Annotated in this window: 55 protein-coding genes and 3 pseudogenes (2 of these 58 cut by a window edge); 27 read left to right on the forward strand and 31 right to left on the reverse strand. The window is 61.7% G+C overall.

The features are described from left to right. The 3 genes from C4N04_RS18050 to C4N04_RS18060 form a co-directional block, all read right to left on the reverse strand. On the reverse strand, nt 1-264 hold the 5' portion of the coding sequence (locus C4N04_RS18050; protein WP_106796664.1) for a nodulation protein. The gene continues 18 nt to the left of window position 1, outside the view; only the first 264 of its 282 coding nucleotides appear in the window; it begins with the start codon at nt 262-264; the stop codon falls past the left edge of the window. A 215-nt stretch (nt 265-479) separates the two neighbouring features. Further along, on the reverse strand, nt 480-1256 hold the full coding sequence (locus C4N04_RS18055; protein WP_039620553.1) for a protocatechuate 3,4-dioxygenase: 777 nt from the start codon (nt 1254-1256) through the stop codon (nt 480-482). Between the two features lie 99 nt (nt 1257-1355). Further along, on the reverse strand, nt 1356-3257 hold the full coding sequence (locus C4N04_RS18060; protein WP_106796665.1) for a potassium transporter Kup: 1902 nt from the start codon (nt 3255-3257) through the stop codon (nt 1356-1358). Nucleotides 3258-3913: 656 nt separating this feature from the next. On the opposite strand from C4N04_RS18060, the gene C4N04_RS18065 reads away from it, so the two are divergent. Further along, complete coding sequence (locus C4N04_RS18065; RefSeq protein WP_009990113.1) at nt 3914-4336, forward strand: TIGR02594 family protein; 423 nt, start codon at nt 3914-3916, stop codon at nt 4334-4336. 72 nt (nt 4337-4408) lie between these two features. Here the strand turns inward: C4N04_RS18065 and C4N04_RS18070 are convergent, their stop codons facing one another. From C4N04_RS18070 to C4N04_RS18080, 3 genes are all read right to left on the reverse strand, one after another. Continuing rightward, a complete protein-coding gene (locus C4N04_RS18070) occupies nt 4409-5194 on the reverse strand; it encodes a class I SAM-dependent methyltransferase (RefSeq protein WP_096761943.1) in 786 nt (261 codons plus the stop codon). A gap of 101 nt (nt 5195-5295) precedes the next feature. Beyond that, nucleotides 5296-6699 carry a pyridoxal-dependent decarboxylase gene (locus tag C4N04_RS18075; RefSeq protein WP_077989392.1) on the reverse strand — a complete coding sequence of 468 codons (1404 nt, stop codon included), beginning with the start codon at nt 6697-6699 and terminating at the stop codon, nt 5296-5298. Between the two features lie 232 nt (nt 6700-6931). After that, nucleotides 6932-7852 (reverse strand): phytanoyl-CoA dioxygenase family protein, encoded by a 921-nt coding sequence (locus C4N04_RS18080; RefSeq protein WP_106796666.1) that lies wholly within the window; start codon nt 7850-7852, stop codon nt 6932-6934. Nucleotides 7853-7949: 97 nt separating this feature from the next. On the opposite strand from C4N04_RS18080, the gene C4N04_RS18085 reads away from it, so the two are divergent. From C4N04_RS18085 to C4N04_RS18100, 3 genes are all read left to right on the forward strand, one after another. Continuing rightward, nucleotides 7950-8768 carry an AraC family transcriptional regulator gene (locus tag C4N04_RS18085; RefSeq protein ID WP_077989390.1) on the forward strand — a complete coding sequence of 273 codons (819 nt, stop codon included), beginning with the start codon at nt 7950-7952 and terminating at the stop codon, nt 8766-8768. An 800-nt stretch (nt 8769-9568) separates the two neighbouring features. Beyond that, the gene (locus C4N04_RS18095; RefSeq protein ID WP_106796668.1) at nt 9569-10075 is read left to right on the forward strand and encodes a GNAT family N-acetyltransferase; all 507 of its coding nucleotides are present in this window, start codon (nt 9569-9571) and stop codon (nt 10073-10075) included. Nucleotides 10076-10171: 96 nt separating this feature from the next. Continuing rightward, entirely contained in the window at nt 10172-11119 is a 948-nt protein-coding gene (locus C4N04_RS18100) for an ornithine cyclodeaminase family protein (RefSeq protein WP_077989388.1), read from the forward strand. Between the two features lie 35 nt (nt 11120-11154). Here the strand turns inward: C4N04_RS18100 and C4N04_RS18105 are convergent. Next, a pseudogene (locus tag C4N04_RS18105) lies at nt 11155-11683 on the reverse strand (dihydrodipicolinate reductase C-terminal domain-containing protein). A gap of 215 nt (nt 11684-11898) precedes the next feature. Continuing rightward, complete coding sequence (locus tag C4N04_RS18110) at nt 11899-12114, reverse strand: hypothetical protein (RefSeq protein ID WP_106796669.1); 216 nt, start codon at nt 12112-12114, stop codon at nt 11899-11901. Nucleotides 12115-12411: 297 nt separating this feature from the next. Here C4N04_RS18110 and C4N04_RS18115 point away from each other — a divergent pair, with 297 nt between their 5' ends. Then, a complete protein-coding gene (locus tag C4N04_RS18115; protein WP_009995621.1) occupies nt 12412-12885 on the forward strand; it encodes a VOC family protein in 474 nt (157 codons plus the stop codon). Between the two features lie 57 nt (nt 12886-12942). On the opposite strand, the gene C4N04_RS18120 is transcribed toward C4N04_RS18115, so the two are convergent. Continuing rightward, a complete protein-coding gene (locus C4N04_RS18120; protein WP_009995622.1) occupies nt 12943-13344 on the reverse strand; it encodes a GFA family protein in 402 nt (133 codons plus the stop codon). A 223-nt stretch (nt 13345-13567) separates the two neighbouring features. Here C4N04_RS18120 and C4N04_RS18125 point away from each other — a divergent pair, with 223 nt between their 5' ends. After that, nucleotides 13568-15448 (forward strand): ABC transporter ATP-binding protein, encoded by a 1881-nt coding sequence (locus C4N04_RS18125; RefSeq protein WP_077989386.1) that lies wholly within the window; start codon nt 13568-13570, stop codon nt 15446-15448. A 131-nt stretch (nt 15449-15579) separates the two neighbouring features. On the opposite strand, the gene C4N04_RS18130 is transcribed toward C4N04_RS18125, so the two are convergent. The 3 genes from C4N04_RS18130 to C4N04_RS18135 form a co-directional block, all read right to left on the reverse strand. Beyond that, nucleotides 15580-16353, reverse strand: a complete 774-nt coding sequence (locus C4N04_RS18130; protein ID WP_009993519.1) for a phosphodiester glycosidase family protein — start codon at nt 16351-16353, stop codon at nt 15580-15582. Between the two features lie 310 nt (nt 16354-16663). Further along, complete coding sequence (locus C4N04_RS31870) at nt 16664-16840, reverse strand: hypothetical protein (protein ID WP_009993521.1); 177 nt, start codon at nt 16838-16840, stop codon at nt 16664-16666. A gap of 205 nt (nt 16841-17045) precedes the next feature. Further along, nucleotides 17046-18269 (reverse strand): argininosuccinate synthase, encoded by a 1224-nt coding sequence (locus C4N04_RS18135; RefSeq protein ID WP_106796670.1) that lies wholly within the window; start codon nt 18267-18269, stop codon nt 17046-17048. A 125-nt stretch (nt 18270-18394) separates the two neighbouring features. Here C4N04_RS18135 and C4N04_RS18140 point away from each other — a divergent pair, with 125 nt between their 5' ends. Beyond that, complete coding sequence (locus C4N04_RS18140; RefSeq protein WP_009994690.1) at nt 18395-18862, forward strand: Lrp/AsnC family transcriptional regulator; 468 nt, start codon at nt 18395-18397, stop codon at nt 18860-18862. Nucleotides 18863-19106: 244 nt separating this feature from the next. Here C4N04_RS18140 and C4N04_RS18145 read toward each other — a convergent pair whose 3' ends face one another. Then, entirely contained in the window at nt 19107-19946 is an 840-nt protein-coding gene (locus C4N04_RS18145) for an SDR family oxidoreductase (RefSeq protein ID WP_038689644.1), read from the reverse strand. A 132-nt stretch (nt 19947-20078) separates the two neighbouring features. Between C4N04_RS18145 and C4N04_RS18150 the strand changes: the two genes are divergently transcribed. Then, the gene (locus C4N04_RS18150; RefSeq protein ID WP_038689642.1) at nt 20079-20456 is read left to right on the forward strand and encodes a helix-turn-helix domain-containing protein; all 378 of its coding nucleotides are present in this window, start codon (nt 20079-20081) and stop codon (nt 20454-20456) included. 183 nt (nt 20457-20639) lie between these two features. On the opposite strand, the gene C4N04_RS18155 is transcribed toward C4N04_RS18150, so the two are convergent. The 3 genes from C4N04_RS18155 to C4N04_RS18165 all read right to left on the reverse strand — a co-directional run bounded on the left by C4N04_RS18155 (nt 20640) and on the right by C4N04_RS18165 (nt 23200). Continuing rightward, the gene (locus tag C4N04_RS18155; protein ID WP_106796671.1) at nt 20640-21638 is read right to left on the reverse strand and encodes a DUF808 domain-containing protein; all 999 of its coding nucleotides are present in this window, start codon (nt 21636-21638) and stop codon (nt 20640-20642) included. 372 nt (nt 21639-22010) lie between these two features. Then, on the reverse strand, nt 22011-22823 hold the full coding sequence (locus tag C4N04_RS18160) for a hypothetical protein (protein WP_106796672.1): 813 nt from the start codon (nt 22821-22823) through the stop codon (nt 22011-22013). 176 nt (nt 22824-22999) lie between these two features. Continuing rightward, nucleotides 23000-23200, reverse strand: coding sequence for a hypothetical protein (locus C4N04_RS18165; protein WP_039623333.1), 201 nt, complete (start codon nt 23198-23200; stop codon nt 23000-23002). A 261-nt stretch (nt 23201-23461) separates the two neighbouring features. Here C4N04_RS18165 and C4N04_RS18170 point away from each other — a divergent pair, with 261 nt between their 5' ends. Beyond that, on the forward strand, nt 23462-24907 hold the full coding sequence (locus C4N04_RS18170; protein ID WP_106796673.1) for an adenylate/guanylate cyclase domain-containing protein: 1446 nt from the start codon (nt 23462-23464) through the stop codon (nt 24905-24907). Between the two features lie 58 nt (nt 24908-24965). Here the strand turns inward: C4N04_RS18170 and C4N04_RS18175 are convergent, their stop codons facing one another. Continuing rightward, the gene (locus tag C4N04_RS18175; RefSeq protein WP_106796674.1) at nt 24966-25607 is read right to left on the reverse strand and encodes a dihydrofolate reductase family protein; all 642 of its coding nucleotides are present in this window, start codon (nt 25605-25607) and stop codon (nt 24966-24968) included. An 89-nt stretch (nt 25608-25696) separates the two neighbouring features. On the opposite strand from C4N04_RS18175, the gene C4N04_RS18180 reads away from it, so the two are divergent. The 4 genes from C4N04_RS18180 to C4N04_RS18200 all read left to right on the forward strand — a co-directional run bounded on the left by C4N04_RS18180 (nt 25697) and on the right by C4N04_RS18200 (nt 29566). Beyond that, nucleotides 25697-26218 carry a helix-turn-helix domain-containing protein gene (locus C4N04_RS18180; protein WP_096761935.1) on the forward strand — a complete coding sequence of 174 codons (522 nt, stop codon included), beginning with the start codon at nt 25697-25699 and terminating at the stop codon, nt 26216-26218. A 359-nt stretch (nt 26219-26577) separates the two neighbouring features. Beyond that, nucleotides 26578-27249 carry a response regulator transcription factor gene (locus C4N04_RS18190; protein ID WP_077989381.1) on the forward strand — a complete coding sequence of 224 codons (672 nt, stop codon included), beginning with the start codon at nt 26578-26580 and terminating at the stop codon, nt 27247-27249. After that, nucleotides 27249-28592: an ATP-binding protein gene (locus tag C4N04_RS18195; RefSeq protein WP_096761932.1), complete on the forward strand. Its 1344-nt coding sequence runs from the start codon at nt 27249-27251 to the stop codon at nt 28590-28592. Before C4N04_RS18190 ends, C4N04_RS18195 begins: the two co-directional genes overlap by 1 nt. A gap of 152 nt (nt 28593-28744) precedes the next feature. Continuing rightward, the gene (locus C4N04_RS18200; protein ID WP_077989433.1) at nt 28745-29566 is read left to right on the forward strand and encodes a DUF3313 domain-containing protein; all 822 of its coding nucleotides are present in this window, start codon (nt 28745-28747) and stop codon (nt 29564-29566) included. Nucleotides 29567-29729: 163 nt separating this feature from the next. Here the strand turns inward: C4N04_RS18200 and C4N04_RS18205 are convergent, their stop codons facing one another. Further along, nucleotides 29730-30239 carry a BA14K family protein gene (locus C4N04_RS18205; RefSeq protein WP_106796675.1) on the reverse strand — a complete coding sequence of 170 codons (510 nt, stop codon included), beginning with the start codon at nt 30237-30239 and terminating at the stop codon, nt 29730-29732. A gap of 197 nt (nt 30240-30436) precedes the next feature. Between C4N04_RS18205 and C4N04_RS18210 the strand changes: the two genes are divergently transcribed. After that, nucleotides 30437-31387 (forward strand): hypothetical protein, encoded by a 951-nt coding sequence (locus C4N04_RS18210; protein ID WP_106796676.1) that lies wholly within the window; start codon nt 30437-30439, stop codon nt 31385-31387. Between the two features lie 107 nt (nt 31388-31494). Here the strand turns inward: C4N04_RS18210 and C4N04_RS18215 are convergent, their stop codons facing one another. From C4N04_RS18215 to C4N04_RS18225, 3 genes are all read right to left on the reverse strand, one after another. Further along, the gene (locus C4N04_RS18215) at nt 31495-31710 is read right to left on the reverse strand and encodes a hypothetical protein (protein WP_038689620.1); all 216 of its coding nucleotides are present in this window, start codon (nt 31708-31710) and stop codon (nt 31495-31497) included. Between the two features lie 228 nt (nt 31711-31938). Next, nucleotides 31939-32178: a hypothetical protein gene (locus C4N04_RS18220; RefSeq protein WP_009996943.1), complete on the reverse strand. Its 240-nt coding sequence runs from the start codon at nt 32176-32178 to the stop codon at nt 31939-31941. Nucleotides 32179-32214: 36 nt separating this feature from the next. Next, the gene (locus C4N04_RS18225; protein WP_106796677.1) at nt 32215-33051 is read right to left on the reverse strand and encodes an alpha/beta hydrolase; all 837 of its coding nucleotides are present in this window, start codon (nt 33049-33051) and stop codon (nt 32215-32217) included. Between the two features lie 561 nt (nt 33052-33612). On the opposite strand from C4N04_RS18225, the gene C4N04_RS18230 reads away from it, so the two are divergent. After that, nucleotides 33613-34569 (forward strand): trypsin-like peptidase domain-containing protein, encoded by a 957-nt coding sequence (locus C4N04_RS18230; protein ID WP_106796737.1) that lies wholly within the window; start codon nt 33613-33615, stop codon nt 34567-34569. Between the two features lie 65 nt (nt 34570-34634). Here the strand turns inward: C4N04_RS18230 and dusA are convergent, their stop codons facing one another. The 4 genes and pseudogenes from dusA to C4N04_RS32600 all read right to left on the reverse strand — a co-directional run bounded on the left by dusA (nt 34635) and on the right by C4N04_RS32600 (nt 39964). Continuing rightward, nucleotides 34635-35636, reverse strand: a complete 1002-nt coding sequence (dusA, locus tag C4N04_RS18235) for a tRNA dihydrouridine(20/20a) synthase DusA (protein ID WP_096761930.1) — start codon at nt 35634-35636, stop codon at nt 34635-34637. 176 nt (nt 35637-35812) lie between these two features. Then, entirely contained in the window at nt 35813-36025 is a 213-nt protein-coding gene (locus C4N04_RS18240) for a cold-shock protein (RefSeq protein ID WP_003540801.1), read from the reverse strand. A 500-nt stretch (nt 36026-36525) separates the two neighbouring features. Beyond that, on the reverse strand, nt 36526-36993 hold the full coding sequence (locus C4N04_RS18245; protein WP_106796678.1) for a DUF3828 domain-containing protein: 468 nt from the start codon (nt 36991-36993) through the stop codon (nt 36526-36528). 191 nt (nt 36994-37184) lie between these two features. Further along, nucleotides 37185-39964: pseudogene (locus tag C4N04_RS32600) on the reverse strand (metal-binding protein). A 445-nt stretch (nt 39965-40409) separates the two neighbouring features. Here C4N04_RS32600 and C4N04_RS18255 point away from each other — a divergent pair. Both C4N04_RS18255 and C4N04_RS18260 read left to right on the forward strand, forming a co-directional pair. Beyond that, nucleotides 40410-41132, forward strand: a complete 723-nt coding sequence (locus C4N04_RS18255) for an SOS response-associated peptidase (protein WP_096761927.1) — start codon at nt 40410-40412, stop codon at nt 41130-41132. A gap of 120 nt (nt 41133-41252) precedes the next feature. After that, nucleotides 41253-41945, forward strand: coding sequence for a hypothetical protein (locus C4N04_RS18260; RefSeq protein ID WP_106796679.1), 693 nt, complete (start codon nt 41253-41255; stop codon nt 41943-41945). A gap of 9 nt (nt 41946-41954) precedes the next feature. Here C4N04_RS18260 and C4N04_RS18265 read toward each other — a convergent pair whose 3' ends face one another. Together C4N04_RS18265 and uvrB are read right to left on the reverse strand one after the other, a co-directional pair. Then, nucleotides 41955-42341: a GNAT family N-acetyltransferase gene (locus C4N04_RS18265; protein ID WP_096761925.1), complete on the reverse strand. Its 387-nt coding sequence runs from the start codon at nt 42339-42341 to the stop codon at nt 41955-41957. 325 nt (nt 42342-42666) lie between these two features. Then, nucleotides 42667-45693, reverse strand: coding sequence for an excinuclease ABC subunit UvrB (gene uvrB, locus C4N04_RS18270; protein ID WP_077989374.1), 3027 nt, complete (start codon nt 45691-45693; stop codon nt 42667-42669). Nucleotides 45694-45917: 224 nt separating this feature from the next. Here uvrB and C4N04_RS18275 point away from each other — a divergent pair, with 224 nt between their 5' ends. The 3 genes from C4N04_RS18275 to C4N04_RS18285 all read left to right on the forward strand — a co-directional run bounded on the left by C4N04_RS18275 (nt 45918) and on the right by C4N04_RS18285 (nt 47300). Next, entirely contained in the window at nt 45918-46259 is a 342-nt protein-coding gene (locus C4N04_RS18275; RefSeq protein ID WP_077989373.1) for a lipoprotein, read from the forward strand. Nucleotides 46260-46535: 276 nt separating this feature from the next. Beyond that, a complete protein-coding gene (locus C4N04_RS18280; protein ID WP_225880845.1) occupies nt 46536-46766 on the forward strand; it encodes a DUF982 domain-containing protein in 231 nt (76 codons plus the stop codon). Nucleotides 46767-46910: 144 nt separating this feature from the next. After that, on the forward strand, nt 46911-47300 hold the full coding sequence (locus C4N04_RS18285) for a hypothetical protein (RefSeq protein WP_096761923.1): 390 nt from the start codon (nt 46911-46913) through the stop codon (nt 47298-47300). A gap of 60 nt (nt 47301-47360) precedes the next feature. Here the strand turns inward: C4N04_RS18285 and C4N04_RS18290 are convergent, their stop codons facing one another. The 3 genes from C4N04_RS18290 to C4N04_RS18300 all read right to left on the reverse strand — a co-directional run bounded on the left by C4N04_RS18290 (nt 47361) and on the right by C4N04_RS18300 (nt 48932). Continuing rightward, the gene (locus C4N04_RS18290) at nt 47361-47543 is read right to left on the reverse strand and encodes a hypothetical protein (protein WP_096761922.1); all 183 of its coding nucleotides are present in this window, start codon (nt 47541-47543) and stop codon (nt 47361-47363) included. Nucleotides 47544-47550: 7 nt separating this feature from the next. Then, on the reverse strand, nt 47551-48003 hold the full coding sequence (locus tag C4N04_RS18295) for a DUF805 domain-containing protein (protein WP_039620480.1): 453 nt from the start codon (nt 48001-48003) through the stop codon (nt 47551-47553). A 161-nt stretch (nt 48004-48164) separates the two neighbouring features. Beyond that, a complete protein-coding gene (locus C4N04_RS18300; protein ID WP_106796738.1) occupies nt 48165-48932 on the reverse strand; it encodes an adenylate/guanylate cyclase domain-containing protein in 768 nt (255 codons plus the stop codon). 278 nt (nt 48933-49210) lie between these two features. Between C4N04_RS18300 and C4N04_RS18305 the strand changes: the two genes are divergently transcribed. From C4N04_RS18305 to C4N04_RS18320, 4 genes and pseudogenes are all read left to right on the forward strand, one after another. Further along, entirely contained in the window at nt 49211-49999 is a 789-nt protein-coding gene (locus C4N04_RS18305; RefSeq protein WP_106796680.1) for a thioredoxin family protein, read from the forward strand. A gap of 106 nt (nt 50000-50105) precedes the next feature. Continuing rightward, nucleotides 50106-50469, forward strand: a pseudogene (locus C4N04_RS18310) (DUF4087 domain-containing protein). A 116-nt stretch (nt 50470-50585) separates the two neighbouring features. Further along, nucleotides 50586-51146, forward strand: coding sequence for an NADH-quinone oxidoreductase subunit B (locus C4N04_RS18315; protein WP_009996731.1), 561 nt, complete (start codon nt 50586-50588; stop codon nt 51144-51146). A gap of 138 nt (nt 51147-51284) precedes the next feature. Continuing rightward, nucleotides 51285-51662 (forward strand): response regulator, encoded by a 378-nt coding sequence (locus C4N04_RS18320; RefSeq protein ID WP_009996734.1) that lies wholly within the window; start codon nt 51285-51287, stop codon nt 51660-51662. Nucleotides 51663-51828: 166 nt separating this feature from the next. Here C4N04_RS18320 and C4N04_RS18325 read toward each other — a convergent pair whose 3' ends face one another. Further along, entirely contained in the window at nt 51829-52743 is a 915-nt protein-coding gene (locus C4N04_RS18325; RefSeq protein ID WP_038689600.1) for a LysR family transcriptional regulator, read from the reverse strand. Nucleotides 52744-52843: 100 nt separating this feature from the next. Between C4N04_RS18325 and C4N04_RS18330 the strand changes: the two genes are divergently transcribed. From C4N04_RS18330 to C4N04_RS18340, 3 genes are all read left to right on the forward strand, one after another. Next, nucleotides 52844-53725 carry an NmrA/HSCARG family protein gene (locus tag C4N04_RS18330; protein ID WP_009996739.1) on the forward strand — a complete coding sequence of 294 codons (882 nt, stop codon included), beginning with the start codon at nt 52844-52846 and terminating at the stop codon, nt 53723-53725. A gap of 122 nt (nt 53726-53847) precedes the next feature. Next, a complete protein-coding gene (locus C4N04_RS18335) occupies nt 53848-54657 on the forward strand; it encodes a class I SAM-dependent methyltransferase (protein ID WP_106796681.1) in 810 nt (269 codons plus the stop codon). A 475-nt stretch (nt 54658-55132) separates the two neighbouring features. After that, nucleotides 55133-55380, forward strand: the 5' end (the start) of a protein-coding gene (locus C4N04_RS18340) for an MFS transporter (protein WP_077989367.1). It continues 1003 nt past the right edge of the window; 248 of the gene's 1251 nt are visible here — the first part of the coding sequence; its start codon is at nt 55133-55135; its stop codon lies off the right edge, out of view.

A 55380-nucleotide genomic window follows, 5' to 3' on the forward strand; every position in this document is an offset into this window, starting at 1 on the left:
GCTCCGCAAGACGTCGGCTTCGATTTCCGCACAAATGATCTCATATTCAGCGATGATGGCAGGATCGGCCGATCTATCCTTGCGCATGCGGTCGAGGACGGAGCAGGCTTCGCCATAGGCGCCGCACAATTCGTAGAGATGGGGCCGGCTCGCTGCGGCGGCTCTGATCGTCGCCCGCGTGGCGGGCAATCTCATCATCAGCCTGGCCAGCCCCTGTTCGGCGGCATGCCTGGCAATGGGAGCGATGCCTTCTTTTCTGATCATGCGTCATCCCTCGCTGCCTCAATCTAAAGCGTGTCGCGATCTTTCAGATTCGCTTGGCACGCTTCAGGTCTTGTTTTCACGCATGTCTTTATCGCAAAACCGTTGCACACTTTTACGAGACATGCCTGGTGAGGTGCTGCTGTCGAGAGGTAGTACGCAGAAATGCTGCTTCTGGTTTCATCGCTGATGCAGGAAAGTTTCTCGCTCCTGTCAGCTCAGGCGGAAAGGCCGATGGTAATCGTGGCGGAAAGCACGCCGCCATCGAGCTTTTCAAAATCGAATATGTAATCGACAGCGTCCCGCGGAATGAGGCCGTCCTCATCGTTGCGGGTATCGCGGGGAGGGCGTTGGCGATAGTCGGGATGCCCGCCATAGACGATGTCGCTCAGCGCATCGTCGAAATAGATCTGGCTGACGAGAAGTTCCCTGCCTTCGACAAGGATGCGGCAGTGGACATGCGGCGTGCGGCCCTTGTACCACCCGGGATAGACGGTCAAAAAGCTTGCCTGCCCGGCCGCGTCCGTCAGCTGGCGGCCGCGGAAGGCAAGCCCGCTTATCGCCTCGGCATCGTCGAGCGTACACATGTCAGCCGCTTCCCGGCCGGAATAGATGCCGCGGTGATCGGTATGCCAGATGTCGATATCGGCGTTTTCGACCGGTCGGCAATCGGCTGCATGGACAATGCGGACGGCCAGCCGCAAGGGCAGCCCGGCCTTTCCTTCGGTGACGTCCTGACGCTCCGGGATGTCGTTGACATGGCAGGGGCCAAGGGTCTGGGCGACGGTCGCGACGCAATTCGGGCGCGTCCGGAAGAGCGGCGCGGGCAGCTTTTCCAATGCGACGGACCGTGTGCCGCCGCTGAGGAAATCAGTGCCCTTCCAGTCGAATGTCCTGGCGGCCACGGCGATATGTCGCCGCGGCCAGAATGCGGCCGCAGCGACGGATGATGCGACAATGGTCGCACCGCCAAGCATAAGGGTCCGCCTCTTCATCTGTCCTCCCTTGCCGCAGAAGAGCGTGTAAAGCGAATGGACCGGGATTTCGAGTTAAATCCCGGCAATGATCGACGGCAGCGAGACGATCCTCGCACCTCAGATGGCGACCTGTTCGCCGAGCTCGACGACGCGATTTGACGGCAGGTTGAAATAATCGGACGGGTCGATCGCAAAGCCTTCCAACGCCATGAAGATCCGTTCCTGCCAGCCGGGCAGTCCGGTGTTCGGCGTTCTGACGAGGTTGCGGCGACCGAGATAGAAGGAGGTCTTCATGATCTCGAACTTGAAACCCGCCTCCCGGCAGAGAGCCAAGGCCCTGGTGACATCCGGATCGTCCATGAAGCCGAAGGTGATGTCCAGGCGGACAAATCGCGGCGAAAGCTGGCTGATCTTGATGCGTCTGCTGTCGGGGACATAAGGCTCGTCCTCGGTCCAGACGGTCAGGATGACGTTCTGTTCGTGGAGCACATGATTGTGCTTGAGGTTGTGGAGCAGAACACTCGGCGTCCGGTCGGGGACACTGGTCAGAAAGACCGCCGTTCCCGAAACGGTGACCGGCGCATGGTCAGACTTCCGCTCGATCGATTTGATGAAGGAATCGAGGGGGATCTCATTGTTGGCCCGCAGTCTCTTCAGGTAGGCCTGCCCACGGGTCCATGTCCACATCAAAATCATGATCGCCAGCGCCAGGGCGACCGGAACCCAACCGCCGTCGTGGATCTTCATCAGGTTGGCCGCCAGGAACATGACTTCGATGGCGAAGAGCGGCAGCAGAAGGGCGGTGGCGAGCATGAGGGAGTAGCCCCACACGGCCCGCAGGAACTGGAAGGCCAGCATCGTCGAGATGACCATGGTACCGGTAACCGAGATGCCGTAGGCGGTCGCCAGTGACTCCGAATCGCCGAAAGAAAAGATCAGCATCAACACGCCGACCAGCAGCAGCAGATTGACGCTCGGCACATAGATCTGGCCGGTGTTGGTCTCCGAGGTGAATTTGATGCGCAGTCTCGGCAGGAAGCCGAGATGGACCGCCGAACGGGCGAGCGAAAACGCGCCTGTTATGACGGCCTGGCTGGCGATAATCGTTGCCATCGTCGCCAAGATAACCACCGGCAGCAAGACCCAATCGGGATACATCAGAAAGAACGGGTTTGTCGCCGTTTCGGGATGGGCGAGAACCAGAGCGCCTTGACCGAGATAGTTCAGGAGCAATGCCGGAAAGACGAGCACGAACCATGCCGTCTGGATCGGGCGGCGCCCGAAATGCCCGAGATCGGCATAGAGTGCTTCGGCGCCCGTCACCGTCAGAAAGACGGCGCCGAGCACGATCAGGCCGACGGTTCCGGCATGGGCGAGGAACGAGAGCGCGTTGAGCGGATTGAGCGCGGCCAAAATTCTCCAGTCGTCGCCGATATGGATCACACCGCCGACCGCCATCGCCAGAAACCACAAGACCGTTATCGGCCCGAAAAACATCGAGACGGCGGCCGTTCCTCTCGACTGGACGGCAAAGAGAACGATCATGATCGCAGCCGACGCGAGCGGGACGTAGTCAGCGAAGGCCGGGGTGACCAATTTCAGGCCTTCCAGCGCCGACATCACCGAGAGGGCAGGCGTGATCATCGCATCGCCGATGAAGAGGGCGGCGCCGATCAGCCCGGCGAAGAACAGCACCGGCACGTTTCGCCCCATTTTCTTCATCAGGAGGGCGAGAAGCGAGAGGGTTCCGCCTTCGCCGTCGTTGTCGGCCCTGAGAAGAAACAGAACATATTTGAAGGTCACGATGATGGTGAGCGTCCAGACCATCAGCGAAATCAGGCCGATCACCTCCGGCTCGTGGATGCCATCGGCGGCAAAGGGCCTCAGCGCCTCGCGAAAGGCATAGAGCGGGCTGGTGCCGATATCGCCGTAAACGACGCCGATTGCGCCGACGACCAACCCGACAAAGCCGCTCCGGCTGCCGGCGTCACCGGTCTTGTCTGCATGTGTTGAAGTCATGGTTCCCCGCTCATCCGCTTGCTTACAAGCAGAAACATATGCCGCATTGGAGAACGGCAAGTAAATTCGCGCCGATGCAAACTTTTCTTGACGGCTAGCCGCCAAATGCGGGCTGGTATGATGGCCCGGAACCGGCCGGGATGAATCGATTTTCGATCCACAGGCTCGGACTGCCGCCCTCCGTCGCGCTGCTGGCATGACGCAGACGGCAAGAGATCGGACGATGAGACATTGCACGAGCTGGTGCGGGATCTCGATCTTGAGGAGCTGAGTGCGATCTCCGCCACGGCCTGATCCGGTGAGTCTCAAAATCGACGACGTATTACCGTCTGCGCCGAAAGTATTATGTTTATCGGTGGAACTATAAGCCGTGCGGGTGGTGACGGCGCTATGCGACGTCATCCAATGTCGTTTGACGTCAATGGCCCATTCTGCGGCAGAATTCAGGTTTTAGCTGCGATAGGCAGAACTTTCCGAAATGACCTTTTAGAGACAGTATTGCTCTGGAATGCTGCGAGATTATCTGCGCAATTTCGAAAAATTCGCGGAAAGATTGTTTCTGATTACTGCCATTATTCGAATATACGTTCCCGACCGCGATTTTTTCTTCGCCACATTTCGAATATTCCAGATTGTCCAAACAATGGTGAGAAACAATGAAAATTATTCTCGTCATGGCCCTCACGCTTTTCGCCATCCCCTGTAAGGCCGATATGTTGCGTACGGCTTCCAGATACGACCGCATGCACGAACGCTCGATCTCTTTCCTCGACATCAATCCCCGCAGAACGTCGTGGTGCGGCGCCTTCCTCGCCTTCATCGCCAAACGATCCTCGCGGCAGCCGCCGGCAAATCCAAATATGGCGGTCTCCTGGAAAAACTTCGGCAAGCCCGTTTTCGCCCGCTCGGCCAGGCGTGGCGACGTGGTGGTGATCCGAAGCGGCAGGCGTTTCCACGTCAGCCTGTTCGACCATTTCGACCAGCGGCGTCAATACGTCTATCTGTTCGGCGGCAATCAATCCAACCGGGTACAGCTGTCGCGTTACCGCGCGAGCTCCGTCATCGCCGTTCGACGATGACAGTGGGCCGCCAGTCACGAAGCGCAATTCTGAGTTCCTTGACGTTCGATCCCAACCTCGACAGCGGCGGGCTCATGGCTTGCGCGCTCTGACATGAAGGAAGATCGGCGCAATGCGTGTGTCGGCAACGACGGGTTCGGCCAGCGCCACTTCAGCTGAAGCCATGGGTTCGCCGAAGGCTTCTATGACAAGCCCGGCTTCGACGATCATCGACACCCAAGTCGTAAGCGTGCGGTGAAAGCGCGGTATGGAGAATGGTGTCAGCGCCGCCCGTTCGGCTTGAGGTATGGATGAAAAGATCCAGCGCTCGATCCGGCCGTCGCTCTCGTCGAAATACTCGGCGATTTCGACTGCGATCGGCTCGCCTGCCTCGTTGCGGACATTGCGGCGCTTGGGCGGCACGAAACATGGATGCAAAATAGAAAACTGCAGAAAGCCGCTGGATTTGAGGATACGGTGCACGCCCTTCAGCACGCCACGCTGGTCGGCCATGTCCATCATCGACATGAAGGCGGTAACGAAGTCGAAACTCGCCTCTGGAAAGTCGATGCTCTGGCCGTCGCCGAGCACGTAGTCTATGCCCAGCGGCGCCTGGGTCTCGCTCTCGCGGGCATAGCGAATGAAGGTTGGGGCAATATCGAGGCCCGTCATGCGGGCGCCGAGACGAGCGACGGCGCGGGTATTGGAACCTTCGCCGCAGCCGAGATCGAGTCCTGCCAGGCCCGCGACAGGCGGCAGCATGTTCAGAAAAGCCGGTGTGTTCAGCGCGTCGCGATATTTGTCGTAACCTGCCCTGGAATAGATCGTCCAGGTCTCGGCATTGCTCTCCCAATGGGCGGCAACGTCATTGGCGTTCATGGCTCTCTCCTTGCCCGGTTCGAACGGGCGGCAAGCTATAGTTGCAGTCTATGGCAATGGGAAGGCGAACGGAACAGGATAGCGGCTACGCCGCCGTGGCATCACCCTCGGCTGACGCTCCTGAACGCAGCGATGATGCTCTCCGCCGCCAGTTCGGCCTGATCCGATGTCGTCTGGAAGTTGGTGACGGAGAGGCGCAGGACGTCGCGGCCGCGCCATTTGGCGCCACCGGCGAAGAGCATCCCGTCCGCCTGGATCTTTTCGATCGTCTTTCGCGTCAGCGCGTTGCTTTCGTCGTCCGGGCGATCGGCTCCGAAACGGATGACGAGCTGATTCAGCGCCACCTCGTTCAGAATGGCGATGCCGGGTTCGCGCGCGAGCCGGTCGGCCATCAGACGGGCCGAGGCGCAGCATTGGTCGACGAGGGCCTCGATGCCGTTGCGGCCGAAATGTTTCAGCATCGCCCAGGTGGCAAAACCGCGGGCGCGCCGCGAAAGCTCCGGCACGTAATGGGAGGGATCACGCTCGCCTTCGCCGGCGAGCGGCAGATAGCTTGCGGCGATCGTCATGGCGCGGCGATGGGCGAGTTCGTCGCGCACGATCGCATAACCGCAATCATAAGGCGTCTGCAGCCATTTGTGGCCGTCGGTCGCCCAGCTGTCGGCCGCTTGGATGCCGCGGCTGAGATGGCTCACCTTCGCCGATGCCTGCGCCCACAATCCGAAGGCGCCGTCGACATGCACCCAGGCGCCTTTCGCCTTCAGAGGCGGAATGAGCCTGACAAAATCGTCGAAAGCGCCGGTATTGATCTGACCGGCCTGAAGAACGGCGATCAAGGGGCCGTCGACCGCCTCGAGTGCGCCGGGAAGTGCCGCCGGGTCGATCCGGCCCATCGTGTCGGTGGGCAGGCGCAGTACACGGTCATGTCCGAGACCGAGGAACTGAAGCGCGGAGAAGACGGTTGTGTGAGCGTCGTCGCCGATCAGCACGGTGATCTCAGGTGCGCCGAACAGGCCGTCGGCATCCGCATCCCAGCCGACTTTTCGCAACACCTCGCCGCGGGCGGCGGCAAGGCAGGTGAAATTTGCCACCGTGGCGCCGGTCACGAAGCCGACCGAGCTTTCAGCCGGCAGTTTCAGGAGGTCGAGAAGCCACCGCGCCGCTATGGTTTCAACGGCTGCCGCAGCCGGAGCGGCGAAATGGTTTCCGGCATTCTGGCCCCAGGCGCTGGTGAGGAAATCGGCTGCGACACCGACCGGATGGGAGCCGCCGATGACCCAGCCGAAAAAGCGTGGACCGGTGGTTGCATGCAGTCCGGGTTCGGCGCCGTCGGAGAGCTGCCGGATGACATCGAGCATATCGGCGCCCGTCGCCGAAAGCGGCTCGTCGAAGACGGCAAGACAGGCGGCGTAATCGCTGCTTGGCACATGGCGGGCAAAGGCTTTTTCCCGAAACCCGGCCGCAAGCCGGGCGGCCTCCTGAAACAGAGTTGCGATTGCCGACATCGGATCCCCCGCGCCAACGGCTGCCGGCCCCTGTCAGAACCTCCTCAAAGCAAGCTGTTGACGCAGGCAGTCTAGCCGATCTTGCCGACGCTGTCTTGCCGCTCCTCTGAACAGGCGGGCACCACGACCTATTCGCGAGGCATTCGGTCGGCAATCAGGAAATGGGCAGCGCCGAGATCCTGAGGGCGATCGGATGGGTGCAGGTCCGTTCGTTCCTGCGCGGCCGTCGTCGCTACAGCATATCCCCGAGGCTCCAGTGATTGCTCCAGCGGGCGTCGATTTCGTCATCGACGTTCTGGAAGCGGATGTCAGTGGAGAGGCGCAGGCGTCCGGCGGGATCCTGGTTGGTGGTGGCGGCGTGGATCATGTAGGGCGAATGCAGGACCACGTCACCGGCTTCGTAATCGGCGGCCAGCCAGCGGGTGTCGAAGCGTTCGGCCATGTCGGGCAGATCCTTCGAGACCCAGCCGCCTTCGGCCATATGGCTGTTATAGGCGCTGATCCGCTCCTCCGGCGAGAGATCGCCGCTGCGGCGTCGGAATTCGGCCTCCGTGCCCCGCCCGATGGCGTGCGAGCCTTCGAGATAGACGAGGCCACCCATTTCGACCGGGATGTCGCCGATCGGAATCCAGGCAGTCACCAGCCGGTTGGTGCCGCCGCGGAGGTAGACGAGATCGTAATGGGCCGGAGTGGCCGTCGCCGTGCCCGGCTTGGTATAGCGCATCAGCTTGCGCTTATGGAGGTAGGAAATGCCTTGGAGAAAGGCGTCCATGAAGCGCACGAGCGGCGGCTGGGCGCAGAAACCTTCATAGGCGGCCGAGCGGACGATCGACATCAGCCGCCGGTCGGCCAGGCTCCAGTCGACGCCTTCGGCGGCGGCGATGCCGAGAGCAAGATCATGGCCTGGTGCCAGCAGCCCGGTTTCGGCAAGGCGGGAGAAGACCCAGCGGCGAAAATTGATCACTTCGGGGCGCGGCAGAAGGCCCTTCAGCCAGACGTAGCCGTCCTCCTCATAGCGGCGGCGGATGGCCTCGATACCGACAGCCGGGTCGGTCGGCTGAAGCGGGCCAAGCCTTTCCGCCGGGATCGTCCGGCCATGGGCGGCAAGGGAAAGATCGGTTTTTCGCGCCTCGGCATTTGCAGAAATTGACATTTCGCCCACCCATCGCTTGGATTATTGTGTCTCCAAATAGGCGATGAAAAGGACCTGAGGACATGGAGGAAAGTCATAGCTGGACTTTTCGCTCAATATGAGAGCGGCTGAGGCGATTTATCGGTCGCCGCTGGACGCGGCGGGCGGGCTTGCCGTCACCGGGAGCGGCAGACAGCATGCACGCCATGCCGTAATGAGGAGGAAGCTGCCGAGTTTTGCAGTGGTGCTGGTGGAGCGCGGGCAGGGTTTTCTGGAAACCGCCGCTGGCGGGCGCCGGCATATCGGGGCACCGGCGCTCTTCTGGCTCTTTCCCAATCGCCTCCATTCCTATGGGCCGGATGAGGCCGGCTGGGATGAGCGATGGGCGCTGTTCGACGGCTCGTTCACGCGTGATTTCGTGCGCCTGCACCTGATCGCCGAGCGGCAGCCCGTGGTGGCGCTGCGCCATGTCGAGGAGGTGGCGCGGCTCTTCGCATCTCTGCAGGCCGATCTCATCAACGACACCCCTCTCGGTCAGGCCTCAGCGGCATCGGCGCTGCATAACATCGTGATCTTGGCCGCAAAGGAGACGAGCGCTGCGGTGAGCGGACGCCAGGTTGATGCCGGCGACATCATCGAGACGTTGCGGGGGAGGGCGCTACAGCCGCTCGACCTTGCCGCCTTCGCCGTGGAGCACGGGATGTCGCCGGCCACGCTGCGGCGCAAATTCGTGGCTGAGACGGGTTTGCCGCCTAAGGCATTTCAGCTTCGGATCCGCATGGACCATGCCAAGCAATTGCTGGCCACCAGCGATGAAAAGATTGAAACCATCGCCGCCGGGATCGGCATCGACGATCCGTTTTATTTCTCGCGCCTCTTTCACGAGCGTGAAAGTTGCAGCCCAAGCCAATTTCGGGCGCGGTACCGGAGGATGTGAGCGTGTGGAATTAGCCGTTATATGAGGATCCCTCGCGTTAGCCGCGACACGTAGGATAAAATCGATCATTACGTGAGGTGATTTTAAATATTGTTAGCGATTTCCTGCTGTGTCTTTTAATCATTCCGGGTAACTTTAAAATCCATTGCCTTTTCTGTAAGTATCGCTCAAAGATATGGAAATATCATTCGCAGTTCTGTCAATGTCGTTCTGCCAATCAGCGAGGGATATGCACTGAGATATTTTGTTCTCTACGCGCTCGTGTGCTCGACGGTTGGGTTAGTCCTTCTCGTCGTCATCCATCAAATCGCGCCGTTCGACACGGACGGGTCGAACCATTTTGTCGCCGAGCGAATGATCGACGACACTGCGACCGGGACGGTCGGCAGTGCGCCGATCCGGCCGGATGACCTGGTCGTAGGATCAACTCCTGCGCCTGCCCCTCATCAACCGCCCGTTCAGCGGTCCGATCAATGGGACCTCCGGCCAACGAATTCGCCGGCGGAGGATCCATTCAATTCATCGGTTGCACGAAAGGGCGGTCGGGTGGGAACGCCGATGCAGTGAAGCCGAAGTCTGGTAACGCTGCTCATGCTTGTCTCCGGTTGCTGCGACTATCAAAGTGTACAGCCTAAAGAAAACGGTCGGCAATTTCAGGTTGCTCCATGCTTCGGTGCCGGCGACCTGAGGTTGGGCGTCAATACGGCTGCATTGCCGCATCACGATTATCGAACCGGCCTCGATTGCATTGGCCCCAACTGTCAGTATTGACAGTATCGGGTTGATTGCAGGAGGTTGCGATGGATGTGAGCTGTGTGACGATCAGGCTTATCGAGGCAGACGAGGTGGAGACTTTCCGGCGCATCCGCCTGGAAGCGCTTCGTGTGGAACCGTCCTCCTTTGCCAGCCGCCTCGAAGATTGGAAGGCTCTTTCGGAGGAAGAGTGGCGCAGTCGCTTGAATGAGCCGGTGTTCGTGGCGTTCCAGGACGGCGAACCTGTCGGCATAACCGGCCTGCTTCGGCAGCGCTCGAGCAAAATGTCTCATCGTGCGACGATCATCATGGTCTACATCAGCAAGAGCCTGCGCGGGACCGGTCTTGCGGGCAGATTGCTGGACGTGGTTGCCGATCATGCGCGCGCGACTGGGATTCGGCAGCTCGAACTTTTCGTCAGCGCGGAGAACCCCGCGGCAATTCGCTTCTACCAGCGCCAGGGCTTCTCGGAGGTCGGCAGGATTCCCGGTGGGGTGCTGGAGGAGGGCAGGGAGATCGATGACGTGATGATGGCGCGCCGTATCGTCGATTAGGCTTCACACAGGTTTCTTCGCGTAACGGTTTATCTCGCCTCTTGACCTCAACCGCGGTTGGGGTCGCAGGATGCGGCCACGAGCGGGAGGTGTGCCATGACGAAAATTCTGAAAGACGAGGATCTGGTCGGCGGCGCTTTGATGTCCATCGCCATCGACGCGCTCGAGGCCGCGTTTCTCGCGAAAGCCTGCAATCGCTTGATCTCTCCGCCTCGGCATCATGTCTCGTTCCCCGATCGAGGCGATCTCGTTTTCACGGTCGGCGGCCTCATGGGCGAGAAACCGATCGCCGGTTTTCGCGTCTACGACACATTCAATGGGGCGGAGCATACGCAAATCGTCGCCGTGTGGTCGGCCGACGACGCCAAGCTCGAGGGCGTCATTCTCGGCGAGCGCCTCGGCAGTCTCAGGACCGGCGCCATCGGAGGGCTCGCCATCCGCCATCTCGGCGCGCCTGATGCCCGGAATATCGGGATCATCGGCAGTGGGGCGCAGGCGCGAACCCAGCTTGCCGCGGCGGCCGCCGTTCGCAATCTCGACCGCGCCCGCGTCTATAGCCGCGACGAGACAAATCGCGCAGCCTTCGCAAGCGAGATGCAGCAGGCCCTGGGGCTTGATGTGGAACCGGTCGACAGCGTCTCGAAAGCCGTTGATGACGCCGACATCGTCATCTGCGCAACCACGAGCCAAACGCCTGTCGTCCATGCCGGGGATTTGAAGCCCGGCGTGCATGTCACCACCGTCGGCCCGAAAACGCTTCAAGGATACGAACTCGGGTTGGATGTCGCCGATGCCGCAGCCGTAATCGCGACGGACTCCCTTGAACAGGCGCGCGCCTATGCTTCGCCGTTTTTCCTCACCGGCTCCGGCAACGATGATCGCATGGCCGATCTTGCCGACATCATTGCCGGGAAAGCGGCCGGACGGCGATCGTCCGAGGAGATAACGCTGTTCTGCTCGGTGGGTCTGGCTGGAACGGAAGTCGTTGTCGCGTCGGCGATACTCCGATCACCAGCCCTCGTCCTTCGGGGCACCTCAGGATGAAGGCTGATCGTGCGGGCAGTGTCTATCCGCCCTTCTCACGTCAAGCCCAGGACGTCCCGCATATTGTATTCGCCGGGCGCGCGCCCTGCGATCCAGCGGGCAGCGGCAAGCGCACCGCGGGCGAACATGCCGCGATCGAGAGCCGAATGCGAAAGCGTGAGAACTTCCTCGGCGGCGGCAAACAGCACCTTGTGTTCTCCGACGAGCCCGCCGGCGCGCAGCACGGCAAAGCCGATCTCGCCGGGCGGCCGCTCACCGGTGATCGATCGAGAAATTGCCGGAGCGCAGGATCGGAATGGTGCGCGCGGCCTCGGCGATCCGCTCGACTTCGTCCGGCTCGAAACCGGTGGCGCCGATCACCAGAGCCGGTCCGCCCGCCGCGGCGCATAGACCGGCAAGTTCGGCGGCAGCAGCTCCCGTCGTGAAATCCAGGATCACGTCGGCGGCCGCCATCGCAGCCGAACGATCGATCAACCCGGCGCCCGCGGCGGCCTCACGGCCGATGCCGCCGACGAAGGCAAAATCCGGATCGGCTGCCAGCAGCGACAAGATGGCTCGGCCCATGCGGCCGTTCGGGCCGGCGACGGCTACTTTGATTGGTGTGGTCACGTTCTTTCCTAACTCAGGAGGGTGAGCGCTGGCGGAGGGGTTTTGTCGAGCTGGACGCAAATAAAACAGAGCCATGGTGTAGACAACCAGTAGGATCGGTATTTCCGCGAAGACAGCGATCAGAATGATGCCGGCGCCGGGCCCGGCGCCTTCTCGGGGCTGCCTGGCATCTACCAATTGCCGGGGTCGGCGGTATGATCGATGCTGGCAAACTCGTCAGCTTTATTCCGGTCCAGCGTGACCTTGGTCGTCACCTGCGTCTCGTCGGTGACCGAGTAGGTGTCAGGAATCGGCCCCTTTGATAATTCCTGATACAGAAGCAGAGCGGCCTCCTCGGCGGTATCGGCCTCGATCTCGCGGGTAATTGATACGGTGAACTTATGCATGGCTTCGGCTCCCGATGGTCGCGCAGGCATGGCAGTCTGACACGAGTTTTGTGTTGAAGACACAAAAACCACGCCGCGTAGAATTGGATTCAACTGGCGGCGCCGGGCTCGATTTCTATGCCGGCTCGGACTTCTGCCGCGTTGATTGAGGCCGCGGCTCGATGCGTTGCCAAGGCCAGCGCCGCCGATGCGGCGGCTCGATCCTCATCTGCAGGAAATATTCTGCATAGGCTGGAGATAGACGGTTCGGCTCTTACTTCAGAGGGAGCAGGAAACGAACAGCGAAAGGGGCCCGTGATGGCGAAGAATACGATCTGCGTATGGTACGACAAAGAGGCTGAGGCTGCCGCCCGCTTTTATGCCGCGACTTTTCCGGACAGCGCCGTCGGTGCCGTCATTCGTGCGCCGGGAGATTATCCCGAGGGCAAGCAGGGAGACGTGTTGGTTGTCGAATTCACTGTTGCGGGTATTCCTTGCATTGGTCTGAACGGCGGTCCTACGTTCAAACACAGCGAAGCTTTCTCATTTCAGATCGCAACCGAGGATCAGCAGGAGACCGACCGCTATTGGAACGCCATTGTCGGCAATGGCGGCCAGGAAAGCGAATGCGGCTGGTGTAAAGATAAATGGGGCGTGTCCTGGCAGATTACGCCGCGGGTGTTGACCGAGGCGCTGGCCGCAGGTGGCGACGAGGCAAAGCGCGCCTTTGATGCGATGATGACCATGCGGAAGATCGACGTTGCCGCGATCGAGGCCGCCCGGCGCGGCTGAGCCGGCCCGGCGCGGACGATCGGCGCCCCGGCCGAGGCACGTGCATGGCGGGGTTTTTCAGAACCAGAGATCGCGCACGCAGCGTCCCTGGGAGGGAAGGTCTTCGAATGTCTCAAGCCCATCGAAGTGATCGATGGGCAGGTCGGCGACGAGATCCGGGGGCGCAAGCCGAATGTTGACGGCCATGCGGCGGCGGCCATCCTTTTGAAGCCGCAGGCCGCGCCAGCTCAAGACGCAGGCGCAGGAGGGGCAGAACAGAATTTCGAGAGATGAGTTCTCCCTGCCGGCGCGGGTATAGGAAGCGGTCTGCCCGGTTAGAGCGATACGCTCACCCTCATAGTCATAGGCCCACAGAACGCCGTAGCGTCGGCAGAGGGTGCAGTTGCAGGCGGTAATCGAGCCGGGATCGCCCTCGAGCGTCCAACTCGTCTTGCCGCAATGACATGAGCCCGTCAGCATGCGCGTGCGTTCAACCTCTACGCCTCTTCACACGCCGCATCCTGCCTCAATCGGATAGTGACGGCAATTGGACATTGCGACGTTGCTTCCCGGGCCCGAGCCATCGCGATAACGTCCATTCGATCATCTTGAAATTTCTAATTGAGGTTGAGGCCGGAAGATGATCCCATCCGACCTGGCGTAGTTGAGTCCACGTCTCTTCCCCATTTGCTCCGGGTGGCCAATGTCGATCTCAGATGCGATCTATCGTCCTTTCGAAACCTGGATCAGGCCGCTCGATATTGCCTATCGACCGCTGCCGTCCAAGGGGCCCGTGGCCGTCCTTCTGCACTTCATTTCGATGTTTCGCGGCGTGCTGATCACACTTGCGCTTTGCTCCATGGTGTTCGAGGTGATCAACCTGACGATCGTCTGGGGGCTTTCGGTCATTGTCGATGGCGTGACGCAACAAGGTGCTGCCGCCTTCCTGGAGAAGGAATGGCTGCTGCTTGCTGTCCTCGGCTTTCTGATCTTTCCCGTGATGCCGATCGTTTCGTTCACGCTCAACACGCTGAGTTCGCACACATTGGGCATCGCCATGCCCGCTGCCATTCAGTGGCAAGGCCACAAGGCGGTGGAGCGGCAGGACCTTGCCTTCTTCCATGATCTCTATGCCGGGCAGGTTTCCTCGCGGCTGCAGCAGGTATCGTCCGCCGTCCAGCAGCAGATTCTTGCCGGCTTCCAGACCATCCCGCGCTTCCTGATGCAACTGGTCGGCTCCGTGATTCTGTTGAGCGCTCTGGCCTGGCAGCTTGCCCTGCCGGTCGTCCTATGGATCGCGCTCAACGTCGCATTCACCGCCAGGATCGTGCCTGTTTTCGTCGAGCGTTCGCGCCGCACCGCCAAGCAGCGCAGCATGGTGGCCGGGGCCATCACCGATCTCTATACCAACATGCAGATGATCAAGCAGTTTGCGGCCGAAGACAGTGAGGCAGGTGCAATCCGCCGCATCATTCAGAAGGCCGTGCAGACGCAGCACAGCGAGCAGCGCATCTATCGCTCGTCGGAAGTGACCGTCGTGGTTCTCAACACGCTGCTGTGGCTGGCCATGCTGTCGATCGGATTTTCCGGCCTCGTCAAAGGCTTCCTCACGGTCGGCGAGTTCGTCGGCGCGGTCTACATCCTCAACCGGCTGTCGTCGCAGATCTTCGTCTTCCTGCAGATGGGCCAGCAAATATTCCAGGCGATCGGCACGATCAAGGACGCCATGCCCGTCATGACCACGCCGCCGACGATCAGCGACCGGCCAGATGCGGGCGAACTTGCCGTGCAGCGGGGCGAGATCCGGTTTGAGAATGTCCGCTTCGCCTATAAGTCGGGCAAACCAGTGATCGACGATCTGTCGCTGACGGTGCGGCCGGGGGAGAAAGTAGGGCTGGTCGGCCTCTCCGGGGCCGGCAAGACCACGCTCGCAAATCTGCTCCTGCGCTTCTACGATATCAAGGCGGGCGCGATCCTGATCGACGGACAGGACATCCGCGCGGTCACGCAGTCAAGCCTTCGCCGCGCCATCGGCGTCATCGCCCAGGACGTCGCGCTGCTGCACCGTTCGGTCGGCGACAATATCCGCTACGGCCGGCCGGAGGCGACGCAGGAAGAGATAGAAAGGGTGACGAAGATGGCGAGCGCCGATGCCTTCATCACCGATCTTGCCGACAGCGAGGGCCGCAAGGGCTATGACGCCTTCGTCGGTGACCGCGGCATCAAACTGTCTGGCGGCCAGCGGCAGCGCGTCGCCATCGCCCGCGTGCTGCTGAAGGACGCGCCGATCCTGGTGCTCGACGAAGCGACCTCGGCGCTGGACAGCGAATCCGAAGCCGCAATCCAAGAAAGGCTCAACCTCGTCATGGAGGGCAAGACGGTCATCGCCATCGCGCATCGGCTTTCAACGATCGCCAGGATGGACCGGATCGTCGTGCTCGATCACGGGCGGATCGTGGAAGAGGGCAGGCCGGACGAACTGGTCGAACGCGACGGCCTGTTTGCCCGCCTGTGGAAACGCCAGACCGGCGGTTTCATTCCTGAAGACATCGACGATCCGTTGCCGGCCTCGCCGGCGATCTGATCGCGCACGGCGGTGATGGAAATCGCTGTCATATCTGCGTCCGCTTTCCGCCGTCGTGATCGATATCGATGTTCGGCCGAATGCAAAGGCCCGGATGACGACTGCGAGTCTCGATGCAATTTACCCGCGGGCTATTCCACCAGCCCGAAGATCGGGCCATAGCCGCCGTGCCACGACCAGTCGTTACGTCCCATCGCCGGACTGTAAAGGCCGACGCCGCGTCCGCCATCGAGAAACAAGGCGTCCGGACATTGCAGACGATCGCGGAAGAGCCGCGCGAAATCGTGAAAATTGACACCGTCTTCGCTGATCGCGAAGCGAACGGTCCCGTTCTCGCAGACACCGACACCGCTTCGCCGGGTGCGGTCCGTCGAACCGATGATGAAGATTGGATTGAGCCTGTTGGCGATGACAAGCATCGGGCCGGACTGGGTGGCGAAGCGCGCCTTGGGGGCGAGTTTGAGGAACGCGTCGGTCGGTAGGATACCGGCGCCGGCTTCGCCCAGAAAGAACACGCCGTTCGGCTTCTTGTAGAAATTCGGCACCTGGCCGGCGGCGCGTTCGGCAGCCGCCATATTGGCGGGTTTCAGTTCCCTGCCGTTCTCGACATACAGTCCCAACGGCGAAAAGTCGGCCCGGTACATGCCGGCATTGACGGCGAAAGTCAGCTTTCGCCCTTCGGCGCGAACGGCTTCGGCAAGGCTTGAAAAAGCGCGATAAGGCTCGCCGTCGGCGCCCTTCCAGAACAGACGCAGGTCGACCTTCCCCACTTCCAATGTGCAGACGACGTATTTCGCCTCATCGAAAGTCTCCTGTCCGCATTGCTCGGCTTGCGCGTGGTGCAGGGGCAATAGGGCTGCCAGCATCAAGGCCAGAGCGAGCATGCCAGGTTTCAGATAGGTCATATGGGTCAGGCATCCGATTTGCCGCCGCCGAGCTGGAATCCGATTTCCGCTCCGGCGGCACTGCGGGGCGTGGGAACTCCGTAAATATTGCAATAATCGCATTTCTGTGACCGGCAACCGACAATTGCTGCTGGGTGGCCTCTGAATGCAAATATGCCGGCGCACTCGCTCCGCCGCGTCGAATGCCTTTTCGATGTGGTATCGGCGCTAACCGGTAGGTGAAGGCAGCGCGCCGATACTCTGTCACCCTCACTTGGTCTCCGGCAAGCAGATGGGGTAGGAACGTCAGCGGCAAAGAGCCCTCTGAAAATTACTGCCAGGCGGTACGGGCCGTACCGAGGGCGGTTGTGTGCGAGGATGAAACCTGGGCGACGTGCGCCTTGAGCGACACGACGCAGTTTCCGGGATAGGTGAGCTTGTGCAGCGTCAAATGCTGGAGCAACGCTTCTGCGTCGCGCTTCTCGGTCAGCGGAAATGTCACAGTCATGCAAGTCCTCCAAACGACAAACTGAGCATCTGTAGAAAAGCTAATGCTCAGTTTCTTTTGCGCCGCAACAAGAAAATTTTAATCATAAAATTAAAATCGATTAATTCTGGGTGCCTGATGTTTAAAATCGTTTGAAATTCTGCAGCGGCTACCAATCGGGTTGAACGGCGGCAGCAAGCGGTCGATCAGGCTTGCCGCTGCGAGGTTAGGAGCGGTGTCTTCCGTTACGGGCGGCCCAGTTTCTGAGGCGCAATCCGTTGAGCCTGATGAAGCCTTCGGCGTCGTGGTGGTCATAGGCGACCCGCCCTTCCTCGAAAGTGACGAGATCGGCGGAATAGAGCGAGGAAGGGGAGGCTCGGGATATGACCGAGGCGTTTCCCTTGTAGAGCCGGAGCGTGACTTCGCCGCTAACTAAGGCCTGGCTGCGGTCGATCAGGGCTTGCAGCATGTCGCGTTCAGGAGAAAACCAGAAACCGTTGTAGATCAGTTCGGCGTAGCGGGGCATGAGCTCATCCTTCAGATGCGCGGCGGCGCGATCGAGGGTGATCGATTCGATGCCGCGATGGGCGGCAAGCAGGATCGTGCCTCCCGGTGTTTCGTAGACACCCCTCGACTTCATGCCGATGAAGCGGTTTTCAACCAGATCGAGCCGCCCGACGCCGTGTCGCCCGCCGCACTCGTTGAGATCGGTGAGCAAAGCGGCCGGCGTCATCGGCCTGCCGTTCAGGGAGACAGGGTCGCCGTTCTCGAAGCCGATCGCGACAATTTCGGGCTGGTCCGGAGCGTCGATGGGATCGACCGTGCGCCGATAGATGTAATCGGGTGCGATCTCCGCCGGGTCTTCAAAGACCTTACCCTCGGTCGAGCTGTGCAGCAGGTTGGCGTCGATCGAGAAGGGGGCCTCGCCACGCTTGTCCCTCGGCACGGGGATTTGATGCCTTGCGGCATATTCCAGCAACTGGGCGCGCGAGCGGATATCCCATTGGCGCCAGGGGGCGATGACCTCGAGTGACGGGTCGAGCGCATTGACGGCGAGTTCGAACCGGACCTGGTCATTGCCTTTGCCGGTCGAGCCGTGGGCGACGGCATCGGCTCCGACCTCCCGGGCGATGGCGACGAGGTGTTCGGCGATCAGCGGACGGGCGATGGAACTGCCAAGCAGGTACTGGCCCTCATAGACCGTGTTGGCCCGCAGCATGGGAAAGACGAAATCGCCGACGAATTCCTCTCTGAGATCGACGATGCGAATGTCTCGAACACCCAGCATCTTCGCCTTGGCGCGGGCAGTTTCGAGTTCCTCGCGCTGGCCGAGATCGGCGGTGAAGGTGACGACCTCGCACCCATAGGTCTCCTGCAGCCATTTGAGGATAATCGAGGTATCCAGCCCGCCGGAATAAGCGAGCACGATCTTTCCTATCTTTCTTGCCATTAGCTCTTCTCCACATCGATACGTGGAACGATAGGCCAAAGCTCACGCAATGAGATTGGGAAGCATCCCTGAAATTGTAAAAGATTGGCATGATATGCCACTAATGAATCTTATGGAGCTATAAAATGTCCGTCACCCTGGATGCGATCGATCGGCATATCTTGCGTGTCCTCCAGCGCGACGGGCGCATTTCGAATGTCGAGCTGGCGAGGGAGGTGGGGCTGTCGCCTTCGCCCTGCTTGCGCAGGGTGCGGCTGCTCGAAGAGGCAGGCATCATCGATCGTTATGTCGCCGTGCTCGACCCCGCAAAGGTCGGCGCGGGGCTGACGGTGTTTGCCCGCGTCTGGTTCAAGACCCAGGATGCCGAGGTGACGCTGCGGTTTGCCGAAGCCGTCCGGCGGTTTCCTGAAGTCATGGAATGCTACCTGACGACGGGCGAATGCGACGCCGTGCTGCGTATCGTCACCGCCGACCTGCACAGCTACTGGCGCTTCCAAGCCGATCATCTGACCCGCATCCCGAGCGTGCTCAGCGTCAAAACAGACGTGCCGATGGAAACGCTGAAGCGGAGCTGCGAGCTGCCGCTGCGGTAGGTGTCGCCGATTCCTCCAGCAATGTGGGTGGCCAGCCCCGCCCTTCGAGGCCCCTTCGGGGCGCCTCAGGATGAAGCTGGAGAGAAGGGCGCGCCTGAGACGGCTGGAGAAAGGGCGTGCGTGGTATTGCCAGGTGGGGCGGGTGGGAGAGAAGGCGCGTCGAATTCCTTGCCGTAATCGGATCGGTTATCCCCGGCTTCGCGGGCAGACGGCGGAGAACCGCCGTCTGCATGCGTCGTTCTGGTTACGCCGTCAACGCGGCGGCGTAATCGGCCGCATAAGTCTGCAGTGAACGCGGGGCGTTGCCGGTCAGCGTCTCAACATCGCCGTTCACGACGGCGGTCCAGCCTTGGCGGACGGGATAGAAGATCGAGGCGAGGAAGCTTGCGTAATCGGCCGGTACACCGGCGCCGGTGAGCATGTCGATGAAGGTTTCGTCGGAGACGGCGTTATAGGAGACAGGCTTGCCAATCGCTTCGGAGAGGATGGCGGCGCCTTGCGTATAAGAGAGCGCTTCCGGTCCAGTCAGATTGAAGGCCTTGCCGTCGAAGGACGAGGAGGTGAGCGCCGCCACGCCGCTTGCCGCGATATCGCGGGCATCGATGAAGCTCGACTTGCCTTCGGCGGCGGGAAGGGCGATCTGGCCGTGATCAATGCCGGGTTTCCAGAAGGTGTGGAAGTTGTCGGAAAACCAGTTCGGACGCAGGATGACGTAAGGCGTGCCTGACTTTTCCAGGGCAATTTCGACCTGGCGATAGGGGATGGAATCGTCGGCATCGACGCCGAACGCACTCTGGAGCACGACCTTGACCTTGCGGGCCGCGGCCGCCTCGATGACCGGCAGCAGCAGGCCTTTGGCATCGGCATGGCCGGAGGCAAGCAGCACATAGGCGCGATCGACGCCATCGAAGGCCGGCCCGAAGGTTTCGGGCTTGGCGTAGTCGAAGACGACGCCCTCGGCGCCTGCCACCGGCTTGCCGGCGCGGGAGGCGGCCTTGACGGCCTCGCCCTTTGCCAGGAGCCCGTCCACCACGTGCCTCCCCACGGTGCCGGTTGCGCCGATAACCAGAATCTTGCTGCTCATGTCATTCTCCATTGGTATCTACTGGAAACTATCTTTCCATGGGATAGATACAGAGAAAATGGGATTGGAAAAGAGAGCACTTTTTTCTCACCTGGTTTCCTCGAGGAAACCAGGGGGACAAACCGGGAGCGGATGATCATGCCAGCGCAGGCCTATAATGTTTACGAGGATCGTTGTCCGACGAGGCTGGTACTCGACCGGCTGGCAGACAAATGGGCGCTTTTGATCCTCGACCGGCTGCGGGGCGGGCCATTACGCTTCAACCACATCCGCCGAGAGATCAAGGGCATATCGCAGAAGGTTCTGTCGCAAACGCTGAGAAAGCAGGAGCGCGACGGCTTGATTACACGCACCATCTTCCCGACCGTGCCGGTAACCGTCGAATATGCGCTGACGCCGCTCGGGCGCACCCTGACGGAGACCGTTTCGGCGCTCACCCATTGGGCGGAGAAGAACATGGACGCGATCCTTGCGGCGCAGCGTACCTATGATGAAAGGGATGCTAGTTGACGGGCGAGGCGTCACACTTGTCGGCCCGCGGTGAACGTGTCTCGGCCGGCAGTCAGGATGGCGCCGCGCCGCTGCTATAGCATGATGCCGAAAGGGTGAGGCGGTTTTCGGACGACATCATTAATTTAGAACAGGGTTCAGATTTTAGGCCGACCGAGCCTAAAATCGTCCTGTTCTAGCCCCTCATGCGGTCCTGATCCGGCGTAGGCGTGTTGAGCACCACTGCCATGCCGGCGCAACGACGTAGCCGACGGCCGGGATTGTCGCCAGCCCGATGAGGATGCCAACGAGACCTGCACCGGCCGCCTGAACCAGCCAGGAAAGCACGGCGCCGCCGGCCGGCACCGCATGGGCGATACCTTCCCCGGCATCGTGGAGGAGATGGCTCGGCCAGGCGAGGCCGAAAGTTTCGGCGCCGTGCACGATGATGCCGCCGCCGACCCAGATCATCGCCGCCGTCCCGATCAGGCCGAGCACCTTGAGAAGATAGGGCATGCCCTGCACGAGGCCGCGCCCGAGCATGCGCAGGAGCGCGCCGGCTTGAGAAGGGGAGGAGCGCTGGGCAAGCCAGAGGCCGAAATCGTCCGCCTTTACGATCAGAGCGACGACGCCGTAAACGGCAGCCGTGATCATGATTCCGACCAGGGCGAGAACCAGCGCCTGCATCGCCAGCCCCGACTCGGACAGGGAGCCGAGCGTGATCGCCATGATCTCGGCCGACAGAATGAAATCGGTCCTGACTGCGCTCGCGACTTTTTCGTCCTCGAAGGTTTTGGCATCGACGCTGATCGTCTCGAGCCCCGCCTCGTGTGAATGGGCGGCATGCGGCACGACGAGCTCGTAGACCTTTTCGGCGCCTTCGTAGCAGAGGTAGAGCCCGCCGAGCATCAGCAGCGGCGTCACCGCTTGCGGCAGGAGGAGGCTGAGGGCGAGTGCTGCCGGCAGGAGGAACAGAAGTTTGTTCTTGAGGGAGCCGACGGCGATCTTCGCGATGATCGGCAGCTCGCGCGCCGCCGACAGGCCGGTCACATAACGCGGCGTGACGGCAGCGTCGTCGATCACGACGCCGGCGGCTTTGGCGCCGGCTCTGCCCGCGTGAGCGACGACATCGTCCAGGGAAGCAGCGGCCGCCTTTGCAAGCGCGGCAACATCATCAAGCAGGGCAATCAGGCCGACACTCACAAGCAAACCTCTCGTTTAGGGACATGGATGGCGAAAATAGACAATCGGGCGGCAGCCGGAAAGAGGTGCTGCCACGGATGGTTGCGGCGCGCGCCGGATCGAAACATTCGCCGGGCGGTCGCGAGGGCTTGTCGGAGAGCGGCGGGCTGCAGTTTCGTCAGCCGGTCGATTGGCTGCGATCGCCAGGCCAAACAGCAATGCCGTCGGCTCCGGGCAGCCCGTCGCCGCAACCATCACCGCGACAGCGGCAGGCGATCCGACAACAGCGACGATAGTGTGTTCCATGATCCACTCTCGATATCGGAGCCGCTGGTTCGTTGCCGGATCAGCTCTAGCGGATTTCCTGTCGCGTGCAAGCGAGTTGGGCAGGTCTCATTCGACCTGGATATGAAGATGGTCATCGTGGCGGGCGGCCCGGCAGCCCTGAAAGCGGACATGGGCGTCGGTGATCCCGAGCCCGTTCTTCAGGTGCGGTTCGATGAAGATCTTCTGCAGACCAAAGCGCGCGACCCCTTCCGTCGTCAGCCAGGCGACCGCCGCCGCGGTGCGCTGCTCCTCGATCCGGTAGGCCGGGAACAATGGCTGCAGCGCATCGAAATTCCAGCGGGTGGTGAGCCAGTCATGGCGACCCGCGCATGGCAGTTCGTCGCCCGGGCCAGGCTCCTCGAAAGCGAAATAACCGATCGGCGAGCGGGTGGCGCCATTCAGGAAGGCGCCATTTGCATCCTTGTAGTAATAGGCGAAATCAAGCTTCTTGCCGTCGGCATGCGAGAGATGCGGCAGCAGCGGGAAACCGTTGACGAAAGGGAAGTTTGCATCCAGCGCGACGGTGACGGTGCCGGGAAATTGCTTGTCCATATGGGCGGCGAGCGCCGCTGCCAGATCGCGAAGCTTGGGCGTGACGTAGTTGCGGTTCAGCGCGCAGTAGATTGGCGAGCGGACCACGAGCCAGTCTTCGGTGCTTGACAGGCAGGAGAGTGGAACGCGGCCGAATGCCGGTGCCGCAAACTGCGTGGCGACGGTCGCGGCGGCGTAGCACAAAAGGAAGAGCGCGAGCTTGGCGGGAAATCGCCTGAGGCCGCATATTCGCGCGGCGGCGAGGGCGATGAGATAGGCGATGCCGCCGATCTGGGTGAGCAGCGTCAGGACGAGAGCGGCGAGGGCGTGGAGGATGAAGCGGAGCACCGGGCGGACTTGCGGAAGGAGGTTGCATTGCCTTAGGCGAGGGAGTGGAGATGTGCAAGGTGGGTGGGGAGTGCGGTTATCTCGCAGGGCCTCGACCTTCAAGCCGAGACCTGCGCGATCTGGCCGGCACCGGCACCTAAGAGGTGTCCGAGCTCATCGAGAGAATATCGGATCTTTTAGTGGTCCAACTGCTTCGACAGTTCGGCAAAAAGCCTGTCGCCGCGGGTGTTCATCTGGAGCAGATCGACCGCGACCGTGATGGCGCGGCGTCCCTCGACGCTGTCGATGTCGAGTTTCTTCTCGCCGCACCATTGCCGAACGGCATCGGTGACGATGGTTATTTCGTGGTCGTCGAGTGAGATAAGCGATAGGAGCAACGTCGTACCCTCCATAAAGCGGCAAGAGCACTTATGATCTCCCAAGCGGTCGCGCCGATGATGCGATGGGCCGATGACGCTCACTCTACGCTCATTCCGCAGCAATGCCAGAGCTAGTTTTTGGCGCGGTCGGGCCGCCCGGCGGGCGCTGCGGCCGGCGCGTCCAAGGCTGCCGAAGGCGGACGCACGGCCCGTTTTTTGCTATAGTTGCGGGAGCCGCCGTGGATCCCATGGCCTGGCCAATCGAGGCGCAGGTGTGAGATGAGCGATGTTCGGGAACGACTCCTCGACAGCAAGATGACTGAGATGGAGCTTGCCCGGTCCTGGAGCCCGCGCGTCATCTCCAAGTTCGAAAGCCTGATCCGCAGCGGCGACGATTTCTCGCTCTACCGCATCAACCCGCTGGCTTTTGCGCGCGATCACGCGATCTCCGAGGCCGAAAGCATCGATCTCTTTCTCCATGCGACGCGCAGCGGCCTGTTCGAGATGAGCTGGGACGTCGTGTGTCCCCAATCCGGCATGGTGCTCGACAGTTTCGGCGCGCTACGGACGCTGAAGACCCACTATGTCTGCGGCCTTTGCGACGTCTCCGGCGAAACCGACCTCGACGACTTCATCGAAGTGACCTTCACGGTGTCGCCGCAGTTGCGCCGGCTGCCGTTTCACGATCCCGGCTCGCTTTCGGTCGAGGATTTTCACTGGAAGGCGCGGTTTCTGGGTGACGCGCGGCTGCCCGGCCAGCAGGCGCGCTTTCTCGACGTCCTCAAGGGGATGGTGCGCGGCGTGACCTTCCTGGCGCCCGCATCCGTCACGACGGTGAGGACGGAACTCGGTCCCGGGGCGCTCGCTGGCATTAACGTGCAGACGCAGGCGAGCTTTGCGCTGCCGGTGGCAGGCGAACCTGTGACGGTGCCGACGCTCCTGCGCGTCCGATATGACGGTCAGCGGTTCTGCGCTTCGCTGCCGTCGGTGCGGCCCGGCCCCGTCATCGTCGACGTCGAGAACTCGGCGGCCATGCGAGGCTCGCTGCTGCTGATCAACTGGCCGCCCGAGATCCTGGCGCAGACCACCAAGCCGGTCCTCGACTTCGATCCCTATGTATCGGGCGGAATGCTTTTGGCGCGCCAAACCTTCCGGCGGCTGTTTCGTTCCGAGCGCGTTGACGAAAGGGAGGGGCTCGGCATCCGCCAGGTGACGCTGCTGTTCACCGATCTCAAGGGCTCAACCGCAATGTACGAACGGCTCGGCGATCTCAACGCCTATGCGCTGGTGCGCGAGCATTTCGCCTTGCTCGGCGCCACGGTGCAGGAGCATTCGGGCGCAATCGTCAAGACGATCGGCGATGCCGTGATGGCTGCCTTCTCCCGCCCGGCCGATGCGGTTTCGGCGGCGTTGCATATGCTTGGGGAAATCGAGCGTTTCAACAGCGAACATGGCGATCCCAGCATCATCCTGAAAATCGGCGCCCATTGCGGCCCGTCCATCGCCGTGACCTTGAACGACAACCTCGATTATTTCGGACAGACCGTCAATGTCGCTGCCCGGGTGCAGTCGCTGGCCGATGCCGGCGAGATATGCATTTCCGAAGCGCTGTTTTCGGCACCTGGTGTCGCCCAGTTGCTTTCCGGCCAACGGCTGGCCGCCTTCGAGGCCCCGTTGCGGGGCGTCGAGGGAACGGCATGCGTATACCGAGTGATTCCGGGTTAGATCTGACGCGAGCAGGCGACCCTTGCGACCGCCTTGCCCGGACGGCCTGAGCTGGCAATTATTTCGCGAGCACGATATGGGTGGCGTGTTCGCTGGCGACATGTTCGGTGACGCGGAATCCGAGGGCCGGCAGGTCGATGCCTGAAAACAGCGCTTCGCCTTTGCCGAGCACGACGGGGGCGACGGCGAAGTGCAGTTCATCGATCAGGCCGGCCTGCAGATATTGCCGCACGGTGCTGACGCCGCCGCCGATTTTTACATCCTTGCTGCCGGCCGCCGCCCTGGCCTTGTCGAGCGCTTCATGAATGCCAGATGTGATGAAGTGGAAGGTCGTGCCGCCTTCCATGACCAGCGACTCGCGCGGATAGTGGGTCAGGATATAGGTCGGTGCGTGGTATGGCGGGTTCGGACCCCACCAACCTTTCCAGGCATCGTCCGGCCACTCGCCACGGATCGGACCGAACATGTTGCGGCCGAGGATGAAGGCGCCGAAATTGGCCATGCCGCGGGCGGCATAATCCTCGTCAACTCCTTGCGAACCGTCGTCCTTTCCCTGCATCGCACGGAACGTGCGGGTATGGAAAAACCATTGAAACATCTCGGGTCCCCGCTTGCCGAGCGGATACTGCAGGCTCTGTTCCGGACCGGCGCCGAAACCGTCGACGGAAACGGAAAACCCTGCAACGCGCACCTTAGACATGCTCTCCTCCATGTGATTGCAGTTTGAAACTAGTTGTGTTCTCACATAAGCGATCCTATAATGCAACTGGTTTTTACAGGAGATGCTTCGTGGATATTGAATTGCGGTCCGGCTGCCCGATCAACCTGACGATGGAAGTGCTGGGTGACCGGTGGAGCCTGATCATCATCCGCGACATCATGTTTGGCAACCGCCGGCATTTCCGCGATCTGCTCAACAATTCGGAGGAGGGCATCGCCTCCAACATTCTGGCGGCGCGGCTGAAACGGCTGCTCTCGCTCGGCTTCATCAGCAAGCGGGATGATCCGAGCCACAGCCAGAAAGCGATCTACAGCCTGACGGAGCCGGCGATCCAACTCGTGCCCGTCTTCGCCATGATCGGCGCCTGGGGCAGGCGTCACCTGCCGGTGACGGAGGATCTCAGCATTCGCGCGCAGCTTCTGGAGGAAGGCGGGCAGTCGCTCTGGGATGAATTCATGGAGGATCTGCGGCAGATCCACATCGTCGATCCGGTCGGCGGGGCGAACGGGACGGTGACCTCGCCGGTGCTGGCGCGGCTGACGGCGGCATTTCTGGAGGTGCGGGAGAAGATGGCGGCTGGGGTGGCGTGATTTAGGCGAAGGGTCGGATGAGGGTGCCGCACGGCACGCCGTTGCTTCCACCTGGCAGCAAAAGCCAATTACGGTCAATCTCCAATTTTCGTTATCGTTCCTTGGGTTGAATTTCGTCTCTACCTCACGAACAAAATGATCAACGGCCCGGCCAGCAGGCTCGCGAGGATGAAGGTGGAGAGGAGATAAGTCTCCAGGAGGCGGAGGATGGATTTGAAATGGATCATGTCGAGGTCCTGAATTGTGGTGCCTGATCCTCCGGTGGAACAATTGCAGCAGCATGACCGGCTGCCTTTCAAGTTCCGCAATGTTGCTGCAACCCTTGCGGCCGAAACAGGGGCGTGAGGGTTGGTTGGGCGATGCGGATTCTGCTGATTGAGGATGAGAAGGAGCTGGCCGAAGCGCTGACTGCGGCGCTCGGCAAGCATGGGATCGTGACCGATCACACGGCGCATCTTGCCGATGCCGTGGAGCTGACGCGGCAGAACCCCTATGATGCGATCCTGCTCGACCGGCGCCTGCCTGACGGCGAGGGGCTGCGCTTCATTCCGGAACTGAGGCGGACCGGCAAGGATACGCCGATCATCGTGCTGACGGCGCTGAACGCGCCGAAGGAGCGGGTGGAGGGGCTCGATCTCGGCGCCGACGATTATCTCGGCAAGCCATTTCTGGTCGAGGAACTGATGGCGCGGCTGCGGGCCGTGCTACGGCGGCCGCCGAGCCTTTCCGAGCTGAAGATCACGGCCGGGCGGATGGTGATCGATCCCCTGCATTTGAGCGTCACCGTCGGCGATATGCCGCTCGATCTGCCGCGGCGCGAGCTTCTGGTGCTCGCCGCGCTCGCCAGGCGCAAGGAGAAGACCGTGCTGCGCGCGACGCTGGAGGCAGCCGTTTACAATTATGAAGAAGAAATTCAGTCGAACGCCCTCGATGCCCATATATCGCGGCTGCGCAAGCGGCTTGCCGATGCGGGTGCGGAGGTTTCGATCCACAATATCCGCGGCGTCGGCTATCTCATGAAGGAAGAATGATGGGGGCAGGAAGCTCCAATCCATCGCTCTGGTGGCGGCTCAGCTGGCAGCTTAGCCTGGTCTTCGTCAGCGTGGTGACGGCCGTCATCATCGGTCTCTGCTTCTATGGCGCGGCGATCCTCTCTCCGAATGTCGCGCTGGAGGATCATATCACTGCAGTCCTGGCTCCGGCCGTCTCGCTCGATGCCGAGGGACGACTCGAAATAAGGAATACGCTGGAGCTTAACGCGCTCAAGCAGCAATATGACGGGCTCTGGTATGTCGCGGCGACGCCGAACGGCTCCTTTGTGTCGTACGGGACCATTCCCCCTGTTTACGCCGAGCTTGTACGTCTGACCTATTTGTTTGAAGGAGCCGATATCAGGGGATCGGCCGGCACAAACGAGATCGCATCGGTGGAAAGCGTCGAGACCGGTATTGGCGAGCTGCGTGTGCTCTTCGGCGGTGTCGCAGACAAGGGCTGGCCAATTTTCACGCTGATGGGCATCGCCTATCCGATCTATGTACCGCTGCTCGCCATTGCCTTGCCCGCGGTTTTCCTCACCGTTCCCAGGATCGTCCGGAGGGGCCTTGCCAGCGTCAGCGAGGTCGCCCGCAAAGCCTCGGAGATCGAACCGCGCCGCTACGATGCGCGCCTGCCGCTGGACGGGATTCCGAGGGAGATCGCGCCGCTGGTGATCGCCTTCAACGAGGCACTCGACCGGCTGGAAATCGAGTTCCGCAAGCGGCAGCACTTCCTGATGGACGCGGCGCACGAGCTGCGGACGCCGATCGCCATCATGCAGACCAGGATCGACGGGACGGCTGAGGGGCAGGACCGCAGGCGGCTGCTGGACGACGTCGCGCGCCTCGCCGAGACGGCCGAACAGCTGCTCGATTTCGAGCGCAACGGCCAGGCAACCGATCTCCATGAAATGGTCGATCTCGTCGAGATCGCCCGCGGCGTCGTGGCCGATCTTGCGCCGCTGGCGATCGGCGCCGGCTACCAGATCTCGTTTCAGAGCGAGGTCGAGAGCTTGAAACGCAAGGGCAGTCCTTCGGCGCTGCCGCGGGCCGTCAGCAACCTTGTGCGCAATGCCATCGACCATGGCGGCAACCGAGGCATGATCACGGTCGCAGTCTCGGATGCAGGCGGCGGGCGGATCAGCGTCACCGACGAAGGGCCGGGCATTCCGGCCGAGCACCGGGAACTGGTGTTAGAGCCCTTCTACCGGGTCACTCCGAAGAGCACGGGGGCGGGGCTGGGCCTCAGCCTCGTCAGGCAGATCGCCTTGAACCATGGCGGCGAGGTTCGCATCGCGAGCGCTGCCGCCGGCATCGAGGTGGCGATCCAACTCGGATGACGCCGGTTGTTTCCGGCAGCCGATGCTGCCGGAAACGATGTAATGCTGCGGCAATTCTTCGCCGCCAATTTCCCCGCACATTATCGGCGACGGAGGCCATCAGAGTGAGCAGAAATCTTTTTACTTCATCTTTTTCAAAGGCTTCGAAAGCCGTGTCCCTCGCATTGCCGCTGGCGCTGACCGTGGCTGCGGTCGGGTGCAGCTCGGTCCCGCTCAAGGAGAGCGGCACACTCTCCACTTATTCCAATCTCGGCGCGCCGAAGGGCAAGCTTTCGAAATCACGCGCCTATGTCGATGGCCTCAGTCTCGCCCCGATCAAGACGGTCGCCATCGAGCCGACGCGGTTCGGCTTCGCTGCGGCAAGCCGGATCAAATCGCCGGCCGACCGCGCGATGGTCGCCAACGCGCTTGACCGGGCGCTCTGCATCTCCCTGAGCGACAGATACCAGATGGTGGCAGCAGGCGAGAGCGCGGACCTGACGATCCGCTCGATGGTCACCGACATCGTGCCGACCAACAAGACCATGGCGGGCGTTTCCACCGTCGTGACCGTCGGGACGGGCTTTGCGCTGCCGGTCGGCGTGCCGCGCCTGCCGGTAGGGCTCGGCGGGCTGGCGGTGGAAGCCGAGGCGGTCGACAAATCGGGCGCACAGCGGGCGGCGATGGTCTGGGCGCGCGGGGCAAATTCGCTTCAGAACAATCCGCGCGTTTCCGAGGTGGGTGACGCCTACGGCCTGGCTTCGAAGTTCAGCAGCGAATTCTCCCGCATGCTGATCGCAGGCAAGGAGCGGAAGGGATTGGACCTTTCGCTTCCCTCCCGCCAGCGGATGAAATCCTGGCTCGGCGGCAAGCCGAAATACGTCGCCTGCGATGCCTTCGGCCGCGAGCCCGGGCTGGTCGGCGCCGTCGCCGCCAAATACGGCGCGCCGCCGCAATGGACGGAGAAGAAGCCGAAGGCGGCCGTCGCTTATTGACCGTGCTCAGCCAACCCCGAGGCTGGGCGGACGGGACGGACGGAGCCGGGACCGAAAAGCCGTGCTCCGTCCGTCTTTTGCGTTCGGGTGTTCTCTCAAACGAGTGACAACAAAAAGCCCCGCATCTTTATGCGGGGCTTGCTCTGGAACAGGGGTGACAAAATTACCGGCACTGACGGCGCGGGCCGTAGTTCGGCTGGTAGGTGTTGTCATAGGCGCGATACGACCGATAGCGGGCGTAGCAATATTCGGCATGAGAGCTATAGCCACGCGAACTATAGGCGCGGGGTTGCGAGGCGATGATGCCGCCGATCAGGGCGCCGGCCGCCAAGCCGCCGATTATGGCGCCGGTGTTGTCGTTGTGGCGCCGCCATCTGCGGTCATAACGGCGATCCCAGCCGTAGCGGTCGCCACGATAGTAGTCTCGGTCGCGATAGTAGCTGCGGTCACGATAGTAACGGCGATCGCTGTAATGTCTGCGCCGTTCACCATAGCGCGAGCAGACGATCGAGAACCTGCTGCAGCCGACGGTCATGATCCGGGCATCGTTATCCCCCGGCGCCGGCTGGGCAGCCGATTGCACCGGCCTCGGCACGAAGGCGGGGGCTGCCGAAACCGGCGTTCCGGAGAAAGCCGTCGCTATCGACAGAGCAATGATGGCGAATTTGTTCATTTCATTCACCTTGGTAGACGGATGTATCGGGGGGTAACGCAACGGAAGGGAATTAGTTTCATTCTGGGAATGATGAAGGCATTTCTCGCGGAAATATTCGGCAGGAAGTTCAAATTGAAAGCAGTTGCTCAATGAGATCTTCATGGGCTTGCTGGTTCAATCCTGATGCAACGGCACTCCAGTGCGGAAGGATTATCATGCGGCTCTGCAGGCTTCTCGGCGTTCTCTGTCTCTCCACGACAGTGGCGCTTTCACCTCTCACCATAGTTTCTACCGATCTCTCGCCGGCTTTCGCCAAGGGCGGCAACGGAGGCGGCGGCGGTAACGGCGGCGGAGGAGGCGGAAGCGGCGGAGGCAATGGCGGTGGCGGAGGCAGCCATGGCGGCGGGAGCGGTAGCGGCAACAGCGGCAGCCACGGTGGCGGCAGCAGTAACAGCGGCGGCAGCGGAAAGAGCAGCACCCGCTCCAGCGGCAAGTCCGAAAACGGCCGTAGCGCCAAGAGCGCCGGCAAATCGGTCCAGACCGGCCAGGCCGGCAAGGCGAAGTCGGCCAAGCAGACCGTCAGCACGAAGGGCTCGGCCAAGAAGACGACCATCGCCTCGGCGCCTGCGGCAAAGCCCGCGAAGAAGCCGGCGGCCGAGCTCGCCGGTCTCAATTCGCTCAAACGCAACTTCCATGCCCTGATGAATACGGCTGACCCGCGCATGGCGGCGATCTCGGCATTCGCCACCGCCTATGCGCAGTACGAACTGACCAAGGGGGCTGCCCCGCCGGCCGACGATCCCGCTCTTGGCGACGCCGCGCTGGCGGCCGCGCTTGCTTCCGCCACCAAGACCGGCACGGTCAGCCCTGAGGCCTTAAGCTGGGCAAAGGATACGCTTGGCATCGGCACGGCGGTCGGCAAGATTGACCAGATGCGGGAGACCATGGCGGCGCAAGCCCCAGCGGAAACCCCAGCAGCGGGAACCGAAACCGAGACCAGCGAAGCGGTCGACAGCACCGAGACGACAGATCCTGCCGTGACTGCGGAAACGCCGGCAGCCGACACGGGCAGCTCGGAAGAGGTAGCGGGAGCGATCGAATCCACGCCGGCCATCGATCCGACTGAAACCTCGGCGGCCACGAGCACGGAAACCAGCGGCCTCTGATAACGTCAGCAGGGGTCATGGGAAAACGTGCATCCTATCTCGCTCGTAACGAGGAAGGTCAGGGGCGCGAAGAAGAGGGGAGGCCGGGCATGGCATGACTTGCCCGGTCAGCCTCGTTTCCCGCCGGCAAGCAGGCGAAGCTGGGTCTCGTCATGCACACCCTGCCGATATAGCTCGATGATGAGGGCGCCGAGACGATCGGCTTCCGCGCCTGATCTGTCGATATTGAGCCCGCTGCAAAGAGCTTCATGCACACGCCTGCAGACAGCGAGGTCTTCCGAGGCGAGCGGTTCGTCACGCGTGCTGAACAGCTTGTCTGACATCGCAGTCTGCCCTTTTTCGATGCCGTGAATCGCTATTGCGAAAAAAGATAATTTCGCAGGCCTTGCTCTGCAAGATGGGCGAACGTCTGAATTGAAAAAGCAGCGCAACGCTTCAAGATGCTGCAGTGCCATGTGCGCGTCCCCAAAAAAGCGCGGCGTTGGAAACAGGGCACGCGGAGACGCAGGCGAGGGCATGGAGATGCGCTGGTCGACGGCATCAGAATAGGCCTACCTCGCCGCCGGATCCTTGCCGCCCTGCTGCGATAAGCGCAGTTCTTTCAGCCGCTTGGTCTTTTCCCGGCGGGCCCGCTGCTCCGCCTCGATGGTTTCCTTGGCGGCTCGCTCGGTATTTTCAAAACGATCCTGCCGGTAAGCCTTTGATGAGGGTTCACGTTCTCTTTTCATGGCCGCTAAACGCAAATCGGCGAAAACGGTTTCATGCGAAAGCCGTTTTACCGGAAACGGCATGGCCCGCGGGCGCCTCCAGCGCCCGCCGGCCTAGCGTCAGCCCTTGATGAAGGCGAGGATGTCGGGGTTCACGATATCGGCGTGGGTGGTGCACAAGCCGTGCGGGAGTTTCTCGTACACCTTGAGCGTGGCGTTCTGCAGCAGCTTGGACGAGAGCAGGGCGGAGTCGGCGATCGGCACGATCTGGTCGTCATCGCCATGCATGACGAGGGTCGGCACGGTGATGATCTTCAGATCCTCGGTGAAGTCGGTTTCCGAGAACACCTTAATGCCGTCGTAATGCGCCTTGGCGCCGCCCATCATGCCCTGGCGCCACCAATTGTTGATGACCGGTTCCCGCACTTTCGCGCCCGGCCGGTTGAAGCCGTAGAACGGGCCGGCCGGCAGGTCGTGGTAGAACTGCGAGCGATTGGCGGCGAGCTGCTGGCGCAGGCCGTCGAAAACTTCGATCGGCAGCCCGCCGGGATTGGCATCCGTCTTGACCATGAGCGGCGGCACGGCGCCGATAATGACGAGCTTGGCAACGCGGCCCTGCGGCTGGCCGTGGCGGGCGACATAATGGGTCGCTTCGCCGCCGCCGGTGGAATGGCCGACGTGGACGGTGTTCCTAAGATCGAGATGCTCGACGACGGCTGAGGCATCGGCGGCGTAATGATCCATGTCGTGACCGTCGCCGACCTGGGTGGAGCGGCCGTGGCCGCGCCGATCATGGGCGACGACGCGGTAGCCCTTCTCGAGGAAGAACAGCATCTGAGTATCCCAGTCGTCAGCGCTCAGCGGCCAGCCGTGGTGGAACATGATCGGCTGGGCGTTCTTCGGCCCCCAGTCCTTGTAGAAAATCTCGACGCCGTCCTTGGTTGTGACTGTGCTCATGTCATGACTCCTTGATTGGGTGGATTGAACTAGACAGACAGTTGCAGGCGTGATCGGCAAGGCCCGGGAGGGTCGTTACGCCAGGGGCCGGAGAACCGCGCCTGCGGGGGTTAAAATTGGCAAGATAATGAAGTGCTTATTGAGCACATCATTGTATTTCATTGATATGACAGCGGTTTGATAGGCTAGTCTTCATGCCGGGTGCCCATCCTTCCAGGCCGCGGCAGCAGGACATGGCGCGCCTTGCCTGCTGCTTCGCGCTGCGAATATTCCTTTTGATACCCCGCATCTCGGTTGCGGAATGCGCCGAGATACGGGCTGATAATGAGCCATTTTATTTCCATTCGTTCAATCTATCTGTCGCGGTAGTTCGATTTATCCTTCCGGCTAGGTTCGCCTTCCCTCCTGTTGCGCCGGGATGCAAGCTCCGCTGGCGCTCACTTGAACGCGGATCGACGCCCAACCATCTAATTCTCTCGAACAGCGCCATGGCCAACGATCGCAATCGCGATTGCTTTGCCGGCGGCGGGACGGCCGTTGCTGCCGCCAGAGGATCAGATCATGGGTTTCATGGACAAGGACATCGCGCCCGGGGATGACGTGGCGCTGATCGATGCCTATTCGCAATCGATCGCAGCCGCAGTCGACAGGGTTGGGCCGGCGGTCAGCCGGATCGAGCGGGTGGGAGGCCGGCAGGGGCATGGGTCGGGTTTTGCCGTTTCGCCCGATGGCCTGATCATCACCAACAGCCATGTCGTCGGCGACGCCAAGCTCGTCCGCATCACCACGCCGGACGAATTCATCACCGAGGGACGTGTGCTCGGCCGCGATATCGATACCGATATCGCTCTTGTTCGGGCCAATGCGAGCACCGGAGCCTGGGCGAGGCTCGGCGACTCGCAGCGCCTGCGCCGGGGGCATATTGCGATCGCGATCGGAAACCCGCTTGGCTTCGAATGGACGGTCACTGCAGGCATCGTCTCGGCGCTCGGCCGCTCGATGCGGGCGGCAAGCGGCAGGCTGATGGAGGATGTCATTCAGACCGACGCGGCGCTTAATCCCGGCAACTCCGGTGGGCCGCTGGTGTCTTCGGGCGGCGAGGTCATCGGCGTCAACACCGCCGTGATCCAGGGCGCGCAGAGCATTGCCTTTGCCGTGGCATCGAATACGGCCAATTTCGTCGTTTCGGAAATCCTCCGCTACGGCCAGGTCCGACGGGCCTTCATCGGTATTTCAGGCGACACGATCGTGCTGCCGCGCCGGGTTGCGCTGGCAGCGGGCACGCTGCAGACGACCTCCGTTCGCATCCGGCGTGTCGAGCCGGAAGGGCCGGCGGCAAAGGGCGGGCTGCAGGAGGGCGATTACATTCTCGCCATCGACGCAAGCCCGGTCGGCGGCGTCGACGATATTGTCAGGCTGATGGACGGCAGCCGGATCGGCAGAGAAACGGAAATCCTGGTGTTCTCCGTGGCCGGCCGGATCGAAAAGAAGATCTTGCTGCCGATGGCGCGGTCATAAGCCGTGGCAGAGTTCGTAACACAAGGTAAGTACATTCGACGTGGCGACGAACACATAACCTTACGTCAGGCGCTGACCGCTTCCTGTTCCGTCCCCGAAAAATCCACCGCCGCGAAGGCCGCCGCCAGCACCTCCGGTCCGGCGCCGGTTTTTGCCGCGTCGGTGGAGAGAATCTGGCGGTAGCGCCGGGCACCGGGCAGGCCGGTGAAAAGGCCGACCATGTGGCGGGCCACGTGCTGCAGCCGTCCGCCGGCGGCGATATGGCGCTCGGCATAGGTCATCATCCGCTCACAGAGCGCCGGCCAGTCGGGTTCTGCCGCCGGCGCCCCGAAGAAGCGGTGGTCGACGTCGGCAAGCACCGCCGCATTCTGGTAGGCTGCCCGGCCGAGCATGACGCCGTCGACATGGGCGAGGTGGCTCGCGGCCTCGTCGAGCGTGCGGATGCCGCCGTTGATGCCGATGAAGACGTCGGGCCAGCGCTGTTTCATCCGGTAGACGATCTCGTAGTCGAGCGGCGGGATCTCGCGATTCTCCTTCGGACTCAGGCCTTTCAGCCAGGCTTTGCGCGCATGGATCCAGATCGCGTCGGCGCCGGCATCGAGAACGCGCGTGATAAGCGCGGGCAGGGCCTCTTCCGGCTCCTGCTCATCGACGCCGATGCGGCATTTCACCGTCACCGGCGCGGTCGCGACCGCCTTCATCGCCGCGACGCATGCGGCCACCGTCTCCGGCGTCAGCATCAGGCAGGCGCCGAAGGTGCCCGATTGCACGCGGTCGGAGGGGCAGCCGACATTGAGGTTGATCTCGTCATAGCCATAGGGTTCGGCGATTTTCACCGCCTCGGCAAGCTTGCCCGGATCCGATCCGCCGAGCTGCAGCGCCAGCGGATGTTCCGCCACGTCATGGCCGAGCAGCCGCTCGCGCGGGCCGTGGATGATCGCATCGGCGACCACCATCTCGGTATAGAGCAGCGCCTGGCGGCTGATCTGGCGGTGGAAATAGCGGCAATGCCGATCCGTCCAGTCGATCATCGGGGCGACCGCAAAAATCGGCCTTTTCTGCATCATCGAGGTTTTCTTGTTCCTTGTCGCAGGCGGCAGGGCGCTGCACCTGCAGCCCGCCGGCGGGTTATCATAAAAGGCGCATATAACACTTGCCGGTGCGATCGACAAATTCGCAAGCGCAAACGAAAACGGCGCCCCTTGCGGAGCGCCGTTCATGCCGCAGAAAGCGGATATATGACTTACGAAGCCGAGATGTTGACGGCCTTCGGGCCCTTGCCCATGCGGTCCGGCTCGGTGTCGAAGGTAACCTGCTGGCCTTCGCGCAGCGACTGGATGCCAGAAGCCTGCAGCGCGGAAATGTGGACGAAAACGTCCTTTGCGCCGCCGTCCGGCGTGATGAAACCAAAACCCTTGTCCTGGTTGAAGAATTTTACGGTGCCTTTGGTGGCCATTGGGATCGTCCTTTTCCCTTAGTCTGTCTAGTATCCGCGCCCCCGAGGGGAAGCGGACGGCTTTAGCTTTCGCCCCGAATCGATGGGACGAAGGGTCAGTCGGAGAAGTCACGTACGGGGAAAGAACGTCTACGCAGGCGGGTATTCCCGCGTCTCCTTCCGTAACGGAAGGGATTGCCACATCAGTCCAGTCACCGGCATGCTAATGCCCGAGTAGGTGGATTGGTGCCATCTTTTCGGTCAAAAGGCAAGCGACATTATTGTGGCATGCCGTTTGCCGTGACAGGAAATCCCGAAGATTCAGATACTTGACGAAAAGTTGGCAAATCCTTGCATGGCTGTGCCATGGCGGGATCGGCGTGCCGAAACGGAACGAGGCAGTGCGCAACAACCTTGCATTGCTCTTTGCTCGCGCTCGGTGCATGCGCTCTCTTTGCTCACGTGACCGGCACGCCCCTGCTGACGGGCGGAAGAGGGCAGCGCGTTGGGACTGTCGCCGCCTACTGCGCATCCCCCAACAGTGCGGTCAGGCTCCAGGGAGAATCGCCTTTCTGATTGGCGATGTCATCGACCTTCCAGCCGCCGTGTTCGCGCACCAGGGTATAGAAGAGCGTCACCTCTTCGCCGTTTTCGAACTGCACTTCCACCTCGGCCTTGTCGTCCAGCAGGATCGGCTGGCCGATCCGGACGTTGCTCGCTTCGCCGTCCTGGCCTGCAATGACAGGATCGAAATCGACCGCGCCGACATCACCCTCCGGCGTGTTGTCGAGATCGGCCTGGAGAAGCTTGTTCAGGTGGTCGGAAAAGAAGATCGAATAGGGCGAGGGCGCCTCGGCGTCGCTTCTGTCGGTGTCGTAGCTGTAAAGCGCCTTGAGCAGCGCTTTCGGCGTCTTGTAGGTCTCCGCCAAGGCGGGCAGGGCGGCGAAGACCGAAATGGCGAGGGCGAGGATGAATGTGGGCAGACGCATGCGGCTCTCCTCGGGTGGGTGGAGAATCATAGCCGAAACCGGCGTCGACGTGGAGCGGCATTTTCGGAGGGTGTCCGCATGGCCGCCGGCCTCGCCGGTTTCGGGTGGCCCCCGCGACGACCGGCGGAAGAGTCTCACCGGTGGGGCTTGCAAGACTGCTAGCCCCACCGGTGTTGAGGCAAACTGTCGTGCTAGATCAGCGCCTCATGCCCCAGGCTCGATGACATCGGCTCGAAGACGTCCTTCACGGCGAGCGTGAAGTCGTGGCTGGTGACGTTGCCGGCCGCGTCATAGGCTTCGGCGGTGAAGGTCAGGCTGTGGGTGCTTTCGTAGTCGATCGCCGCCTTGGTCTGGATCTTGTTGCCGACCAGCTTGAAGATGCCGTCCGCATTATCGGTCAGCCGCCACTTGACCACGCCGCCTTCCGGATCGACGGCCGAGAGCAGGCCGACCGAAGTGCCGATTGCGACATTCTCGGAGATCGAGCTGCGCGAGAAAGAGAGCTTGATCGGCGCCTGGTTGGCCGGGGCCTCGTTGACGTCGAGGACGTTGATGGTGATGTCCTTCTCGACCGCGACCTTGCCGTCGGAGACCGCCACCTTGATCGTGTGGGACGTCGCCGTCTCGTAGTCCAGCTCCTTCGAGGTGACGATGCGATTGCCCTTCAGGCGGAAGTGATCGCCGGCGCCGTCGATGAGCGTGTAGGTGAGGGCGTCACCATCGGCGTCCTTGGCGCTGAGCAGGCCGAGCGTCGTCCAGATCGGCGTATCCTCGGAGAGGGCAGTTTTCGAGAGCTGGATGTTGGTTGGCGCGTTATTGGTGCTCGTGAATGTTTGCGTGGCGAATTCGTAGACGCCGTCGGCGAAACGGGCGAATTCGACGTCTGTCAGCACATCCTCATAGTCCTGCCCGCTCATGCTCGTCACGATGTGGTGGGTTTCATTGTCGTAGATGACGCCGAGCATATAGTCGGCGAAATTACTAGAGAAGACCGCCGTGTCGATGCCGGCGCCACCGTTGATGACGTCGTAGCCGCCATTGCCCTCGAAAATGTCGTTGCCGTCGGTTCCCGCAAATTCGTCATCGCCGTTGCCGGCCTTGACGTCAATGCTGGAGCCGTAGCCCGTAATGAAGGCTCCCCGATCTCCCAGCTCGTCGGAAAGATCGAGATGGGCGCCGTCCGTCACTGCCAGTGAGGCGCGAGAATTGCTTTCGAACGGATCGGCCGACGCGGCGACAATGCTATCAAAGCTTTCGAACTGCGCGCTCGAACCGGCAACCTGAAATCTTGCCGTGTCAAGCAATTCGATGTTCTCGATCGTCAAGCCTCTGAGATCGGGGGCTTGCAGGCGATCGAACCCGTCACCGCCATTGATCGTTCCGGAAATCAGTGGAGCGAATGGCTGCACGATGATGACATCGCTGCCGTCGCCGGCGTCGATGTCCAGGACTTCCGGCACGAGGCCGAGATCCGGAGAGACGTTGCCAACATCCCCGTCGGTGATCGTATCGTTGCCGGCGCCGCCCCGAATGACGTCATTTCCGCCGTCGCCGAAGATCTGGTCATTGCCGGCGCCACCATTCAGCATGTCATTGCCAGTTCCGCCATGGAGGTGATCGTTTCCGGCGCCGCCGTTCAGCGTGTCTGCGCCGTCACCGCCCGAGATCGTGTCGTTGCCTGCCCCCGTCGTAATCGTATCGTCGCCGCTTGAACCCGTCACATCTGCGGAGCCTGAGCCCAGTTCGTCGGCAAGATCTACCGTCCCGGAATCCGAGATCACCAGGGTGGCCGCGACGAGAGGATTGAGTTCTGAGTGGCGAATGATGTCGTAAGCTTCCAACTCCGCGCCGGTCTTGGTGATCGTGGCGCCGTTCGTCTCCGGATATTCAAAGGAATATCCGGAGGAGTGCTGTTGACCGTGAAAGTGTTCTTATCGAAATCGTAGACGCCATCGGCAAATTGCGCGAATTCGACGTCTTGCAGCGTATCCGTGCCTTCCAGTCCGCTCGTCACGACCTTTTCAAAATTTTCCACGGAAAGGGAATAGTCGGCAAAATTGCCGGCGAAAACTGCCGTGTCGGTGCCGTCGCCGCCATTGAGCTGGTCGTCGCCGGCGCCGCCGGTCAATTTGTCATTGCCGTCCTCGCCGGCGAGAAAGTCATTGCCGCCGCCGCCGTCGGAAATGTCGTTGACGCCACTGCCCGAAAATACGTCGTCGCCATCGCCGGTTTTGACGTCAACGCCGGAGGGATTGTTCCAGCCCGAGATATGGGCTCGACGGTCCGCCAACTCGTCGGAAAGATCAAGGTGCGCGCTGTCCGTCACCGCCAAAGAGGCGAAGAACTCGGAAAGCGGATCTGTCGATCCGATGATCTTATCAAAGCTTTCGAACTGCGCGCTCGAACCGGTAACCGTATATGGCGAGGTTTGAAGGACCTCAATGTTTTTGATCGTCAGACCATCGAGCGACAAGGACTGCAGCGTATCGATTCCGGCGCCGCCATCGACTGTTCCTGAAATCAGTGGATTGTATCTCTCCACGACTATGGAATCGTCGCCGTCACCGGCGTCGATGTCGGTGAGTTGCTGCTGCTCGCCCGTTCCCGGCCACGGGATGCCACCGTCAAAAATTATATCGTTACCGGCGCCGCCGATCAATTTGTCGTTGCCGCTACCACCACTGATCACATCGTCGCCGGCGCCGCCGTTCAGCGTGTCACTACCGTCGTTGCCTGAGATCGTGTCGTTGCCCCCGCCCGTCGTGATCGCATTGCCGTAGTAAGAGCCAATCACGTGTGCAGAGACGGAGGCCAGCTCATCGGCCAGATCCACCAGGCCGGAATCGGAGACGGTGAGAGAGACAGGTGCGGAAGGGTTGGCAGCCGAGTCGCGGATGACATCGTAGGCTTCGAACTCGGCGCCGGTCTTGGTGACTCTGGCGCCGTTGGTGTCCAGTATATTCAAGGCCATATTTAAAATTACCCCAATAGATGCGTTGTACTTCGAAAATCAGAAATCCGCGGAAGAACTGGTTTATTGGTTCGGCGGAAGACAACCCCACGGGGATCTATGCCAATCATTAATGGTGTTTTCAATGAAAAATTGTGATTTTTTCTTTGGTTTTTTAACGAAAAACTAAGGCTGAAATACTGGGAAATAACTTTGAATTTGCAAACCAAAAGGCGTATTTTAGTCTTTTAATTTATACCCTCCTGGCGTATATAATTCTCGCTATAGGTGCGACCTATTCGTCACGGGGTGCTTCAGATTGGCCTGAGCAAGACCGGTAATCGGCCTGCCGCCGCGGTACCTGGCGGGAGGGGCATTCCGGCAAGTGCACAACTGACGCTTTGTTGACCGGACTTGGTTCCGGAACATAATGGGAACATCTAATATCTACCGGCAGCGAGGGCCTATGTGCGGACGCATTTTCGTCAAGACGTCGCTCGAAGAATTGATCAGCAATTTTCCCTTTGCCGTGAAAGGCGGAGATATCGATGGGCTTGGAAATCGCTTCCCCCGCTGGAACGGCGCGCCATCGCAGGATTATCCTGTTATCATCCGGGATATTGTGCGCGAACCCGATACCTCAGGTCCTATGTTCGTGGTGGCGCGCTGGGGCTTGATGCCTATCTGGGCAAAGCCCGGCGGCCGGCCGCCGCCGGTCAATATCCGCTGCGAGGGCATCAGTTCCAACGGCATGTCCCGCGCCGCCTACCGCTCGCGTCGCTGCCTGGTGCCGATCAACGGCTTCTTCGAATGGAAGGACATTCACGGCACCGGCAAGAACAAGCAGCCCTATGCGATCGCCATGAAGGACGGCTCCGCCTTCGCGCTCGCCGGCATCTGGGAGACCTGGAAGGACGAAAACGGCGTGTCCACCCGCAACTTCGCCATCGTCACCAGCGAGCCGAACGAGATGATGGCGGAGATTCACGATCGCATGCCTGTCATCCTGCATCGCGAGGATTATGAGCGGTGGCTCTCCGCCGAGCCGGATCCTTACGATCTCATGAAGCCTTTCCCGGCGGAACTGATGGTGATGTGGAAAATCGGCCGGGATGTCGGCTCGCCGAAGAACGATAGGCCCGACCTCATCGACGAGGTCGAGGATGATCCCGAACCGACGCTGATCTAGCGGCAGTCCCGGCAAGCCGCGGCGGTCTTGCGTCCGGAATTGCTCTGATGTCACCGGCTCGGGCGGGAGCCATTCACGAAATCATGCGGCAAACACATCCTCACGAGGAGAGGACCACGCATGCAAGACGATATCGGAACGCTCCTGCGGTCGTTCCTCAACAATGCCCTTCGCAAACAGTCTCAGCGCCGCATTCGGGATTTCGGCGGCTATCAAATCGGCAAACGCCGCAACCTGCATGTCATCGAACCGATCGCGCGGGATACGGCGGAATTTCTCTGCACCTATCTCTGCATCAGCCTGCGCGGCGAAGCGGCAAGCAAGGAAGGCGTCGCCTCCGCCATCGCCGCGGCCTTGAGGAATGTCTCCGACGAGCTTGCCTTCAAGCTGACCCGGCACAGTGACGAGGCGTGGACAACCCTCTGTCATTCTGTGGCGGAGTTTCTGGAAGGCTGCCTGCAAATCGACCATAGGCCCTATGACGGCTCCCTGACCGCGCAATCGGACTTTAACGGCTGGAAGAGCTGGGAGTTGATCACCAGCGGCGAGAAGCCGAAGGGCCAATGGCGCCACGCCTGGAAGGAAAAGCCCGGTGACGATTTCATCGGCTTTGACGGCAATGCCTGTATGGGACGGATCTTCAAGATCGACCTGATGGATTCAAGTGAGCGCTGGTATTGGCTGATCGCGGCCGACGGGAGCCCCCGGCGCGGCTGGCCGGCGGCGGGGTATGAAGCGAGCGCGAGGAGTGCGGCCTGTCGAGTAGAGCGGATTTATTTTGCGCTGGCGAAGGGCGAGGAGAGGTTTGGGTGAGGGGGAGGCTTACGTCAGCTTGATAAGGCCGGCTCCGGTCGGCCGGAAGCCGCAGGCGCGATAGAAGGAAGTCAGATGCGGCTCGAAATCGACATGCAGCCATTCGGCGCCGCGCTCGCGGGCAATCCGCGTGGCTTCCCTGACCAGCTGCGTGGCGATGCCTTGCCGGCGCATGTCGGGGTGAACGCAGGTATCGAGAAGGAAGGCATGAATGCCGCCATCCCAGGCGATATTGACGAAGCCGACGAGCCTGTTGTCGTGATAGGCGCCGATATGGGCGAGGCTGCGGGGCAGGATGCGTGAGAAGTCAGGCGCGGTGGCAGTGTTCCAGGCGGCGGACCAGAGTGTGGTGAGTTCGGCGGACGAGGGGAAGGGGTCGATGCGCAGGTCGGGCATGGTGGGACCGGATTGTCTGTGGCGGCGCTTGCTAGGTTTTTCTGCCGATTGCGGTCACTTCGCAATAGGTTTCATCGCTGCGGCGGGGCAAATTCCTCTGTGCCTTGACACGAGGCCGGCCCCGCTATCCTCCGTCATTCCTGTGCTTGTCACAGGAATCCAGCCACGGCGCGTCCGCGCCGTGAATGACTCTCTTACTGAAAAGGGAGTCTCCCGCGCCCAAGGACTTGGGCGCACTGGATTCCTGTGACAAGCACAGGAATGACGGAGGAGAGTGGGGCGGCGACCGAGGGAGGCGCCGCCGGTCTTTCAGGAGCATTGAAGTTCACCGCCCCGGCCGCCCGGTCTTCCCCTTCGTCCGCCCCTTGCGCTTCTGCTCGCCCGGCTCCTCATAGCTCCCGGCGCCGACGCGCCCTCGCACTACAGGCCGTACGCCGTCATCGCGCTCCGGCTGTCCTTCCAGCAGCGGCGAAAAGTGCTTCGTGCTCTTTGATGCATCCGGCTTTTCCGGCACCCGACCGATCACCGGCTTCTCCGTGCGGCCGACCGTCATCTCGTCGAGGTCGTTCTTGCGGAAGAGGCTCTTGCCGGCGGGGGTGGTCGGGTCGCGGCCCATTTCGTCGAGGTCGGGTTTGCGGAATAGGGGCGTGGTCGTGTCGGTGCCCGGGCCCATGTCGTCGAGGGAGGGGCGCGAGAAGTAGGAGGGTGTGGCCCCCTCATCCGCCCTGCGGGCACCGACCGGGGTCGAGCCGCTTGTCTCGACCCGTCCTCCGGACCCCCGTTGGGGAGAAGGGGACTTGCCGCGGGCCTTTCCTTCCATTGCCTTCGATTCTTCGCGTGCCATCGGGTCGTCCATGACCGCCAGCTCGGCGGCCTTGAGGCGTTTGATTTCGTCGCGGAGGCGGGCGGCTTTTTCGAAGTCGAGGTCGGCGGCGGCGTCGCGCATGCTTTTTTCGAGCGCGTTGAGATGGGCCTGCAGGTTGTTGCCGACGAGGTTGCCGCCGTCGGCGAAGCCTTTGCCGGAGACGCCGGAGATATCGGCGCGGACGTGGTCGCGTTCGTAGACGCTATCGAGGATGTCGGAAATCTTAGCCTTGACCGATTCCGGCGTGATGCCGTTTTCGAGGTTATAGGCCATCTGCTTTTCGCGGCGGCGGGCGGTCTCGTCCATGGCGCGCTGCATCGAGCCGGTGACTTGGTCGGCGTAGAGGATGACCTTGCCGTCGACGTTACGCGCGGCGCGGCCAATGGTCTGGATCAGTGAGGTCTCCGAGCGCAGAAAACCTTCCTTGTCGGCGTCGAGGATGGCGACGAAGCCGCATTCGGGAATGTCGAGGCCCTCGCGCAAGAGGTTGATGCCGACGAGTACGTCGAAGGCGCCGAGGCGCAGATCGCGGATGATCTCGATACGCTCCAGCGTATCGATATCGGAGTGCATGTAGCGCACGCGCACGCCCTGTTCATGCAGATATTCGGTCAGGTCCTCGGCCATGCGCTTGGTCAACACGGTGCACAGCGTGCGGTAGCCCTTGGCGGCGGTCTCGCGGATCTCGCCGAGCACGTCGTCGACCTGGGTGCGGGCCGAGCGAACCTCGACGGGCGGGTCGATCAGGCCTGTCGGGCGGATCACCTGTTCGGCGAAGACGCCGCCGGACTGTTCCATCTCCCAGCTGCCCGGCGTTGCGGAGACGGCGATGGTGTCGGGGCGCATGGCGTCCCATTCCTCGAAGCGCAGCGGCCGGTTGTCCATGCAGGAGGGCAGGCGGAAGCCGTATTCGGCCAGCGTCGCCTTGCGGCGGAAGTCGCCGCGATACATGCCGCCGATCTGCGGCACGGTGACATGGCTTTCGTCGATGAAGACGAGGGCATTGTCGGGAATGTATTCGAACAGCGTCGGCGGCGGGTCGCCGGGGTCGCGGCCGGTGAGATAACGCGAATAGTTCTCGATGCCCTGGCAGGAGCCGGTGGCTTCGAGCATCTCGATATCGTAGCGGGTGCGCTGCTCCAGGCGCTGGGCTTCCAGCAGGCGGCCGGCCTTTTCCAGCTCGGCGAGACGAAGCCGAAGCTCCTCCTTGATCGACTTGATGGCGCCGTTCAACGTCGGGCGCGGCGTGACATAGTGCGAATTGGCGTAGATCTTCACCGATTTCAGGTCGCCGACTTTCTGGCCGGTCAGCGGATCGAACTCGGTGATGGCGTCGATCTCGTCGCCGAACATCGAGATGCGCCAGGCGGCATCCTCCAAGTGGGCGGGGAAGAGCTCGATCGTATCGCCGCGCACCCGGAAGGAGCCACGCGTGAAATCCATGTCCCGGCGCTTGTATTGCTGGGCGACGAGGTCGGCTAGCAGCTGGCGCTGGTCCAGCCGGTCGCCGACCGACATCTGGAAGGTCATCGCCGTATATGTCTCGACCGAGCCGATACCGTAGATGCAGGAGACCGAGGCGACGATGATGCAGTCGTCGCGTTCGAGCAGCGAGCGCGTCGCCGAGTGGCGCATGCGGTCGATCTGCTCGTTGATCGAGCTTTCCTTCTCGATATAGGTGTCGGAGCGCGGCACATAGGCTTCCGGCTGGTAATAATCATAGTAGGAAACGAAATATTCCACCGCATTGTCGGGGAAGAAGTTCTTGAATTCGGAATAGAGCTGGGCGGCCAGCGTCTTGTTCGGCGCCAGGATGACCGCCGGGCGCTGCGTCGCCTCGATCACCTTGGCCATGGTGAAGGTCTTGCCGGAGCCGGTGACGCCGAGCAGCACCTGGCTGCGGTCGCCATTCTCCAAGCCCTCGACGAGATCGCGGATGGCGGTCGGCTGGTCGCCGGCCGGCTCATAATCCGACTTCATCAGGATGCGGATGCCGCCTTCGGACTTGTCGGGGCGGGCAGGGCGGTGCGGCGTCCAGATCTTGCCGTTCTTGTGCAGCGGATTGCCGCTCTCGATCAGCTTCGACAGCGCCTCGACCGTGGCGGTGACGCCGCCGGGCGCGATATTGCCGGCATCCTCCAGCGAGATATCGAGGCCGGCGACCGGGTTGAGGCCGGCGGCGGCGCGGGTCTTCGGATCGCTGGAACCGCCGATGGAAACGCCGCGTGCGGTCTTGCCCACCGTCGCCTTCTTGTTGACGCTGACGGCTTCCGAATGCTTGCGCGCCTGGTTTTCCACGGCCTTGCGATGCTTGCCGGCCTTGGAGGCGATATCACGCTGGCTCTCGACGCCCGATGCTTCCGCATCTGCCTCGAGCTGCTTCACCCAATCGGCAACGGAACCGGAGAGCGGGGCGCCTTCAAAGGACGATTGCGGAGCTTCCTCGAAGCCATTCGGGGCGGGGGATTTCTTCGGAGATTTGGCCATGGCGGGAATATGGAGAGAGTCAGCGCGAAAGGGAAGAGGGAAAGGGTACAAAAGGGAAACGAATGAATCGTTCGGGATGGTGGATAATGTTGGCGCGGAATGTTGGTGAAGCGCCTGCGTTTAAGGTTTGCGCGGGTGATTAAAAAGTCTGTGGTTGAAGAGTAGGCCACCTCCCGCATTGCGAGCGGTGGTGTTACAGCTGCTGCGGGAATAGGGGACCATTCATGAAAAAGATCATTATCGCATTCGTGGCGACGGCGACACTTGCCGGCTGCGCCAAACGTCCTGACGCCATCGTGCAGGTCGATATTCCAATGGCGGCTTATACGAACCTCAGCTGCGAAGCTCTTGCTGCCGAACTCAAGAAGGAGCGGGGCAAGCTGGACGACTTGTCGAAGCAGCAGATCAGCGCGGCGAACGGCGATGCTTTCGGCGTCTTTCTCGTCGGCGTCCCGATCGGCAGCGTTGCCGGAGGAGACAAGGAAGGCGAAATTGCTGCATCGAAAGGCAAGGTTTCAGCCATGCAATCCGCCGGCATGAGCAAAGGCTGCAAGCTGCCAGGTTGATGGCAAGGCGCGCGCAGGGTGGCGCCGTCATGCCGGCGCCCTCGCATTGTCCTTCGAAGACCGGCCTTAGGCTTCGGCGCCTTAGCAACCGTGCTCCTTGCAACCATCCCGCCGGCACACCTTCTGCAGACTGATACCACCTGACCTGCAGTGGAACCGTGATCGGCCTTCCGCAGTTAGTTCGCTGTCCACTCAGCTGCAGGTGCTAATGCCATTAACGACCATTCCGCCTTCTGGAAGAAACCGATTTCGATCGATCTTGATACCGGCGAACGGCTGGTTCTCCGCTCACCGCAGGACGCGCTTTATGCGCTGGTCTCCGACTGGCCGGTCAATGGCGGCGTGCATCAGCAGAGAGCGATCGATTTCTGCCGCGCCTGGCTAGCGGGTCGCATGCCGGCCGAAACGGTGCGGCAAGCTTTTATCCTTGCGGCGCTGGAGGCCGGGGTACCAATCGTCGATGATGAGGATGGGACCGCAAGTTCCGGTTCAAATCCTCCGGTATAAGCCGAGCGGCGCACATCTCGCGGTTACGCTGTCACCTGCTCAGAAAAAATAATGTTTATTTTCGTGCATTGCAAATATTGTTCCCGCTGTGTTTGTAGGAATGCGCAGCGGTTATTTTACTGCGATTCTTGGAGATCCACCTGAATGAGAATAAAAGTCCTTGCTTGCGCTGCCCTGCTGATGCTGGCCGGCTGCAACGCCCCTGTGTCGCAATCCGTTGCAGATTCCCAGCGGCCTCCCTCGAACGAAGTCCGGCAGAACTTCATCAACATCGTGTTCAAGAGAAGTTATCGACACGAAGCGGGAGAAGTGGTTTGGGCCCGGATTTCAAGCGTGGTGCTGCTTGATCCCGAGAAGAAGATCTATGCTTACTGTGTGCGCGTGGTGCCAAAGCGCAGCTGGGGAGACTGGGCCTATCTCGGTGTCTCCTTCACGGACAGCCAGATCCTGGGCGCGACGGCGAATGACAATCGCTGCAAAGACAAGCGGCTGCGTTACTACTCGTTTCCTGAGTTGACCGGCATGAAGACATGACGAAAGAGACGAGGTTTAATCGCGATAAGCGCTGTTTTACGGCTAGGCTATGCCTGGATATTAGAAGCGACCGCGGATGCAGCCATGCGGCACGGCTGCACCCGTCATTGCTGCAATGATGCCAAGCAGCGCCGGCACAGCAAAGCCAAGCTCTAAACCCGCGAACCGTCCTCCCTCCCGCAGCGTCATTGCCTCGTGCAGACGATCGGGTTCCGCGCAACCAGAACCGCCGAAGGTCGCCACGGTCCCCTCAGAATGCGTGCGCCCTGGAATCTGCCGCAGCCGGCGCTCTGCAATACCAGGCGATGACGACAATCGTTCCGATGGGAACCAACAGCGCAACCAACTGGAACCAGCCGCTGCGGTTGATATCGTGAAGTCGGCGGGTGGCCATGGCGATTGATGGGAGGAACACCGCCAGCGACCAAATCCCCGCCAATGCTCCGGTTGGCTCGATAAGGTACAAAGCGATGTCGACGAGAACGACGAAGAGCGTCGAAAACCAGAATTCCGATCGGCTCGCTCTGCCGGTGAAATCCACATATTTCCTGAAAAAGCTGCTGATCGCCTGGCCGAAACCCATCGCCTGCGGCAGGTCACCGAAGCGGTTCGGCCCGGCCGCCGGCTTTCTGAAGGCGAGGAACAGCCCCACACTCAGCGGGACCACGATGATCAACCAGTGAAACAGAGAAAAACTGCCCATGAGAAACCCCAGCTGTTAAAACGGCTTAGAGATAAGCGATGTTTGTTTCCGGAGGATTAACCGGCTGGTAATCGAATATGTTTCGCAATCACAGCGTGAGAAACTGCGGCTGCCATGTTGGCGGCGGGATGATGCTTTGAGCAGGCCGCAATCGCCGTCGCTCAGTGCTTGACAAGTACACGTGCCTGCACCGGCTGCTCGATGCCCTTCAGGGCCAGCATGCGGGTTTCGGCGCCTGCCGCGAGGTCGGGGGCCTTCGCGGCCGTTTCCGCCGAGATCAGGATCTCGCCGGCGGCGGCCTCGGATTCCAACCTCGCGGCTTGATTGACGACGCCGCCGATGGCGGTGAAATCGCTGCGGAAGCTGGAGAATTCGCCGATCTGCACCTCGCCGGAATGGATGCCGACGCCGACGCCGAGGGTGCGGCCGGGCAGGGCTTCGAGGGCCAAGCCATTCAGCGCCGCGGTGCAGTTTCGCTGGATCTTCTGGGCGGCCAGGATCGCGGCGCCGGCGTGATCCTTCCTCACAATGGGAAAATTGAAGATTGCCATCAGGCCGTCGCCCATCTGCTTGTTGACGATGCCGTCATGTGCCCAGATCGCCTGGGCGCAGCGATCCTGGAACAGGCTGACGATCTCGCTCAGCTGTACCGCCTCGATGCGCTCCGACAAATCCGTATATCCTCGGATATCGGCAAACAGGATGGTGGCGTCGACGGTGATCTGGCGCTGCTTTTTGACATATTGGAAGGATCGTTCGCAGATCGTGCAGATATCGGGGTTCATCTTGCTGCGAGTGATGCCCAAGGCGCGGAAGGGCAAGGCGAGCGGGCCGCCGATGGGGATCGGCATGTGCATCTGGTCCCAGCAGCCGCGGCAGATCCTGGCGCTGCCGTGCCTGACTGGCTCCCTGGAAGTGGATTCTGTCATCATCTCGCGTAGTCCGTCCACAATAGCCGGCATCAAGCTTCCTTCAGTTGGTGGCTTTTGGCAATTCATCCATTTGGCTCGGGAGCACCTCCTTGTCCCGAGCGATGATTGCCCGAACTTCTCCCCCGCCGTTGCTGCAACGGCGGCGGTGGAAATTCGGTCACACTTGTTACTCCCGCTGTTCGATTTCCGATGCGAAACTATGTCCGATCAATGCGCACAGAACCGCGGATCGATGATGAGGCGCGGCAATTCGCCCGAACGAGGAGATTAATGCGATGACTGCAACAGCCGAGAATGGAAAGGGCGGACAGCCCATGCAGAAACCCGCGGTAGTATCGCCCGAAGCCTGGGAGGCGGCGCGCAAGCAGCTGCTGGTGAAGGAGAAGGCGCAAACCCGCGCCCGCGACGCGCTTGCCGCCGAGCGGCGGCGCATGCCGTGGATGGCGGTGGAGAAGACATATGTCTTCGAAGCACCTGAGGGCAGGGTGAGTCTGCTCGATCTGTTCGAGGGCCGGCATCAGTTGATCGTCTACCGCGCCTTCTACGAGCCCGGCGTCTTCGGCTGGCCTGACCACGCCTGCCGCGGCTGCTCGATGGTGGCCGATCAGGTCGCCCATATCGCCCATCTCAACGCCCGCGACACGACGCTGGTCTTTGCCTCGCGCGCGCCGCAGGCCGAGATCGCGCGGCTGAAGGCGCGGATGGGCTGGAGCATGCCGTGGGTGACCATCACCGACAGCTTCGACAAGGATTTCGGCGTCGACGAATGGCACGGCACCAATGTGTTCTACCGCGACGGCGAACGCATCTTCCGCACCTATTTCGTCAACAACCGCGGCGACGAGCAGATGGGCGGCACCTGGAACTATCTCGACATCACGCCGCTCGGCCGGCAGGAGGTCTGGGAGGATTCGCCCGAGGGCTATCCGCAGACGCCGACTTACAAGTGGTGGAACTGGCACGACAGCTACGTGCCGGATGCGGCGCCCGACAAGACATGGGTCGAGGTCTCCGACGCCGGCGAAGCGGCTTTCCGGGCCGAGAGCGCAAACGAGAAGCCTTGAGCGAAATCTGCCACGGCCATCGCCGCCTTCGTCGTGAAAACGAGCCGGCAAGGCGGTTGCCTTGCCGGCCGCAGGCCATGCATAGTGGCGACGACGCGGAGGGCCGATGACCAGATTGCATGCGCTTGTTTTGATGATGTTTCTCGTGCCCGCCGCCACAGGGGGAAAAGCGCTGCGGCTGGCTGGACAATCCGGCGACGGCGACCTGGTCGCTCAACGACGCAAGCGGCAGCTGGATCATCATGGAGAACGGCAGCGGCTACAAGGCCGAGGGAATGAATCATATTCCAGATCTGACGACCGGCGAATATGTCTACACCCATGCCGTCCATGGCTATGCCTGCGCCTGCATGGACGTCGACACGGATGGCGAGGGAGGCATTACCCGCATTCGTTCCGTGCGGCAATTGCCGCTGTCCCGATGCCGGACCGATCCCGCCCTCGGCTGGTTTCTCGATAAGGATCCCTGAGGGGGCAAGGCGTTCCACATTGCTGAAATCGCGGCGTGCGGTATCGTACACGGCCCGTCGGAGTCGGAACTTTGGCGTCTTCAGCCCAGTTTGAGGCCGGCTCACGGGAGAAGACGATGGCCCCATTGACGCAGCCTCACTCAGCACCGGCGAACTTCCAGTTTCCCGGCGAACAGCGGCAGGGCGACCCGATGATGGGGACAATTAATGCCGAGCTCGCCGACAAAGGCTTCCTTGTCACCAGCACCGACGAACTCATCACCTGGGCGCGCACCGGATCGCTGATGTGGATGACCTTTGGCCTTGCCTGCTGCGCCATCGAGATGATGCAGATGTCCATGCCCCGTTATGACATAGAGCGTTTCGGCGTCGCTCCGCGGGGCAGTCCGAGGCAATCTGACCTGATGATCGTGGCGGGCACCCTGTGCAACAAGATGGCGCCGGCGCTTCGCAAGGTTTACGACCAGATGCCGGAGCCGCGATACGTCATTTCCATGGGCTCCTGCGCCAACGGCGGAGGCTATTACCACTATTCCTATTCAGTGGTGCGCGGCTGCGACCGGATCGTGCCCGTCGATATTTACGTGCCCGGCTGTCCGCCCACGGCCGAAGCGCTGCTCTACGGCATCCTGCTTCTGCAGCGAAAAATCCGTCGCAACGGCAGCATCGAGCGGTAGCGGCCGATGATCTTGGTGAATTGGTTACCTTTTTCAAAGGCAGGCCGGGCTGTATAGGAAACTTTCGAGCGGGAGTTGCGTTGATCCGATGGCCGGGGTTGTGCTCACCGGCATCTTGCCGCGGGAGGAGGATGATCCATGAAAGTCATGATCGTTGAGGACGAGGGATTTATCGCCCTGGAGCTCGAGCGGATCGCTCAGGATGCCGGGCATGAGACGGTCGGGCCGGTGTCGACAATCGAGCAGGCTCTTGCCTATGCTCCAAAGAGCGACATTGCACTCGTCGATCTCAGCCTCTCCGACGGCCTCAGCGGCGCCCAACTCGCCCGCCGGCTGATCGACCGCTTCGGCGTCGATGTCATCTTCGTGACCGGCAGCCCGGAAAGCGTCGGACACGGCATCGAAGGTGCGCTTGATGTGATACCAAAGCCCTTTACCGATGAAAGGATTGCCGGCGCGCTCGCGCGGGCGCAAGCTTTACGCAGGGACTTCAATGGAGGCAATGCCATCATGTGACCGCGCGAGCGTGGAACGCGGCCTCGGGCCGCCGATGCAAGCAGGAGCTTGCCGGATGAAGCATGCACTCGCCGTGGAAGTCGCGGGCCTCAATGATGCCAGCGCCACCTTGATCGAAAGCCTCGACGGCAAGGTGGTGCTGAAGGAAGTGTGACGGGGGCTGCCGCTATATAATGGCGAAGTCGTCGCTGCTGCCGATTCCCGCGTTCAACCGTCTGGCGGCAAGTTCGATAAAGGTCTTGACCAGAGGCGGCAGGTGCCGGCTGCTGGGATAGACGACATAGAGGCCGCCGGCCGGAGTCGTGTAACCGTCCAGGACGCGGCACAGCCGCCCATCCCTGATGAAGCCATTGGCGACCCCATGGGGCAGTCGGGCGATGCCATAGCCGGCGATCGCTGTGGCCATGACCGCCTGCATTTCATTGGCGGCGAAGCGTCCCGAGACCGTGACCGTTTCCTGTCCGTGCGGGCCTTCGAGCAGCCATTGCGCATGGGTGGATTGGCCGGCGATGACGCAGTCGTGGCGGACGAGATCTGCCGGGCGATCGGGCGCGCCGCAGCGGGCGAGATAGTCGGGGCTCGCGCAGAGCAAGCGGTGGGTAGAGCCGAGCTTGCGGGCGATCAGCGTGGAATCCTCCAGGATGCCGGTGCGGAAGGCGAGGTCTATGCCATTTTCGACGAGGTTCAGCCTGTCGTCGGTCAGGCGCAACTCGACCCTCGACTTGGGGTAGGTCGCCAGAAGATCGAAGATCGCATCCTGCAGGAAGTGGCCGCCGAAGCCGACCGGCGCCGATATGCGGATCGTGCCGGCGGGCTCCGTCCTTGCTTCCGCGAGACGCAGGTTGGCGCCTTCGATTGTGCGGAGCGCCTGGCTGCTTTGCTCGTAATAGAGGCGGCCGGCATCCGTCGGGTGGAGGCTGCGGGTCGTGCGATGCAGCAGGCGCACGCCGAGTTCGCGCTCGAGGGCGGCGATGCGGCGGCTCACCGTCGTTTTCGGCATGCCAAGCAGGCGCGCCGCGGCGGTGAAGCTGCCGGCCTCGATAACGCGGGCGAAAATCATAATGTCGTTGAGATCCAGCATTGTGTCATGAGATGGTACGATGTTTCCAAACTATAGGCTATTATGGCTCAATCCGACAGGCCTTAGTTTTGCTCCATCGTTCACAACAAGGAGCAGACAGATGAGCAACACACGAAGCGTTCTGGTGACGGGCGCCACCGGCCAGCAGGGCGGCGCGGTCGTGCACGCGCTTCTCGCGCGGGGACACCGAGTCAAGGCGCTCTCGCGTAAGCCGGACGGCGACGGCGCAAAGCGGTTGGCCGCGGCAGGGGTCGAGGTCGTTGCCGGCGACCTGGATGACGGCGCATCTGTGGCGAAGGCTGCAAGCGGCGTCGACACGATGTTCCTGATGGGCAACAGCTACGAGGCCGGGACGGAAGCGGAAACGCGCCAGGGCATCACCGTCGCCAATGCGGCGAAGGCAGCCGGCGTCGGTCACCTGATCTATTCCTCCGTTGGCGACGCCGACAAGAAAACCGGCATTCCACATTTCGACAGCAAGTATCTCGTCGAAAAGCACATCGCAGGCCTCGGCATCCCCTATACGATCAGCGCACCCGTCGCCTTCATGGAAAATAGTGTGGAACCTTGGGCGATTGATGGGCTCCGACAGGGCGTCTATGCGGCAGCGCTGCCGCCCGCACGCGTGCTGCAACAGATCACCATAAAGGATATCGGGGTGTTCGTCGCGGCCTTGGCCGAGCGACGCGAACAGGTGTTCGGCAAGCGTTTCGATATTGCCGGCGACGAATTGTCTGGCGAGCAGCAGGCGGAGATCCTGTCCGAGGCGCTCGACCGGCCGATACGCTATCAGGAACTGCCGATCGCCGCGATGCGGCAGCAGAGCGAGGACGCGGCGCTGATGTTCGAATGGTTCGATCGCACCGGCTACGACGCCGATATCGCCGCCCTGCGCCGGGATTTTCCCGATGTCGGCTGGCACAGCTATGCCGATTGGGCGCGCGGCTTCGACTGGAGCGTTCTCGGCAAGGCATCCGCCTGATACACTCTCCGTCGTCCCCAGCCCGAACCGGGGACGACGGAGAGCCGGATCCGCCTCGCCCAAGGCGACGGATCGCTCAGCTCTGCGGCGATCGACCATCGTCCTTGAAGAGGGAGGCTTCGATGCCATCGAGTTTCAATGTCGAAAGTGCGGATGGTTATGAGCGGCTGATGGGGCGCTGGAGTAAGAGGCTGGCGCCGATGCTGATCGATTTCGCCGGCTTGGCGGATGGGGATCGTGTGCTCGACGTCGGTTGCGGCACCGGCAGCCTGACATTTACGCTGGCCGAAAAGCCAAGCCTGCAAGAAATCGTCGCCATTGATTATTCGCCGGTTTTCGTCGAGGCGGCAATGCGGCGCAATACCGATCCGCGCATCGCCATTCGGCAAGCCGATGCCTGCGCGTTGCCGTTCGAGGATAACCGCTTCGACAGGGCGATGTCGCTGCTCGTGCTGCATTTCGTGCCGGAGGCGGGCAAGGCTGTTTCGGAAATGGCCCGTGTCGTCCGCCCGGGTGGTGTGGTCGCCGCCGCCGTCTGGGACCATTACGGCGGCATGCCGGTCATGCGGATGATGTGGGACACGGCTGTCATGCTCGACGGGGACGCGCTGCCGCTGCGTCGCAAATACTGCTTCCAGCCGATGATGCGGCCGGGGGAGATGAAGCAGAGTTTTCTCAGTCAAGGCCTTGTCGACGTCGAGGAGAGGTCGCTGCTGATCCGGATGGAATACGGCTCCTTTGAGGACTATTGGGGGCCGATCGCCGCAGGCGAGGGGCCGCTCGGCAAGTATGTCTGGGGGCTCGAGTCAGCGAAGCGAAAGGCGCTCGGCGTTGCCATGAGAGCCGCATATGAAGCCGGCGAGCCGGATGGGCCGCGGTCGTTTGCGTCGGTGGCGTGGGCATGCCGGGGCAGGGTGGCGGGCGGCGGGTAGGTTGGTTGTGACGACCAGCCATTGCGCCGCATCCGCTTTCTTGTCGATTCGACGGATCGCCCACTCCACTCTCCATCATTCCTGTGCTCGTGACAGGAATCCAGTGCGCCCATGTCCTTGGGCGCAAAAGACTCCTTCCTTATTCACGGCGCAGACGCGCCGTGGATTCCTGTGACGAGCACAGGAATGAGGGAAGAGAGGTTGGGCGGTCCCGTAGGCGTCGGTGACATAGGTGTCGGAGCTCCGCACGGCGGAATAGAGCGCCCGACGCTGCGTCTCCGCAACGCGCCCCAATCACGCGAAACGTGATGGAACTAGGCCACGACCGCTGACATTATCCCCGCTGTCTCGCCTGCGACCGAGCACACCTCGCGCAATCGCAGCCCCTGACATCCACCCGCCCGGTTCGGGCACCCCTTCCGACGGCATCCGGAATTGCCCGCCTCGCCGCCGCTTTCGGACGGAGGAATATTAGATGTCCGCTTTGGAAAGCCTGCGCCGGCTGACGCCGCAGCAGCGCAACACCGTTATCGCCAGCTATCTCGGCTGGACGCTCGACGCCTTCGATTTCTTCATTCTCGTCTTCGTTCTCAAATATATCGCCGAGGAATTCCATACCGACGTCCCCGCCGTCTCGGTGGCGATCTTCCTGACGCTCGCCATGCGGGCGCTCGGCGCGCTGATCTTCGGACTGGCGGCCGACCGATACGGCCGGCGCATCAC

The sequence above is a fragment of the Rhizobium sp. H4 genome (genome assembly GCF_003013335.1).
GTDB lineage: Bacteria > Pseudomonadota > Alphaproteobacteria > Rhizobiales > Rhizobiaceae > Rhizobium > Rhizobium sophoriradicis.

Bases quoted from the DNA above. Each gene is read 5' to 3' on its own strand.
- C4N04_RS18055 (WP_039620553.1), bottom strand. From the start codon at position 1,256: ATGAAGAGGCGGACCCTTATGCTTGGCGGTGCGACCATTGTCGCATCA.
- C4N04_RS18060 (WP_106796665.1), bottom strand. From the start codon at position 3,257: ATGACTTCAACACATGCAGACAAGACCGGTGACGCCGGCAGCCGGAGC.
- C4N04_RS18065 (WP_009990113.1), top strand. From the start codon at position 3,914: ATGAAAATTATTCTCGTCATGGCCCTCACGCTTTTCGCCATCCCCTGT.
- C4N04_RS18070 (WP_096761943.1), bottom strand. From the start codon at position 5,194: ATGAACGCCAATGACGTTGCCGCCCATTGGGAGAGCAATGCCGAGACC.
- C4N04_RS18075 (WP_077989392.1), bottom strand. From the start codon at position 6,699: ATGTCGGCAATCGCAACTCTGTTTCAGGAGGCCGCCCGGCTTGCGGCC.
- C4N04_RS18080 (WP_106796666.1), bottom strand. From the start codon at position 7,852: ATGTCAATTTCTGCAAATGCCGAGGCGCGAAAAACCGATCTTTCCCTT.
- C4N04_RS18085 (WP_077989390.1), top strand. From the start codon at position 7,950: ATGAGAGCGGCTGAGGCGATTTATCGGTCGCCGCTGGACGCGGCGGGC.
- C4N04_RS18095 (WP_106796668.1), top strand. From the start codon at position 9,569: ATGGATGTGAGCTGTGTGACGATCAGGCTTATCGAGGCAGACGAGGTG.
- C4N04_RS18100 (WP_077989388.1), top strand. From the start codon at position 10,172: ATGACGAAAATTCTGAAAGACGAGGATCTGGTCGGCGGCGCTTTGATG.
- C4N04_RS18110 (WP_106796669.1), bottom strand. From the start codon at position 12,114: ATGCATAAGTTCACCGTATCAATTACCCGCGAGATCGAGGCCGATACC.
- C4N04_RS18115 (WP_009995621.1), top strand. From the start codon at position 12,412: ATGGCGAAGAATACGATCTGCGTATGGTACGACAAAGAGGCTGAGGCT.
- C4N04_RS18120 (WP_009995622.1), bottom strand. From the start codon at position 13,344: ATGCTGACGGGCTCATGTCATTGCGGCAAGACGAGTTGGACGCTCGAG.
- C4N04_RS18125 (WP_077989386.1), top strand. From the start codon at position 13,568: ATGTCGATCTCAGATGCGATCTATCGTCCTTTCGAAACCTGGATCAGG.
- C4N04_RS18130 (WP_009993519.1), bottom strand. From the start codon at position 16,353: ATGACCTATCTGAAACCTGGCATGCTCGCTCTGGCCTTGATGCTGGCA.
- C4N04_RS31870 (WP_009993521.1), bottom strand. From the start codon at position 16,840: ATGACTGTGACATTTCCGCTGACCGAGAAGCGCGACGCAGAAGCGTTG.
- C4N04_RS18135 (WP_106796670.1), bottom strand. From the start codon at position 18,269: ATGGCAAGAAAGATAGGAAAGATCGTGCTCGCTTATTCCGGCGGGCTG.
- C4N04_RS18140 (WP_009994690.1), top strand. From the start codon at position 18,395: ATGTCCGTCACCCTGGATGCGATCGATCGGCATATCTTGCGTGTCCTC.
- C4N04_RS18145 (WP_038689644.1), bottom strand. From the start codon at position 19,946: ATGAGCAGCAAGATTCTGGTTATCGGCGCAACCGGCACCGTGGGGAGG.
- C4N04_RS18150 (WP_038689642.1), top strand. From the start codon at position 20,079: ATGATCATGCCAGCGCAGGCCTATAATGTTTACGAGGATCGTTGTCCG.
- C4N04_RS18170 (WP_106796673.1), top strand. From the start codon at position 23,462: ATGAGCGATGTTCGGGAACGACTCCTCGACAGCAAGATGACTGAGATG.
- C4N04_RS18175 (WP_106796674.1), bottom strand. From the start codon at position 25,607: ATGTCTAAGGTGCGCGTTGCAGGGTTTTCCGTTTCCGTCGACGGTTTC.
- C4N04_RS18190 (WP_077989381.1), top strand. From the start codon at position 26,578: ATGCGGATTCTGCTGATTGAGGATGAGAAGGAGCTGGCCGAAGCGCTG.
- C4N04_RS18195 (WP_096761932.1), top strand. From the start codon at position 27,249: ATGGGGGCAGGAAGCTCCAATCCATCGCTCTGGTGGCGGCTCAGCTGG.
- C4N04_RS18205 (WP_106796675.1), bottom strand. From the start codon at position 30,239: ATGAACAAATTCGCCATCATTGCTCTGTCGATAGCGACGGCTTTCTCC.
- C4N04_RS18210 (WP_106796676.1), top strand. From the start codon at position 30,437: ATGCGGCTCTGCAGGCTTCTCGGCGTTCTCTGTCTCTCCACGACAGTG.
- C4N04_RS18215 (WP_038689620.1), bottom strand. From the start codon at position 31,710: ATGTCAGACAAGCTGTTCAGCACGCGTGACGAACCGCTCGCCTCGGAA.
- C4N04_RS18220 (WP_009996943.1), bottom strand. From the start codon at position 32,178: ATGCCGTTTCCGGTAAAACGGCTTTCGCATGAAACCGTTTTCGCCGAT.
- C4N04_RS18225 (WP_106796677.1), bottom strand. From the start codon at position 33,051: ATGAGCACAGTCACAACCAAGGACGGCGTCGAGATTTTCTACAAGGAC.
- C4N04_RS18230 (WP_106796737.1), top strand. From the start codon at position 33,613: ATGGGTTTCATGGACAAGGACATCGCGCCCGGGGATGACGTGGCGCTG.
- dusA (WP_096761930.1), bottom strand. From the start codon at position 35,636: ATGATGCAGAAAAGGCCGATTTTTGCGGTCGCCCCGATGATCGACTGG.
- C4N04_RS18240 (WP_003540801.1), bottom strand. From the start codon at position 36,025: ATGGCCACCAAAGGCACCGTAAAATTCTTCAACCAGGACAAGGGTTTT.
- C4N04_RS18245 (WP_106796678.1), bottom strand. From the start codon at position 36,993: ATGCGTCTGCCCACATTCATCCTCGCCCTCGCCATTTCGGTCTTCGCC.
- C4N04_RS18255 (WP_096761927.1), top strand. From the start codon at position 40,410: ATGTGCGGACGCATTTTCGTCAAGACGTCGCTCGAAGAATTGATCAGC.
- C4N04_RS18260 (WP_106796679.1), top strand. From the start codon at position 41,253: ATGCAAGACGATATCGGAACGCTCCTGCGGTCGTTCCTCAACAATGCC.
- C4N04_RS18265 (WP_096761925.1), bottom strand. From the start codon at position 42,341: ATGCCCGACCTGCGCATCGACCCCTTCCCCTCGTCCGCCGAACTCACC.
- uvrB (WP_077989374.1), bottom strand. From the start codon at position 45,693: ATGGCCAAATCTCCGAAGAAATCCCCCGCCCCGAATGGCTTCGAGGAA.
- C4N04_RS18275 (WP_077989373.1), top strand. From the start codon at position 45,918: ATGAAAAAGATCATTATCGCATTCGTGGCGACGGCGACACTTGCCGGC.
- C4N04_RS18285 (WP_096761923.1), top strand. From the start codon at position 46,911: ATGAGAATAAAAGTCCTTGCTTGCGCTGCCCTGCTGATGCTGGCCGGC.
- C4N04_RS18295 (WP_039620480.1), bottom strand. From the start codon at position 48,003: ATGGGCAGTTTTTCTCTGTTTCACTGGTTGATCATCGTGGTCCCGCTG.
- C4N04_RS18300 (WP_106796738.1), bottom strand. From the start codon at position 48,932: ATGACAGAATCCACTTCCAGGGAGCCAGTCAGGCACGGCAGCGCCAGG.
- C4N04_RS18305 (WP_106796680.1), top strand. From the start codon at position 49,211: ATGACTGCAACAGCCGAGAATGGAAAGGGCGGACAGCCCATGCAGAAA.
- C4N04_RS18315 (WP_009996731.1), top strand. From the start codon at position 50,586: ATGGCCCCATTGACGCAGCCTCACTCAGCACCGGCGAACTTCCAGTTT.
- C4N04_RS18320 (WP_009996734.1), top strand. From the start codon at position 51,285: ATGAAAGTCATGATCGTTGAGGACGAGGGATTTATCGCCCTGGAGCTC.
- C4N04_RS18325 (WP_038689600.1), bottom strand. From the start codon at position 52,743: ATGCTGGATCTCAACGACATTATGATTTTCGCCCGCGTTATCGAGGCC.
- C4N04_RS18330 (WP_009996739.1), top strand. From the start codon at position 52,844: ATGAGCAACACACGAAGCGTTCTGGTGACGGGCGCCACCGGCCAGCAG.
- C4N04_RS18335 (WP_106796681.1), top strand. From the start codon at position 53,848: ATGCCATCGAGTTTCAATGTCGAAAGTGCGGATGGTTATGAGCGGCTG.